49 protein-coding genes and 2 tRNA genes (1 of these 51 running past the window's edge) are annotated in these 57,671 nt (G+C 49.1%); 34 read left to right on the plus strand and 17 right to left on the minus strand.

The window, feature by feature from the left end; genetic code table 11:
* The 9 genes from KBW69_RS08900 to KBW69_RS08945 all read left to right on the plus strand — a co-directional run.
* On the plus strand, positions 1 to 793 hold a 793-nt coding region (locus KBW69_RS08900; protein WP_257280650.1), incomplete at its 5' end, for a hypothetical protein.
* A gap of 270 nt (positions 794 to 1,063) precedes the next feature.
* The gene (locus KBW69_RS08905; RefSeq protein WP_257280651.1) at positions 1,064 to 2,236 is read left to right on the plus strand and encodes a hypothetical protein; all 1,173 of its coding nucleotides are present in this window, start codon (positions 1,064 to 1,066) and stop codon (positions 2,234 to 2,236) included.
* A gap of 233 nt (positions 2,237 to 2,469) precedes the next feature.
* Positions 2,470 to 3,720 (plus strand): hypothetical protein, encoded by a 1,251-nt coding sequence (locus KBW69_RS08910; protein WP_257280652.1) that lies wholly within the window; start codon positions 2,470 to 2,472, stop codon positions 3,718 to 3,720.
* Between the two features lie 270 nt (positions 3,721 to 3,990).
* Entirely contained in the window at positions 3,991 to 5,292 is a 1,302-nt protein-coding gene (locus tag KBW69_RS08915) for a hypothetical protein (protein ID WP_257280653.1), read from the plus strand.
* A gap of 218 nt (positions 5,293 to 5,510) precedes the next feature.
* Positions 5,511 to 6,695 carry a hypothetical protein gene (locus tag KBW69_RS08920; protein WP_257280701.1) on the plus strand — a complete coding sequence of 395 codons (1,185 nt, stop codon included), beginning with the start codon at positions 5,511 to 5,513 and terminating at the stop codon, positions 6,693 to 6,695.
* Between the two features lie 219 nt (positions 6,696 to 6,914).
* Positions 6,915 to 8,126, plus strand: coding sequence for a hypothetical protein (locus KBW69_RS23475; protein WP_306674525.1), 1,212 nt, complete (start codon positions 6,915 to 6,917; stop codon positions 8,124 to 8,126).
* Positions 8,127 to 8,394: 268 nt separating this feature from the next.
* Complete coding sequence (locus tag KBW69_RS08935) at positions 8,395 to 9,636, plus strand: hypothetical protein (protein WP_257280655.1); 1,242 nt, start codon at positions 8,395 to 8,397, stop codon at positions 9,634 to 9,636.
* Between the two features lie 268 nt (positions 9,637 to 9,904).
* Positions 9,905 to 11,131, plus strand: coding sequence for a hypothetical protein (locus KBW69_RS08940; protein ID WP_257280656.1), 1,227 nt, complete (start codon positions 9,905 to 9,907; stop codon positions 11,129 to 11,131).
* Between the two features lie 194 nt (positions 11,132 to 11,325).
* The gene (locus KBW69_RS08945) at positions 11,326 to 12,501 is read left to right on the plus strand and encodes a hypothetical protein (RefSeq protein WP_257253688.1); all 1,176 of its coding nucleotides are present in this window, start codon (positions 11,326 to 11,328) and stop codon (positions 12,499 to 12,501) included.
* 139 nt (positions 12,502 to 12,640) lie between these two features.
* Here the strand turns inward: KBW69_RS08945 and KBW69_RS08950 are convergent, their stop codons facing one another.
* The 9 genes from KBW69_RS08950 to yhbY form a co-directional block, all read right to left on the minus strand.
* Complete coding sequence (locus tag KBW69_RS08950; RefSeq protein WP_257253690.1) at positions 12,641 to 12,910, minus strand: type II toxin-antitoxin system YafQ family toxin; 270 nt, start codon at positions 12,908 to 12,910, stop codon at positions 12,641 to 12,643.
* A gap of 2 nt (positions 12,911 to 12,912) precedes the next feature.
* Positions 12,913 to 13,173: a type II toxin-antitoxin system RelB/DinJ family antitoxin gene (locus tag KBW69_RS08955; RefSeq protein ID WP_257280657.1), complete on the minus strand. Its 261-nt coding sequence runs from the start codon at positions 13,171 to 13,173 to the stop codon at positions 12,913 to 12,915.
* 30 nt (positions 13,174 to 13,203) lie between these two features.
* On the minus strand, positions 13,204 to 13,329 hold the full coding sequence (locus tag KBW69_RS23705) for an HNH endonuclease (RefSeq protein WP_368736449.1): 126 nt from the start codon (positions 13,327 to 13,329) through the stop codon (positions 13,204 to 13,206).
* A gap of 150 nt (positions 13,330 to 13,479) precedes the next feature.
* A complete protein-coding gene (locus KBW69_RS08960) occupies positions 13,480 to 13,968 on the minus strand; it encodes a DUF29 domain-containing protein (protein ID WP_257253693.1) in 489 nt (162 codons plus the stop codon).
* Positions 13,965 to 14,462, minus strand: a complete 498-nt coding sequence (locus KBW69_RS08965) for a DUF29 domain-containing protein (protein ID WP_257280658.1) — start codon at positions 14,460 to 14,462, stop codon at positions 13,965 to 13,967. Before KBW69_RS08965 ends, KBW69_RS08960 begins: the two co-directional genes overlap by 4 nt.
* 52 nt (positions 14,463 to 14,514) lie before the next feature.
* Positions 14,515 to 14,799: a CopG family antitoxin gene (locus KBW69_RS08970; RefSeq protein ID WP_257280659.1), complete on the minus strand. Its 285-nt coding sequence runs from the start codon at positions 14,797 to 14,799 to the stop codon at positions 14,515 to 14,517.
* A 2-nt stretch (positions 14,800 to 14,801) separates the two neighbouring features.
* A complete protein-coding gene (locus tag KBW69_RS08975; protein WP_257253698.1) occupies positions 14,802 to 15,074 on the minus strand; it encodes a hypothetical protein in 273 nt (90 codons plus the stop codon).
* 57 nt (positions 15,075 to 15,131) lie between these two features.
* A complete protein-coding gene (locus tag KBW69_RS08980) occupies positions 15,132 to 15,359 on the minus strand; it encodes an HNH endonuclease (protein WP_257280660.1) in 228 nt (75 codons plus the stop codon).
* A 238-nt stretch (positions 15,360 to 15,597) separates the two neighbouring features.
* Entirely contained in the window at positions 15,598 to 15,903 is a 306-nt protein-coding gene (gene yhbY, locus KBW69_RS08985) for a ribosome assembly RNA-binding protein YhbY (protein WP_257280661.1), read from the minus strand.
* Positions 15,904 to 16,166: 263 nt separating this feature from the next.
* Between yhbY and rlmE the strand changes: the two genes are divergently transcribed.
* The 19 genes from rlmE to KBW69_RS09080 all read left to right on the plus strand — a co-directional run bounded on the left by rlmE (position 16,167) and on the right by KBW69_RS09080 (position 41,778).
* A complete protein-coding gene (gene rlmE, locus KBW69_RS08990; protein ID WP_257280662.1) occupies positions 16,167 to 16,787 on the plus strand; it encodes a 23S rRNA (uridine(2552)-2'-O)-methyltransferase RlmE in 621 nt (206 codons plus the stop codon).
* A gap of 325 nt (positions 16,788 to 17,112) precedes the next feature.
* Complete coding sequence (gene ftsH, locus KBW69_RS08995; protein ID WP_257254766.1) at positions 17,113 to 19,080, plus strand: ATP-dependent zinc metalloprotease FtsH; 1,968 nt, start codon at positions 17,113 to 17,115, stop codon at positions 19,078 to 19,080.
* Between the two features lie 359 nt (positions 19,081 to 19,439).
* Complete coding sequence (locus tag KBW69_RS23710) at positions 19,440 to 22,547, plus strand: CHY zinc finger protein (RefSeq protein ID WP_257280663.1); 3,108 nt, start codon at positions 19,440 to 19,442, stop codon at positions 22,545 to 22,547.
* Between the two features lie 426 nt (positions 22,548 to 22,973).
* Positions 22,974 to 23,816 (plus strand): dihydropteroate synthase, encoded by an 843-nt coding sequence (gene folP / locus KBW69_RS09005; protein WP_257280664.1) that lies wholly within the window; start codon positions 22,974 to 22,976, stop codon positions 23,814 to 23,816.
* A gap of 311 nt (positions 23,817 to 24,127) precedes the next feature.
* A complete protein-coding gene (gene glmM, locus KBW69_RS09010) occupies positions 24,128 to 25,465 on the plus strand; it encodes a phosphoglucosamine mutase (protein ID WP_257254769.1) in 1,338 nt (445 codons plus the stop codon).
* 288 nt (positions 25,466 to 25,753) lie between these two features.
* Positions 25,754 to 26,671 (plus strand): TAXI family TRAP transporter solute-binding subunit, encoded by a 918-nt coding sequence (locus KBW69_RS09015; protein ID WP_257280665.1) that lies wholly within the window; start codon positions 25,754 to 25,756, stop codon positions 26,669 to 26,671.
* A gap of 16 nt (positions 26,672 to 26,687) precedes the next feature.
* Positions 26,688 to 28,541 carry a TRAP transporter fused permease subunit gene (locus KBW69_RS09020; protein ID WP_257254771.1) on the plus strand — a complete coding sequence of 618 codons (1,854 nt, stop codon included), beginning with the start codon at positions 26,688 to 26,690 and terminating at the stop codon, positions 28,539 to 28,541.
* Between the two features lie 275 nt (positions 28,542 to 28,816).
* Positions 28,817 to 29,563: a triose-phosphate isomerase gene (gene tpiA / locus KBW69_RS09025; RefSeq protein ID WP_257280666.1), complete on the plus strand. Its 747-nt coding sequence runs from the start codon at positions 28,817 to 28,819 to the stop codon at positions 29,561 to 29,563.
* Positions 29,564 to 29,565: 2 nt separating this feature from the next.
* A complete protein-coding gene (gene secG, locus KBW69_RS09030) occupies positions 29,566 to 29,985 on the plus strand; it encodes a preprotein translocase subunit SecG (protein WP_257254773.1) in 420 nt (139 codons plus the stop codon).
* Positions 29,986 to 30,020: 35 nt separating this feature from the next.
* Positions 30,021 to 30,107 (plus strand) — tRNA-Leu (locus KBW69_RS09035).
* A 128-nt stretch (positions 30,108 to 30,235) separates the two neighbouring features.
* A tRNA-Met gene (locus KBW69_RS09040) sits at positions 30,236 to 30,312 on the plus strand.
* 219 nt (positions 30,313 to 30,531) lie between these two features.
* Positions 30,532 to 30,999 carry a ribosome maturation factor RimP gene (rimP, locus tag KBW69_RS09045; protein ID WP_257254779.1) on the plus strand — a complete coding sequence of 156 codons (468 nt, stop codon included), beginning with the start codon at positions 30,532 to 30,534 and terminating at the stop codon, positions 30,997 to 30,999.
* Positions 31,000 to 31,171: 172 nt separating this feature from the next.
* On the plus strand, positions 31,172 to 32,665 hold the full coding sequence (nusA, locus tag KBW69_RS09050; RefSeq protein ID WP_257254774.1) for a transcription termination factor NusA: 1,494 nt from the start codon (positions 31,172 to 31,174) through the stop codon (positions 32,663 to 32,665).
* Between the two features lie 26 nt (positions 32,666 to 32,691).
* Entirely contained in the window at positions 32,692 to 35,268 is a 2,577-nt protein-coding gene (infB, locus tag KBW69_RS09055; RefSeq protein WP_257254775.1) for a translation initiation factor IF-2, read from the plus strand.
* 99 nt (positions 35,269 to 35,367) lie between these two features.
* Complete coding sequence (rbfA, locus tag KBW69_RS09060; RefSeq protein ID WP_257254776.1) at positions 35,368 to 35,772, plus strand: 30S ribosome-binding factor RbfA; 405 nt, start codon at positions 35,368 to 35,370, stop codon at positions 35,770 to 35,772.
* Positions 35,773 to 35,775: 3 nt separating this feature from the next.
* Positions 35,776 to 36,720 carry a tRNA pseudouridine(55) synthase TruB gene (gene truB / locus KBW69_RS09065; protein ID WP_257254777.1) on the plus strand — a complete coding sequence of 315 codons (945 nt, stop codon included), beginning with the start codon at positions 35,776 to 35,778 and terminating at the stop codon, positions 36,718 to 36,720.
* 172 nt (positions 36,721 to 36,892) lie between these two features.
* On the plus strand, positions 36,893 to 37,162 hold the full coding sequence (gene rpsO / locus KBW69_RS09070) for a 30S ribosomal protein S15 (RefSeq protein WP_257254778.1): 270 nt from the start codon (positions 36,893 to 36,895) through the stop codon (positions 37,160 to 37,162).
* 758 nt (positions 37,163 to 37,920) lie between these two features.
* Positions 37,921 to 40,017 (plus strand): polyribonucleotide nucleotidyltransferase, encoded by a 2,097-nt coding sequence (gene pnp / locus KBW69_RS09075; protein ID WP_257254623.1) that lies wholly within the window; start codon positions 37,921 to 37,923, stop codon positions 40,015 to 40,017.
* Positions 40,018 to 40,257: 240 nt separating this feature from the next.
* Positions 40,258 to 41,778, plus strand: a complete 1,521-nt coding sequence (locus KBW69_RS09080) for a hypothetical protein (protein WP_257254624.1) — start codon at positions 40,258 to 40,260, stop codon at positions 41,776 to 41,778.
* Between the two features lie 37 nt (positions 41,779 to 41,815).
* Here the strand turns inward: KBW69_RS09080 and KBW69_RS09085 are convergent, their stop codons facing one another.
* The 5 genes from KBW69_RS09085 to KBW69_RS09105 form a co-directional block, all read right to left on the minus strand.
* Entirely contained in the window at positions 41,816 to 43,201 is a 1,386-nt protein-coding gene (locus KBW69_RS09085; RefSeq protein WP_257280667.1) for a C2 family cysteine protease, read from the minus strand.
* A gap of 131 nt (positions 43,202 to 43,332) precedes the next feature.
* Positions 43,333 to 44,724 (minus strand): C2 family cysteine protease, encoded by a 1,392-nt coding sequence (locus KBW69_RS09090; RefSeq protein ID WP_257280668.1) that lies wholly within the window; start codon positions 44,722 to 44,724, stop codon positions 43,333 to 43,335.
* A gap of 266 nt (positions 44,725 to 44,990) precedes the next feature.
* Positions 44,991 to 46,814: an RNA polymerase sigma factor RpoD gene (gene rpoD, locus KBW69_RS09095; RefSeq protein WP_257254899.1), complete on the minus strand. Its 1,824-nt coding sequence runs from the start codon at positions 46,812 to 46,814 to the stop codon at positions 44,991 to 44,993.
* Positions 46,815 to 47,275: 461 nt separating this feature from the next.
* Entirely contained in the window at positions 47,276 to 49,225 is a 1,950-nt protein-coding gene (dnaG, locus tag KBW69_RS09100; protein WP_257254898.1) for a DNA primase, read from the minus strand.
* 322 nt (positions 49,226 to 49,547) lie between these two features.
* Complete coding sequence (locus tag KBW69_RS09105; protein WP_257254897.1) at positions 49,548 to 50,099, minus strand: hypothetical protein; 552 nt, start codon at positions 50,097 to 50,099, stop codon at positions 49,548 to 49,550.
* Between the two features lie 176 nt (positions 50,100 to 50,275).
* Here KBW69_RS09105 and KBW69_RS09110 point away from each other — a divergent pair, with 176 nt between their 5' ends.
* A complete protein-coding gene (locus KBW69_RS09110) occupies positions 50,276 to 50,434 on the plus strand; it encodes a hypothetical protein (protein WP_257280669.1) in 159 nt (52 codons plus the stop codon).
* Here KBW69_RS09110 and KBW69_RS23715 read toward each other — a convergent pair.
* Together KBW69_RS23715 and rpsU are read right to left on the minus strand one after the other, a co-directional pair.
* Entirely contained in the window at positions 50,388 to 50,876 is a 489-nt protein-coding gene (locus KBW69_RS23715) for a GatB/YqeY domain-containing protein (protein ID WP_373690680.1), read from the minus strand. The genes KBW69_RS09110 and KBW69_RS23715 overlap by 47 nt on opposite strands.
* A 94-nt stretch (positions 50,877 to 50,970) precedes the next feature.
* The gene (rpsU, locus tag KBW69_RS09120) at positions 50,971 to 51,186 is read right to left on the minus strand and encodes a 30S ribosomal protein S21 (RefSeq protein WP_034839300.1); all 216 of its coding nucleotides are present in this window, start codon (positions 51,184 to 51,186) and stop codon (positions 50,971 to 50,973) included.
* Positions 51,187 to 51,850: 664 nt separating this feature from the next.
* On the opposite strand from rpsU, the gene tsaD reads away from it, so the two are divergent.
* The 3 genes from tsaD to KBW69_RS09135 are packed head-to-tail and all read left to right on the plus strand — an operon-like array spanning position 51,851 to position 53,758.
* A complete protein-coding gene (gene tsaD, locus KBW69_RS09125; protein WP_257280671.1) occupies positions 51,851 to 52,906 on the plus strand; it encodes a tRNA (adenosine(37)-N6)-threonylcarbamoyltransferase complex transferase subunit TsaD in 1,056 nt (351 codons plus the stop codon).
* Positions 52,899 to 53,264 (plus strand): dihydroneopterin aldolase, encoded by a 366-nt coding sequence (gene folB, locus KBW69_RS09130; RefSeq protein ID WP_257254894.1) that lies wholly within the window; start codon positions 52,899 to 52,901, stop codon positions 53,262 to 53,264. The genes tsaD and folB overlap by 8 nt, the downstream gene beginning before the upstream one ends.
* Entirely contained in the window at positions 53,261 to 53,758 is a 498-nt protein-coding gene (locus KBW69_RS09135; RefSeq protein WP_257254893.1) for a 2-amino-4-hydroxy-6-hydroxymethyldihydropteridine diphosphokinase, read from the plus strand. The genes folB and KBW69_RS09135 overlap by 4 nt, the downstream gene beginning before the upstream one ends.
* A 29-nt stretch (positions 53,759 to 53,787) precedes the next feature.
* Here the strand turns inward: KBW69_RS09135 and KBW69_RS09140 are convergent, their stop codons facing one another.
* Positions 53,788 to 54,921, minus strand: coding sequence for a hypothetical protein (locus KBW69_RS09140; RefSeq protein ID WP_257254892.1), 1,134 nt, complete (start codon positions 54,919 to 54,921; stop codon positions 53,788 to 53,790).
* A gap of 137 nt (positions 54,922 to 55,058) precedes the next feature.
* On the opposite strand from KBW69_RS09140, the gene KBW69_RS09145 reads away from it, so the two are divergent.
* A complete protein-coding gene (locus KBW69_RS09145; protein ID WP_257280672.1) occupies positions 55,059 to 56,948 on the plus strand; it encodes a hypothetical protein in 1,890 nt (629 codons plus the stop codon).
* 98 nt (positions 56,949 to 57,046) lie between these two features.
* Positions 57,047 to 57,671, plus strand: partial view of a hypothetical protein gene (locus tag KBW69_RS09150; protein WP_257280673.1) — the 5' portion only. It continues 1,244 nt past the right edge of the window; 625 of the gene's 1,869 nt are visible here — the first part of the coding sequence; it begins with the start codon at positions 57,047 to 57,049; its stop codon lies off the right edge, out of view.

Below are 57,671 nucleotides of genomic sequence, written 5' to 3' on the forward strand. Positions count from 1 at the left end.
TGCCGCTGGTACGAAAACGAGGCAGCACATACCTGTCGCAGTCTTGACCTACCTTGCTTCCGAAGCGGTATCAAGAACTGGAGCCAGCGCTATTTCGACGTTAATTCTAAGAAAAATGAGCGTAAGGGATATTAAAACTGAATGGTATGCGGCTGTGGAATACGCAGTATTTTCGATGTTTAGTGGGATTTTGGCAGGCGCTGTCGCCTATGAGGCCATGATCCATAAAGGCTTCAGGCCAGCAAAAGCGATACTTGCTTCTGTTGTCAGCGCAGCGATTGTGGGTACCCTCTCGGGAATTATTTCATTGTTAACCATTGATTTGGATGGACAGCCACAGGCTGGAATCGTAGCCGGACTCGGAGCCGGAATCGGAGCCGTAGCCGTAGCCGGAGCCGGAGCCGTAGCCGGAGCCGGGCCCGTAGCCTTTGTTGGAGCTGGAGCCTTAGCCCTGGTCGGAGCCTTTGTCGGAGGCGGAGCCGGAGTCGGAGCAGCAGCCGGAGTTGGAGCCGGAGCCGTAACTGGAGTCGGAGTCGTAGCCGTAACTGGAGCCTCAGTCCTGGGGGGAGTCGGAGCCTTGCTTATGTTCGGCAGCTCGAAGATAACCTCAAACAACCCGTTGATCAAAGCCGGTGTCACTCTGGTGCCTGCGCTGACTTTCGCTGTTGTCAATAGTCTTTCAAACTACGCCGTTTATGGCTATCCACTGGAACAAGGCTTTTCTGAGACCGGCTCGACTCAGTGGAAAAAGTTCTATGCGCCCCTGGATTATCTCTCGACTCTGTTTAACTGACAGACTCAACGGTCAGCCACTGAATCAGCGGTGAACTCTGGCAGCTAACGCTTTGTTCAAACGCAGTTGCGTTTAATGGAAGCGACTCTGAATTGAGGCTGAATACTTCAATGTCTCGTGGGGGGCGATTGCAACTGATTGTTGGATGGGCCCTGCATTGGCTCTTTCTATGCAGTTAAAAGAGTACGACGTTTGTTGTTTATATTCCCGCGCTCAGACTTCGTTTACGATCTATATTTCCAGTTCAGTCACTGTATCTGGGAAATCACCATGAATAAGTCGTTCAACCTTTTTCCGTTACTTTTGTGTTTGCTCTATTCGATGGCAAAGGCCAGCCCCCCCTCACAAAATGATTTTGATTTTCTTGAGCCTTTTAATGACACCGCACCGGTGGCAAATGGTCTTGAGTTAACGGGAAGCATCGCTGGAGTCTCTTTGTCTACCCTGCTTAATCTGGGTATATGGTGGGGTGTCTGTAAAACGGCGGGGATAGTTTCCGGGCTTTCAGGCACACATGATCTGGCTGCATCGGATACAAAGGAGCTGGAGCAAATGAAAACAGATTTCTGTTTGCAGCTGGCTCCCGTGATTACCACCGCCGAAGTGGCACTGGCCGGACATGTGTCCCCTTGGCCCCTGGAACAGCGCTGGTGGAAACCCCTGTATTTTGCCGGTGCAGGAATGGCAGCTTATGTTGCTCCTACGAAAACGAGGGAGCATATACCTGTCGCAGTCTTGACCTACCTGGCGTCCGAAGCGTTATCAAGAACTGGAGCCAGCGCTGGTTCGGCGTTAATGCTAAGAAAAATGAACGTAAGGGATATTAATACTGAATGGTATGCGGTTGGGGAATACGCAATATTTTCTCCGATGAATGGGATTATTGCAGGGGCTGTCGCTTATGAAACCATGATCCATATAGGCTTCAGCCCAGCAAAAGCGACTCTTGCTTCTGTTATCAGCGCAGCTATTGCGGGTACCCTCTCGGGAATTGTTTCAATGCTAACAATTGATGTGGGCGGAGAGACAAACGCTGTAGTCGCAGCCATATACGGAGCCGTAGCCGGTGCCGGAGCCGGAGTTACTGCCTTTGTCGGAGCCGAAGCCGGACTCATAGCCTTAGCCGGAGCCGGAGCTGGAGCCGTAGCCGTTGCCGTAGTCGTAGCCAAAGTCGAAGCAATGGCCGCAGGCTTAGCTGGAGCCACAATCGTGGGCGGAGCCGGAGCCTTGCTTATGTTGGGCAGTTCGAAGATAACTTCAAACAACCTGCTTATCAAAGCCGCTGTCACGCTGGTGCCTGCGTTGACTTTCGCTGTTATCAATAGTCTTTCAAACTACGCCGTTTATGGCTATCCATTGGAACAAGGCCTCTCAGAGACCGGCTGGACTCAGTGGGAAAAGTTCTATGCCCCCCTGGATTATCTCTCGACTCTGTTTAACTGACAGACTCAACGGTCAGACACTGAATCAGCGTTGAATTCTGGCAGCTAATGCTTGCTCCGGTGGCTATGCCGAAGGCACAGTCTGTCGGAAGTATTTGATAGCTGCTTTATTTGTACCGCGCTATTTGCACTGCACTTTAATTTACAACGCACTTTGTAGTTAAGGATATTGTTATTCATAGCTCCTTATAGAATCTATATTTCCAGTTCAGTTACTGTATCTGGGAAATTACCATGAAAAAGTCATTCAACCTTTGTCCGTTACTTTTGTGTTTGCTCTATTCCATGGCACAGGCCAGCCCTCTCTCACAAAATGATTTTGATTTTCTTAAGCCTCTCAATGATACCGCACTGGTGGCAAACGGGCTTGAGTTAACGGGAAGCATTGCTGGAGTCTCTTTGTCTACCCTGCTCAATGTGGGTATATGGTGGGGTGTATGTAAAAGAGCAGGAATAGTTTTCGGGCATTCAAGCACACATGGTCTGACTGAATGGGATGCAAAGGAGTTGGAGAAGTTGAAAACGGATTTCTGTTTGCAGCTGGCTCCCGTGATGACCACCGCCGAAGTGGCACTGGCCGGGCATGTGTCTCCCTGGCCCCTGGTACAGCGCTGGTGGAAACCCCTGTATTTTGCCGGTGCAGGAATGGCAGCTTATGCTGCTAATGCGGAAACGAGGAAGCTCATACCTCTTGCAGTCTTGAGCTACTTCGCTTCGGAAGCGTTATCAAGAACTGGAGCCAGCGCTATTTCGGCGCTAATTCTAAGAAAAATGGGCGTAAGGGATATTTCGACGGAATGGTATGCGGCTGGGGAGTATAGAATATTGTCTCCGATTTATGGGCTTATGGCAGGGGATGTTACCTATGAAGCCATGATCCACAGAGGCTTCAGGCCAGCAAAAGCGATTCTTGCTGCTGCTGTCAGCGCAGCGATTGCGGGTACCCTCACGGGAATTATTTCGGAGTTAATAATTGATGAGGACGGACAGACAAAGGTTGGAGTCGAAGTCGGAACAGGAGCCGTAAACGGAATCGTAGCTTTAACCGGAATCGGAGCTGTAACCGGATTCGGCGTTGTATACGCAATCGGAGCTGTAAACGGAGTCGGGGCTCTACACGGAGCTGCGACCGGAGTTATAACCGGAGTCGTGGCCGGAGCCGGACTCGGAGTCGGAGTCGGAGCCTTGAACGGAGCCGGAGTGGGAGCGGGAGCCTTAGCCGGAGTCGGAATCAGTGTCTTGGGCTCAGCCTTGTGCGGAGTGGGAGTCTTGCTAATGTCGGGCAGTTCGGTGGTAGCCTCAAACAACCCGTTGATCAAAGCCAGTGTCACTCTGGTGCCTGCGTTGACTTTCGCTCTTATCAATAGTCTTTCAAACTATGCCGTTTATGGCTATCCACTGGAACAAAGCTTTTCAGAGACCGGCTGGACTCAGTGGAAAAAGTTCTATGCGCCCCTGGATTATCTCTCGACTCTGTTTAACTGACAGACTCAACTGTCAGCCACTGAATCAGCGGTGAATTCTGGCAGTTAACGCTGAGTTCAACCGCACTTGCACGTAATTGAAGCGACTCTGAATTGAGATTGAATACTTCAATGTCTCATGGGGCGGTAGCGACTGATTGTTGGATGAGCCCTGTATTGGCTCTTTCTATGAAATTAACAGTGCACGACTTTTTGTTGTTTATGGTCCCACGCTCAGGCTCCGTTTGGGATCTATAATTTCCAACTCAGTCAGCGTGTCCGGGAAACCACCATGAATAAGTCATTCAGCCTGTGTCTGTTACTTTTGTGTTTGTTTTATTCGATGGCACAGGCCAGCCTCCCCTCACAAAATGATTTTGATTTTCTTGAGCCTTTTAATGACAGCGCACTGGTGGCAAACGGGCTTGAGTTAACGAAAAGCATTGCTGGAGTCTCTCTGTCTGCGCTGCTCAATCTCGGTATATGGTGGGGTGTCTGTAAAACTGCGGGGATAGTCTCCGGGCTTTCAAGCACATCTGATCTGGCTGAATCGGATACAAAGGAGCTGGAGCATATGAAAACAGATTTCTGTTTGCAGCTGGCTCCCGTGATCACCACCGCTGAAGTGGCGCTGGCCGGACATGTGTCTCCCTGGCCTCTGGAACAGCGCTGGTGGAAACCCCTGTATTTTGCCGGTGCAGGAATGGCAGCTTATGCCGCTAGTATGAAAACGAGGGAGCACATACCTGTTGCAGTCTTGATCTACCTCGCTGGCGAAGCGTTATCAAGAACTGCAGCCAGCGCTAGTTCGGTGCTAATTCTAAGAAATATGAGAACAAGGGAGATTGCACCTGAATGGTATGCAGCTGGGGAATATGCAGTATTGTCTATTATGAATGGGGTTGTGGCAGGGGCTGTCGTCTACGAAGTCATGATCCATAAAGGCATCAGGCCAGCACAAGCGACTACTGTCTCTGTTGTCAGCGCAGCTATTGCGGGTACCCTCTCGAGAATTATTTCGGTGCTAACAATTGTTGTGGACGGACAGCTAGAGGCTGGAGTCTCAGCAGCAGCCCGAGTCGTAGCCAGTGTCTTACCCGGAGCAGGAGCCGTAGTCATCGGAGCAGGAGTCGCAGCCTTAGCCGGACTAGGAGCCAAAGACGTAGCTGTAGCCTCAGTCGGAGCTGGAGCATTAGTCGCAGTCACGGCCGTAGTCGAAGACGCAGCCTTAGTCGGAGCCGGAGCCGGAGCCTTAGCCAGACTCGGAGCCAGAGCCGAAACCCTTGCTGTAGCCTCAGTCGGAGTCATAGTCACAGCCGGAGCCGGAGCCGGAGTCGCTGCCTCAGCTGGAGCCTCAGCCTTCAACGGAGTCTCACTCTTGCTTATGTTGGGCAGTTCGAAGATAACCTCAAACAACCCGTTTATCAAAGCCGGTTTCACTCTGGTGCCTGCGTTGAGTTTCGCTTTTTTCAATAGTCTTTCAAACTACGCCGTTTATGGTCATCCACTGGAACAAAGCTTTTCAGAGACCGGCTGGACTCAGTGGAAAAAATTCTATGCGCCCCTGGATTATCTCTCGACTCTGTTTAACTGACAGACTCAACTGTCAGCCACTGAATCAGCGGTGAATTCTGGCAGCTAATGCCTGCTGCGGTGGCTGCGCCGAAGGTGCCGTCTGTTGGAAGCACTTGATAGCTGCTTTATTTGCAACGCGCTTTATTTTCACTGCACTTTGTAGATAGGGATATTGTCACGCATAGCTCCGTTTAGAATCTATATTTCCAGTTCAGTCACTGTATCTGGGAAGTCACCATGAATAAGTTATTCAACCTGTGTCCGTTACTTTTGTGTTTGCTCTATTCGATGGCACAGGCCAGCCTTACCTCAAAAAGTGATTTTGATTTTCTTGAGCCTCTTAATGACACCGTACTGGTGGCAAACGGGCTTGAGTTAACGGGAAGCATCGCTGGAGTCTCTTTGTCTACCCTGCTTAATCTGGGTATATGGTGGGGTGTCTGTAAAACAGCGGGAGTAGTCTCCGGGCTTTCAAGCACACATGATCTGGCTGAATCGGATACAAAGGAGCTGGAGCATTTGAAAACGGATTTCTGTTTGCATCTGGCTCCCGTGATAACTGCCGCCGAAGTGGCGCTGGCTGGACATGTGTCTCCCTGGCCTCTGGAGCAGCGCTGGTGGAAACCCCTGTATTTTGCAGGTGCAGGAATGGCAGCTTATGCCGCCAATACGAAATCGAGGAAACTCATACCTTACGTAGTCTCGGCCTACCTTGCGTGCGAAGCGGTATCAAGAACTGCAGCCAGCGCTATTTCGGCGTTAATTTTAAGAAAAATGAGCGTAAGGGATATTACAAATGAAAGGTATGTGACTGGGGAATACGCAGTATTGTCCATCACTAGTGGGATTATGGTAGGGGCTGTCGTCTATGAAGCCATGATCCATACAGGCTTCAGGCCGGCAAAAGTGGCTCTTGCCTCTGCTGTCAGCGCAGCGATTGCGGGTGGCCTCTCGGGAATTATTTCAGTATCAAAAATTGATGTGAGTGGACAGACAAAGGCCGGAGCCGGAGTCTTAACCGGGGCCATAGCCTATGTCTCAGCCGGTGACGGAGCGGGAGCCGGAGCGGGAGCCTTAGCCTTGGCCGGAGCCTTAGCCGGAGCTGGAGTCGGAGCTGGAGTCGGAGCCGCAGCCGGATCCTTAGCCGGATCCTTGGCCGGAGCCGGAGCCGGAGCTGGAGCCTCAGCCCTGGGCGGAGTCGGAGTCTTGCTTACGTTGGGCTGTTCGAAGATAACCTCAGACAACCCGTTTATCAGAGCCGGTGTCACTCTGGTGTCTGCGTTGACTTTCGCTGTTGTCAATAGTCTTTCAAATTACGCCGTTTATGGCTATCCACTGGAACAAAGCTTTTCAGAGACCGGCTGGACTCAGTGGAAAAAGTTCTATGCCCCCCTGGATTATCTCTCGACTCTGTTTAACTGACAGAATCAACTGTCAGCCACTGAATCAGCGGTGAATTCTGGCAGTTAACGGCTGCTGCGGTGGCTGCGCCGAAGGCGCCGTCTGTTGGAAGCATTTGATAGCTGCTTTGTTTGCAACGCGCTTTATTTTCACTGCACTTTGTAGATAAGGATATTGTCACTCATAAGCTCCGTATAGAATCTATATTTCCAGTTCAGTCACTGTATCTGGGAAATCACCATGAATAAGTTATTCAACCTGTGTCCGTTACTTTTGTGTTTGCTCTATTCGATGGCAAAGGCCAGCCCCCCCTCACAAAATGATTTTGATTTTCTTGAGCCTCTTAATGACACCGCACTGGTGGCAAACGGGCTTGAGTTAACGGGAAGCATCGCTGGAGTCTCTTTGTCTACCCTGCTCAATCTGGGTATATGGTGGGGCGTCTGTAAAACAGCGGGAATAGTTTCCGGGCTTTCAAGCACACATGATCTGGCTGAATCGGATACAAAGGAGCTGGAGCAAATGAAAACGGATTTCTGTTTGCAGCTGGCTCCCATGATCACCACCGCCGAAGTGGCGCTGGCCGGACATGTGTCTCCCTGGCCTATGGAACAGCGCTGGTGGAAACCCCTGTATTTTGTCGGTGCAGTGATGGCCGCTTATGCTGCTAATACGGATACGAGGGCACTCATACCTGTCGCAGTCTTGACCTACCTTGTGTCCGAAGCAGTATCAAGAACTGGAACCAGCGCTATTTCGGCATTAATTCTAAGAAAAATGAGCGTAAGGGATATTAAAAGTGAATGGTACGCGGCTGGGGAATACGCAATATTATCTGCGATTAATGGGGTTGTGGCAGGGACTGTCGTCTATGAGGCCATGATCCATAAAGGCTCCAGGCCAGCAAAAGTGGTGCTTGCTTCTGTTATCAGCGCAGCGATTGCGGGTAGCCTCTCGGGAATTATTTCATTGTCAATATTTGATGTGGACGGACAGATGAAGGCCGGAGCCGTAGCCTTAGCCGGAACCGGAGCCGCAGCCTCAGCCGGAAGCGCAGCTGGAGTCGGAGCCTTAGCCGGAATCGGAACCGGAGTCTTGGCTGGAGCCGGAGCCGGAACCATAGCCTTTGCCTTAGCCGGAGCCAGAGTCACCGGAGCAGCAGCTGGAGCCGGAGTCGGAGTCGGAGCCCTAAGTGGAGCCTTTGCTGGAATCACAGCCCTAAGCGGAGTAGGAGCCTTCCTTATGCTGGGCAGTTCGAAGATAACCTCGAACAACCTGTTGATCAAAGCCAGTATCACTCTGGTGCCTGCGTTGACTTTCGCGGTTATCAATAGTCTTTCAAACTACGCCGTTTATGGCTATCCACTGGAGCAAAGCTTTTCAGACACCGGCTGGACTCAGTGGAAAAAGTTCTATGCGCCCCTGGATTATCTCTCGACTCTGTTTAACTGACAGATTCAACTGTTAGTCAATGAATCAGCGGTGAATTCTGGCAGCTAACGCTGATTTCAACAGCACTTGCACGTAATTGAAGCCGCTCTGAATTGAGGCTGAATACTTCAATGTCTCATCGGTCGGTAGCAACTGATTGTTGGATGAGCACTGCATTGGCTCTTTCTATGCAATTAACAGTGTACGACATTTGTTGTTTATGATCCCGCGCGCGGGCTCCGTTTGGGATCTATATTTCCAGTTCAGTCATTGTATCTGGGAAATTACCATGAAAAAGTCATTCAGCCTATGTCCGTTACTTTTGTGTTTGCTCTACTCGATGGCACAGGCCAGCCTCCCCTCACAAAATGATTTTGGTTTTCTTGAGCCTTTTAATGACACCGCACTGGTCACAAACGGACTTGAGTTAACGGAAAGCCTTGCTGGGGTCTCTCTATCTACCCTGCTTAATCTCGGTATATGGTGGGGTGTCTGTAAAACAGCGGGAATAGTCTCCGGGCTTTCAAGCACACATGATCTGGCTGAATCGGATACAAAGGAGCTGGAGAAGTTGAAAACCGATTTCTGTTTGCAGCTGGCTCCAGTGATCACTACCGCCGAAGTGGCGCTGGTCGGACATGTGTCCCCCTGGCCCCTGGAACAGCGCTGGTGGAAGCCCCTGTATTTTGCCGGTGCAGGAATGGCAGCTTATACCGCCAATACGAAAACGAGGCAGCTCATACCTGTTGCAGTCTTGACTTACCTTGCGTCCGAAGCGGTATCAAGAGCTGGAGCCGGTGCCATTTCGGCGCTAATTCTAAGAGAAATGAGCGCAAGGGATATTGCAACTGAATGGTATGCGGCTGGGGAATACGCAATATTGTCTTTGATTAATGGGATTATGGCAGGGGCTGTCGTCTATGAATCCATGATTCAAAAAGGCTTTCGTCCAGCAAAAGCGACTCTTGCTTCTGTTGTCAGCGCAGCGATTACGGGTAGCCTCTCTGGAATTATTTCATTGCTAACCATTGACTTGGATGGACAGGCGCAGGCTGGAGTCGGAATCGAAGCCGGAATCGGAGCGGGAGTAGTAGCCTTAGGTCTGGCCTTAGTCGGAGCGGAAGCCGGAGCCGTAGCCTTAGTCGGAACCGCCGGGGCCGAACACGGAGCCTCAGCCGGAGCAGGAATCGGGGTCATAGCAGGAGCCTTGGTCGGAGCCGGAGCCGGAGCCGGAGCCAGAGCCAGAATCGGAGTTAGAGGCAGAATCTTAGGCGGAGTCATTGCTGGAGCCACAGCCCTGGGCGGAGCTGGAGCCTTGCTTACGTTGGGCAGTTCGAAGATAACCTCAAACAACCCGTTGATCAAAGCCGGTGTCACTCTGGTGCCTGCGTTGACTTTCGCTGTTGTCAATAGTCTTTCAAACTACGCCGTTTATGGCTATCCACTGGAGCAAAGCTTTTCAGACACCGGCTGGACTCAGTGGAAAAAGTTCTATGCGCCCCTGGATTATCTCTCGACTCTGTTTAACTGACAGATTCAACTGTTAGTCAATGAATCAGCGGTGAATTCTGGCAGCTAACGCTGATTTCAACAGCACTTGCACGTAATTGAAGCCGCTCTGAATTGAGGCTGAATACTTCAATGTCTCATCGGTCGGTAGCAACTGATTGTTGGATGAGCACTGCATTGGCTCTTTCTATGCAATTAACAGTGTACGACATTTGTTGTTTATGATTCCGCACGCAGGCTCCGTTTGGGATCTATATTTCCAGTTCAGTCACTGTATCTGGGAAATTACCATGAAAAAGTCATTCAGCCTATGTCCGTTACTTTTGTGTTTGCTCTACTCGATGGCACAGGCCAGCCTCCCCTCACAAAATGATTTTGGTTTTCTTGAGCCTTTTAATGACACCGCACTGGTCACAAACGGACTTGAGTTAACGGAAAGCCTTGCTGGGGTCTCTCTATCTACCCTGCTTAATCTCGGTATATGGTGGGGTGTCTGTAAAACAGCGGGAATAGTCTCCGGGCTTTCAAGCACACATGATCTGGCTGAATCGGATACAAAGGAGCTGGAGAAGTTGAAAACAGATTTCTGTTTGCAGCTGGCTCCCGTGATCACTACCGCCGAAGTGGCGCTGGTCGGACATGTGTCCCCTTGGCCCCTGGAACAGCGCTGGTGGAAACCCCTGTATTTTGCCGGTGCAGGAATGGCAGCTTATACCGCCAATACAAAAGCGAGGAAGCTCATACCTGTCGCAGTCTTGACTTACCTTGCGTCCGAAGCGGTATCAAGAGCTGGAGCCGGTGCTATTTCGACGTTAAATCTAAGAAAAATGAGCGTAGGGGATATTAAAACTGAACATTATGCGGCTGTGGAATACGCAATATTTTCTGTGACTAATGGGATTTTGGCAGGGGTTGTCGCCTTTGAGGTCATGATCCATAGAGGCTACAGGCCAGCAAAAGCGGCTCTTGCCTCTGCTGTTAGCGCAGCCATTGCGGGTAGCCTCTCTGGAATTATTTCAGTGTTAACTATTGATCTGGACGGACAGACAAAGGCCGGAGTTTTGGCAGTTGCCGGAGTCGGAGCCGGAGCCGGAGCCGGAGTCATAACCGGAATCGGAACTGTAACTTCAACCAAAATCGGATTCTTGGCTCTGGCTGGAGCCGGATCAGGAGCCATATCCATAGCTGCAACCGGAGCTGCAACCGGAGCCGTAGCCGGAACCGTAGTTGGAGGCAGAGCACGAGCAGCAGCATTACTTGTAACCTTGGCTGGAGTCTCGACTCTGGGTGGAGTTGGAGCCTTGCTTATGTTCGGCAGTTCAAAGATAACCTCAAACAACCCGTTTATCATAGCCGGTGTCACTCTGGTGCCTGCGTTGGCTTTCGCTGTTATCAATAGTCTTTCAAGCTACGCCGTTTATGGCTATCCACTGGAACAAAGCTTTTCAGAGACCGGCTGGACTCAGTGGAAAAAGTTCTATGCGCCTCTGGATTATCTCTCGACTCTTTTTAAGTGACGGATTCAACTGTCAGCCAGAGGTAAACTCAGGCAGCTAATGCCTGCTTCAGTCGCTCTGCCGGAGGCTCAGTCTATTGGAAGCATTTGATAGTTGTCTTATTTGCAACGCACTTTGTAGTTATGAACATTGTCACTCATAGCTCCGAATAGAATCTATATTTCCAGTTCAATCACTGTAGCTGGGAAGTCACCATGAATAACTCATTCAACCTATGTCCGTTACTTTTGTGCTTGCTCTATTCGATGGCACAAGCCAGCCCCCCCTCAAAAAAAGATTTTGATTTTCTTGAGCCTCTTAATGATTCCGTACTGGTGGCAAACGGGCTTGAGCTAACGGAAAGCCTTGCTGGAGTCTCTTTGTCCACCTTGCTCAATCTGGGAGTATGGTGGGGTATCTGTAAAACAGCGGGAATAGTCTCCGGGCTTTCAAGCACATATGATCTGGCTGCATCGGATACAAAGGAGCTGGAGCCGTTGAAAACAGATTTCTGTTCGCAGCTGGCTCCCGTGATCACCACTGCCGAAGTAGCGTTGGCCGGGCATGTGTCTCCCTGGCCTCTGGAACAGCGCTGGTGGAGACCCTTGTATTTTGCCGGTGCAGGAATGGCAGCTAATGCCGCTAGTACGATAAAGAGGGAGCACATGCCTGTTGTAGTCATGATCTACCTTGCTTCTGAAGCGTTAACAAGAACCGGAGCCAGCGCTATTTCAGCGCTAATTCTAAGAAAAATGAGTACAAGGGATATTGCAACCGAATGGTATTTGGCTGGGGAATATGAAATATTTTCTATGATGAATGGGATTGTGGCAGGGGCTGTCGCCTATGAAGCGATGATCCATAAAGGCTACAGGCCAGCAAAAGCGACTCTTGCTTCTGTTGTCAGCGCAGTGATTGTGGGTACTCTCTCGGGAATTATTTCAGTGCTAACAATTGATGTGGACAGACAGACAAAGACCGAAGTCATAGCAGGAGCTGGAGTCGGGGCCGTAATCTTCGTAGGAGCCGGAGCCGGAGTCGGAGCCGGAGCGACAGCCGTAGCCTCAGTCGGAGCCGCAGGGGCATTAGTCGGAGCCTTAGCCGGGGCCGGAATCGGATTCGGAATTGGAGCTGTTGCCGAAGCTGGAACTATGATCCTCGGCGGAGTCGGAGCCTTGCTTATGCTGGGCAGTTTGAAGATAACCTCAAACGACCCGTTTATCAAAGCCGGTGTCACTCTGATGCCTGCGTTGACTTTCGCGGTTGTCAACGGTCTTTCAGGCTACGTCGTTTATGGCTATTCACTGGAACAAGGCCTTTCAGAGACCGGATGGACTCAGTGGAAAAAGTTTTACGCGCCCCTGGATTATCTCTCAACTCTGTTTAACTGACAGACTCAACTGTCAGCCATCGAATCATTGGTGAACACTGGCAGCTAACGCTGAGTTCAACCGCACTTGCACGCAGTTGAAGCGACTCTGAATTGAGGCTGAATACTTCAATCTCTCATGGGGCGGTTGCAACTGATTCCTATCTGAACAGCTCGGAATGACTCCCGAGCCGTTCAAACACAATGCGATCATCGTCCAGCCTGTAGATTAACAACCAATCTGGCTCAATATGGCATTCCCGCCTGCCATTAAAATTCCCGGTTAAAAGGTGATCTTTGTGCCTGGCAGCCAGGGGCATCTGCTCTACCAGCTGGCGGGTGATAAACTTGAGTTTGTCCATATCTTTCCCCTGCTTCTTCGCTTTTTTAACATCCTTCTGAAAGCGGTTTAAAAATACGGGAATCAACACGCTTAAATATCCAGATTCTTAAACAGGTCATCCAGATCTTTGCACTCTACCAACCCTTCCCCTTTGTCGCTTTCCCCGAAAGCCTTCAAAGTCTCTTCGTTAGGAATACGCACATCAAACGGCAACCCGTTGCACAACTCAACCTGCGTATAAAAAAGCGTAATGGCCTGTGTCGTGTTCAGCCCGATCTTGCGAAACACCGCTTCAGCCTGTTTCTTCAGCTCAGGTTCCACTCTGGCTTTGACGACAGCGCTTTTGCTCATGACGGTTCCCTCTGATTATTGAATGGCGTTTTATAGTGTAGGCCAAACGGGACACAATTCAACATTCAAGAGCCTGTATACGCCCTCTGACCATGGGGTGATGTGATCGGCTTCCATCTGGTTGATGTCGAAGAACTCTTCACACTCGTTGCAGATGCCTTTCTGGCGTTCCTCAGCCGCCTATTGGTGAGATGCACAGTCTGCTGGCAGAGATGTTGCGGGGGATGAGTCGGGAAGAGCGGGAAGCGTTGCTGGGGAAGGTGGGTTGATTATTGATCACCTTGCCTGTACTTGATCAATGAGTAATTAATCGCCGGGCAGCCAACCCCTTTCTGTAACCTGCTCATAGCTCCATGGGCATTCCTTGGGAAAACTGTTTTTATTCAGCCGCTTGCTTTCTGTTTTTATGTAACGGTTTAATTCTTCCATAGCGCTTTTTTTGGCTTTGACGTAGGCTTTTTCGAGTGATTCTTGAAAGTAATTGCTCAAGTAAGGGTTTTCTTCAACGTGAAGATCAATTTCATCTCTAGGGTTGTTGATACTGGGTATCCATGACTGAAGAACTTTATCTTCCACCCAAGGGTCTTTCAGAATTCGTTTCTGATAGTCATATTTGAGCAAATGAACCAACAATATCACTAAATGAGAACATAATTCTCTGACGTCATTACCCATCTCGTGTTCCAGAGCCTCCAACAGATTGTCGATGTCCAGTTGATCGAATTGCTTAGCGGCCAACAATTCACGCTGCTGGCCTAGCCATTGGTGATAGTCAGTCTCGTACAAACTTTTCATTCTTCATCCTCCCCAGGCAGCCAGTCTTCTGTCGTGATCTGTTCAAACGTCCACGGGCATTCCTTGGGAAAACTGTTTTTGTTCATAAGGTGACGCTTGTTAGTTATAAATCGGTTCATCTGCTCTATAGCCCTTTTTTTGGCTTTAGGGTAACTGTTTGCTAAAGCCTCATCCTGCTGGGGTTGTAGGTGTGGGTGTTTTTTAATCAAGTCGTTAATGTCGTTACGTGCGTTAGAGATGCTGTCGTGCCAGCTTCTGAAATATTCTGGTTCCAGAAGCTGCGGGTTGAGTACAAACGTTTGATACTGATACTTCAAAAGATGCAATACCAAAATAACAAGATGAGACTCCAAATTTTCAACATAATTACCCATCTCGTACTCCATCGCCTCCAACAGATTGTCTAAGTCAAGCTGGTCAAATTGGCGCTGGGCCAGTAGCTCCCGTTGCTGGCCTAGCCATGCGGTGTAGTCGGTTTTGTATAAACTATCCATTGGTGATCTCCTCTTTTGTCATTCATGTAATGAGGTGATGGCCACCCCATTGTTAAGGCAGCGTTGAGACATCCCGCAAAACGCCGGACAGGTACTTATGGAGAATACTGGACACCAGTGTCTGGTATGGAATCCCTTCCCGCCGGGCCCGTGACTGAATCGCCAGCAGATCCTGTTGGGAAATGCGGATGTTAATACGCTTATCCTTTTTAAACGTCTCTCTGGCCGCCGCTTCCAGCATCGCCTTGCGCTCAGGCGTCATCACGGATTCATATTCACCCCGTTCAAGGGCATCGAGCAACGTTTGCTCCTCGTTATCCAGTGTTGTTTTTTTCATGTTCAATCTCCTAAATAGTCATGGGTAAATTTGCGGCTGGGAATCAGTGTTTTTAAAAAGTACTCCTGCTCGCTTTCCACGTAAGGCACCAACCAGACGTAACCTTGTGCATTCACCACAAAGATCCGCTCATGGGGATAGGCTTGCTGGTTAGGATGGGCGATGTCATCCAGCAGGCCGCCATTCTCTATGTGGAAAATAACTTCCTCGAAGGACCGATCCCGTTCCAGGATCAGCTGCTGATTCTTCTGGGGGTTCCAGTTAAAGCGTTTCATGAGAGAAGTATAGAGGGTGTGTGCCTTTTGTCATCAATTGGACCGGACAATCGTAACTCAGTGATTGGACTTTCTGCGATTGCACTCCCGGCAAAGCACCTGACCATTCTCCAGCTCAGTCTTGCCACCCTCTGACCAAGGGGTGATGTGGTCGGCTTCCATCTGGTCGGTATTGAAGGACTCTTCACATTGGTTGCAGATGCCTTTCTGGCCCTCATAAAGGGTGTGTTTCTGGCTGTTCGTAAAGGCTCGCAGATTCAGGTGTTTTTCATTGCCCGACAGCAATTATCCATAGACACCTTTTTTGTTGACCACATCGTCAACGGCCATCAGCCTGCCGATAACGTTTGTCACGGGGTTCATAGTAGTTGAGCACTTTGAGCCACATGTTGCCGTTTATTGGATGAGCCCTGCATGGATTCTTTCTGTGCAATTAACAGTGTGCGACTTGAATTAAATGCTCTGAACTTTTTATACAATAAGGAACTGAACGGAGTGCCTTAAACTCAGGCACCCTGAAATATCAAAAGCTTTTGACATTGGAAAGGTTAGGCTTGGCGTCCTTATTCTCTTTATAGATAAGAGCAATGTTGCCAATGGTTTGAATCAGTTCTGCATGAGTCCGGTTGCACAGCTCGGTAATGGCTTCTTTCTTGATTTCACGATCGCCTAAGGCAAACTTTACCTTGATCAGCTCGTGATCGTGCAGGGCACGCACTGTCTCTTCAATAACACCATCACTCAGACCGTTGCCCGCTACCATTACGACAGGTTTCAGCTTGTGACCGAGGGAACGGAAGTGTCTCTTTTTTTCAGAACTAATGCTCATGATTTCAGAATCCTGAGGCTGAATATTCAGTAAGCCGATTGCCTACAGCCATGACAACCGGGCAACAGGTTCCTGGTGGGCGATAAAACAAGGTTGTATATCACATACCTCAGTCGGGGGCTCGCTTCCCGGTTTTTGTTAAGATTGGGAAAGACCGGCTTGGAAACTGTTGATCAAAAGTTCATCATTGTACTTTATTCTCTATGGCTCACAAGTCCAAGAGTCATGAATAAAGTTTTTAAGGTAGATAGTGTAAGGTAGAAATGGCCAGATCCAAAAGCAGTGCCCGCTGGCTACAGGAGCACTTTGAAGACGAATATGTTAAACGCTCACAAGAAGACGGCTACCGTTCCCGGGCCAGCTACAAGCTGATCGAGATTCAGGAGAAGGACAAGCTGATCAAGCCGGGGATGAAAGTGGTTGATCTGGGTGCGGCTCCGGGCGGCTGGTCCCAGGTAGCTATCGAGATGGTAGGTGATAACGGTCGTGTGGTGGCTTCAGACATTCTTCCCATGAACCCCATTGCCGGGGTTGACTTTGTTCAGGGCGACTTTACCGAGGACGCTGTACTGGAAAAAATCCTTGAAACTATCGGCAGTGACAAAGTAGACCTTGTAATTTCAGATATGGCCCCCAATATGAGTGGTACGCTGGCCGTTGATCAGCCCAGAGCTATGTATCTGGCTGAGCTGGCTCTGGATCTGGCCAGGCAGGTGCTGAAGAAAAACGGCTCTTTCCTGACCAAAGCATTTCAGGGGGAAGGGTATCAGGAGTATCACAAGGACATGAAAACCTCATTCCAGAAAGTGATTACCCGCAAACCAGGCTCTTCAAGGGCAAGGTCCAGAGAGGTGTTTTTGTTGGCCAGAAATTTTGTATCCTGAGAACATTTACTTAACCGGGATGTTGGAGTGTTCTGATTGTTCAAGGGGGGATGGTTAAGCGCTATCGAATCTTGACAGAAACCTGACAACCCGTCAGGTAAACCAGAAAAACCTTGTCGCAGCGCAGTTTAAAGCAGACCTGCCGGTATTATAGATTTTTTCTATCTGCCCAATAGCCAGCTGATGACTGTCCCCCTCTCTGCCATTCGTGTATGGTAGGAGGTGCGAATTAACCATACGAGAGAGCAGAGCCGGTAATTATGCCCTTTAAAACCGTTCGCCACAGGCTTCAGTACGCTCAAGTGAGGGTAGCCCTTTGAATGATATGGCAAAAAACTTGATTTTATGGGTCATCATTGCCCTGGTGCTGTTGACCGTATTCAAAAACTTCGATGGAATGCAGTCCTCTACCCAGAAGCTCAGTTATTCTGACTTCATCAGTGCGGTAGAAAATCGTCAAGTCAGCAAAGTAGTGATTGACGGATTTACTATTACCGGACTCATGAACAGCAGTGAGCGTTTTGAGACCAACCTGCCCCCGGCAGTGCCCGATAATCAGTTGATGGACGAGCTGCTGCGCGGCAACGTTCAAATCGAATCCAAGCCTATTGAAAAGCAAAGCATCTGGACACAGTTGCTGGTTGCCAGTTTCCCGATTCTGGTGATTCTTGCTGTCTTCATGTTCTTTATGCGACAGATGCAGGGTGGCGGCGGTGGCCGTGGTGGCCCGATGAGCTTTGGCAAGAGTAAAGCCAGGCTGCTGTCGGAAGATCAGATCAAGACCACTTTTGCTGATGTGGCAGGTGTTGAAGAAGCCAAGGAAGACGTACAGGAGCTGGTAGATTTTCTGAAAGATCCGGGCAAGTTCCAGCGTCTGGGTGGCCGCATTCCTCGTGGCGTGCTGATGGTAGGTCCTCCTGGTACAGGTAAAACCCTGCTGGCCAAGGCTATTGCCGGTGAAGCCAAGGTGCCTTTCTTCACCATTTCTGGCTCCGACTTTGTTGAAATGTTTGTGGGTGTGGGTGCTTCCCGTGTCAGAGACATGTTCGAACAAGCTAAAAAGCAGGCACCATGCATTATCTTCATTGACGAGATTGATGCAGTGGGTCGTCACCGTGGTGCTGGCATGGGCGGTGGTCATGATGAGCGTGAACAAACACTTAACCAGCTGCTGGTAGAGATGGATGGTTTTGAAGCAAACGACGGTATCATCGTAATTGCTGCAACCAACCGTCCAGATGTACTGGATCCGGCGCTTCTGCGTCCCGGCCGTTTTGACCGTCAGGTTGTGGTGGGTCTGCCAGACATCCGAGGACGTGAACAGATTCTGAAAGTACACATGCGCAAGGTACCTATTGGGGATGACGTTGAGCCTGCAGTGATTGCTCGTGGTACTCCGGGTTTCTCCGGTGCCGATCTTTCTAATCTGGTGAACGAAGCGGCATTGTTTTCTGCCCGCGCCAACAAGCGCACGGTGGGTATGCACGAGTTCGATCTTGCTAAAGATAAAATCATGATGGGTGCTGAGCGCAAGTCCATGGTGATGAGCGAGAAAGAAAAACGTAATACGGCCTATCATGAAGCTGGTCACGCTATTGTTGGCCGTCTGGTGCCTGACCACGATCCGGTATACAAGGTCAGTATTATTCCTCGTGGTCGTGCATTGGGTGTCACCATGTTCCTGCCTGAGGAAGATCGTTATAGCCAGAGTAAAGAAGCTCTGATGAGTCAGATCTGTTCACTCTTTGGTGGTCGCATCGCTGAAGAAATGACGCTGGGTAAAGCGGGCGTCACCACCGGTGCATCCAACGATATTCAGCGTGCAACCCAGATTGCCAGAAATATGGTGACCAAATGGGGGCTGTCCGAGAAGCTGGGACCTCTTCAGTATGATGATGAAGAAGGCGAGGTATTCCTGGGCAAGAACTACGGCAGTGGCGGCGGACGCATGAATGTGTCTGGCGAAACCGCCAAGATGATCGACGAAGAAGTGCGTAGCATCATTGATGAGTGCTATAACACTGCTGAGCGACTTCTCAAGGAAAACCGCGATAAGCTGGACCTGATGTCAGATGCGTTGATGCAGTATGAAACCATTGATACTGATCAGATTGATGACATTATGTCAGGCAAGAAGCCTCGTCCACCTAAGGAGTCTTCTGGTTCCTCATCTAACGGTGACGGTGATGCAGGTATCAAGGCGGAAGAGGCTCCTGAAGCATCTGAGCCAAAAGTTGCCGACAGCGATGATGATAAGAAAGGACCTATCGGTGGGCCTGCTGGCGAACACTGATCCCTTCTGACAAAACAAAAAAGGCAGGATTGTTATCCTGCCTTTTTTGTATGATTTGTCCCGTCCTGAAATAAGTTGACAATGTGGAGACTTATTATGGACATCCCACCAGCCATGATTGCCGATCAGTTTTGCCGGTGAAGAGGTTGATAATGCGGTTGGCTGTGTGGCGCAGAATAATTAGCTTATATAGCGATGCATAAATTCTTGGCTATTCTCTCTTTGTACTACGAATAATGATATTGGCCAATGGCGTTCCTTTATTTTTCCAGAACAGAAAGTCAGCACAGGCTGCTGACGTTTTCTATCAAACAAAGAGGGCGAAGTTGGTATTATTGACTAAGTTATGAGAGAAATTGGTGCATTATTACCACTCATTCATAGCCTTAATAGCGTTTGTTTTTTCACAAGCCACGGTGGTTATGCAGTTGTGCTATTCCTCAACCATCATTGAACGGCATAATCCTCACGGGCACAGGGTTCGGATTGAGGTTAATGATGGTGAAGATCTGCAGGATGTGAGTCAGTGGCAATTAAGTTTGCTGCTTCCGGAAGGTTTCAATGACCGAAACAGCATCCTTTGCTTTAAGGCTCCCGTGGCGCCGACAGACTCGAACAGTATCACAATATTAGTTACGAACGACCTGAACAACCATTGCTATCAGCTAGTGATAACGACGGAGGAACAGATACCCGCCTTCCAATATACCTCACAGCGTGTTTCTGAAAACGGCACGCTTGTTCGCTTAAAATCCACGACGGCAGACAGACCAGAGCTTATTTCTGTAGCCATCGATCCACTCCTGAATGGCAAACCCCGTGCTACCTCACTGACCCTTCTGGCCTACTCCAACAACATTAGGAGTGGGATGGAAACCGGGCAAGCCCGGAATAACAGATTGATAGGAGGCAAACTCGCTGGTATTGCCGATTTTCCCAGCGGCGGGAACGGGGTAGGGTCTATCCGCTCCCACCCCCCGCTCTTGAGTGGTGGCATGTCATCGGGATCATTCGAAACAGACCTGATTATCCTCAAATCTCTCATCACATGGCTGAGGTCCACAGGTAAGGATTCTACTTCATTTGAGGAACAGTTATCCCCGGCACGTATGAAAATTACACGCGTTAATGCTGATGGCTCTTCCAGCGAAGCTGCTATCCCCGTTGGCTGCCTTGACTTCCTCGATATTCGACAACTGACCGATGTTGATTTCTGGAATACTCTCTTCCAGCGTGCTGTCACTTCTTGTCCAGCCAGTGAAAGCCTTCAGTGGCAGCTTGGCTGTTTCAAACTGCTTCTAGAGCGTACCGTCTTCAAGACCAACCATGGCGGTGGTCTGAAGGCAGGTAATGGGGATGGAAAATCCTCTGGTAGCGCACCCAATGCAAAACCAAAGAACGAAAATAACGACCATCAAAAGGAGCAAAGAGGAGAACCTGAAGGCCAGGAGAACCCATCACCTGGAGAAGGCAGTGAAGGCAGTGGGAATGGCAATAACAGAAAAGACGACGATGGAGAGAAGAGTGAAAAAAATGCTACGGCTCAAGACATTAAGGTAATTGCGAGTCGGCTTGTAGCCATCATTGAAAGCGAGGATCGCGATGCAGTTTTTAAACTGAGGCAAATACTGGATGAGCTGAATATGCCTCAGCGTTTGCAAGTTTTGGAAACAAAAAGCACAAACACCAGAGGTGATCCCCTCACTCCTCTTGAGGCGGTACTGGAACTGCAGCGTTCTTCCCGTGAGAATTCATTGCGCAACCGATTTATCGAGCAGCTGATAGAAGCTACAAGCGATAAAAAACAGACTTTGAATGATCTTGGCATTCTGTCTTCACTTCAACCGATCATTTCAGCTGACGAGGCGCAACCCAGAGTTGGCGAAAACAACCTGGTGATTTTGCATAAGATTGTTCAGGACATCATCCTTAAGGTCAATCAGCCTGGCCAGCAGTCGCCAATAGGACAATTTGAAAAATGTTGCTTTGCTGAATATTTTGTTCAATTGTTCCTGCGCTATTCAAATCCGGTTGAACTTATTCGTAATTTGTTAGGGGAAATATCAGATTCAGTCATAAGTCGCGATATTATGGTTTATGCACAATTATTTACATTTTCTACTTCTTTGTCAGGTACCTTTAGACGATTTGATCAGCACCCGTCGTCCCGTGAATTAATACACTTTACAGATAAACTGTGTATGCAGATGCAATCTTGTTCTTTACCACAAGAGACTGTAATCAGTAATAGCGATAACACCTCCAACGAAATAATTGCCGGCAATGCAAATACATTCACCGATCCCGTTCGGCAAGTTGATAGCTACAGAAGTGCCTCTGGCTTTGCTGGAAGTTCCTCTGAATCACCATCTGATAAATACTTACAGCAGGGGGCAAGGCCAAAGAAGCAGCCTAACCTTGCTGATAATGAAGACGGCAGGCCCGACGATCATGGGTCTGAAAATTTGAATCGTGATTTGAATAAGTTAGAACGTATTGTAGGTAAGTATCATAGTCTTATAAAAGACATTGAGCCGAAAAGAAGCGCTAAGGAAAAAGAAAGGAAAAAAAGACAGCATATAGAAAGGCAACAGGCTGAAGAGTTAACTGAAAAGGTTCAAAGGTTAACAATAGAGAATCAAAATCTAACTGCAGATGATCAGAGGTTTTGGGGACGGGTGGCCTGTTTAGAGACTGAAAATCAGCGCTTAAGGGAGCATATCGAAAAGGTGGAGGATGAACTCAGAAAGCAACAAGAATTAGTAGAGTTTATGATCCATCAAGCACTCCAGCAGTTGACAGCGGCTATCTCGGCGATGTCAGATAATGGCCCGGGGCATTTTACTTCTTGCCAGCAGTCGAGTCCTTATAATCTGGGGGCAAACCCATTGGATGAGGAGTTACCGCTGCCTCAGCAAGAAACCCTGCAGCCATTGTGCGAACATTACCATAGGCGCTGCCTTGTGAGATTTAATTGCTGCGGCCTTTATTTCCCCTGCCATAGATGTCATAACGAAAACGATAGATGCCAAACGACAAACTCCAGTGGTGTTGATGCAACACACCTCCTGTGTATTCTCTGTAAATACAAAGGGGAAATTACGGAAGGCTCCCAGATATGCCCGGAATGTAACGAGCGTATGTCGGACTTTTACTGTGCAAAGTGCAAGCTCTTCACCGCAGCAGTGCTAAACCCATTCCACTGTGATAAATGCGGCATTTGTCGAATATACGAAGATAAAACCTATCACTGTGATGTTTGCAATGTCTGCCTGGATAAAAGGTTGAAAGGTGATCATATATGCCGACCCGATTCAGGACACGATGAGTGCTGCATCTGTCTGGAAGACGTCTTTACCGGTTGCCTGATACTCCCCTGCTCCCACAAAGTCCATAAGGAATGTGGCGTGGCAATGATTGAAAACAGGGTAAGAAGCTGCCCGGTGTGCAGGTATCCCCTCAATTGACATCCTCTCGCCCCTGAAGGAGCGAGATTCCCGTTAGTCACCTAACAGGAATCCCCGTCCTTTAGAGGGTGTCAATTACACAAGCTCTGAAGCTTTGACAACAAAAAGCTCTTATCAATTCCCCTGTGTTAAAGCCCGGGCATCCGGGATGTTCAAGGAAAGCCAAATTTATCAGTAAATTTCCTTTATGAATGGGTGATAACTGAATAGGAATCATCTAATCGATTGGGTGAAAGTCCCATACCTGAATCCGTGACTTCACTTCCCGGATATTCCCCTGCAACGCCGACAGCTCAATGGTTTTCGTGTAAAATCATCTGATCTGAATGTTCAAATGAAACTGAGTCTCTGCAATTGGCGTGAAATCAGGCAGTTCCTGAGTCTGGAAGATGTTTGGTGGTATTCGTAGTTTAGGTCTATGAAAAAATGCAAAAGTTGAATTGTGCCGGAAAAACTCTAACCTTTGACCGAACGCTGGTCATGGGAGTATTAAATATTACCCCCGACTCCTTTTATGAAAGCAGTCGTTATCAGAATCTTGATCAGGTGCTGAGTATTGCTGAACTCATGGTTCGGGATGGTGTGGATATTCTCGATGTGGGTGGTGAATCCACAAGACCAGGAGCAAACGGGGCAGTCACCTGTGAGCAGGAGCTTGAAAGGGTAATGCCGGTTCTGGAGGCTTTGAGAAAGAACTTTGATCAGGTCATCTCTGTGGATACCAGCTCGGCCCTGGTTATTTCGGAAACCAGCAAAGCCGGTGCCGGAATGATTAATGATGTGCGTGCCCTGCTCAGGCCGGGAGCTCTGGAGGCGGCAGCTGCCACCGATCTTCCCGTTGTGCTGATGCACTCACTGGTTGAACAGCCCGGGCCGGGTTTTGTGCCTCATTACGATGATGTGACGGGTGTAGTCAATGACTACCTGCTTGATCGTGTCAGGGTCTGCGAAGCAGCAGGTATTGCAAGGGACCGACTGATTCTTGACCCGGGATTCGGGGGCGGTATGTTTGGAAAAACGCCTGCCTATGATCTGCAGTTGCTAAAACATTTGGATCGTGTGCTTGATCTTAACTTTCCGGTTCTGGCTGGTATGTCCAGAAAGTCATTTATTGGTGCTGTGCTGAATAAGCCTGCGGAGCAGAGGTTGAGTGCCAGTCTCGCTGTCGCCACTCTGGCTGCTCAGGCTGGAGCTCAGATCATTCGAGTTCATGATGTCGCTGAAACGGTTGATGCTGTTCGCATGGTGGACGCCGTCAGGAACGCTTGAGGTGGTTTAATCGCCTGCTCTAATGGGCAGGCATTGGCTGATGCTGTTTTCTTCTTCTCTTTCTTTAATGGCGCTTGCTGTTAGTACGGGTGCGAAGAGTTTTGTCATTTGTAAGACAATCATTGCTATTAAGTCTGTATGACAGACATGTCATAATTTAAGACATATCTTCAGTATTTTATGTTCTGCCCCGCTATTCAGGTGAGTTAGGACATCTTCTGTTATTACCTGTCACTCCTTTTTGTCTATTCATTTGAGAGTGCTGTCTGGCAGCAGATTCAGGCATCAGGTTATTGAATAAGGGTTGCTTTATGGGTCGCAAATTTTTCGGCACCGATGGTATTCGTGGCAAGGTGGGTGAGTTTCCCATTACCCCGGATTTTGTTCTCAAGCTAGGCTGGGCTGCGGGTAAGGTGCTGGCTGCAGAGGGTGAAGGTAAAGTCGTTATTGGTAAAGATACCCGTATCTCCGGCTATATGTTTGAGTCTGCCCTGGAGGCAGGCCTGTCTGCGGCAGGTATTGATGTGTGTTTGACCGGTCCTATGCCGACACCGGCTATCGCCTATCTGACCCGTACTTTTAATGGTCAGGCCGGAATTGTCATTAGTGCCTCTCATAACCCTTTTTACGACAATGGTATCAAGTTCTTTTCTGGTAATGGCAGCAAGTTGCCGGACGATGTTGAAGCAAAAATCGAAGCTCTGATGGAAGGTGAGATTGAGGTCGTTGACTCCAATGGGTTGGGTAAGGTGACCAGACTGGATGATGCTTCCGGCCGCTATATCGAATATTGTAAAGCCAGTACTGCTTACCCTCTTGACCTGCGTGGTATGAATATTGTGATTGATGCCGGTCATGGCGCTACCTATCAGGTGGGTCCTGCAGTTTTCAGAGAGTTGGGTGCTAATGTCCATGCCATTGGAATTAACCCGAACGGTCTGAATATCAATGAATGTTGTGGTTCTACTCAGCCTGATAAGCTGGCTGAAATCGTCATAGAGCGTGGAGCCGATATGGGTATCGCCTTTGATGGTGATGGTGATCGCGTCATCATGGTGGATGACAATGGTGAGATTGTTGATGGTGATGAGTTACTGTTTGCTATCGCTCTGGATCGTCGTCAACATAATGAGCTGAAGGGCGGCGTGGTTGGGACTCTGATGACTAATCTGGGAATGGAAAAAGCTCTGGAAGCCAGAGGTATTCCCTTTGCCCGGGCCAGGGTCGGTGATCGTTATGTCAATGAGTTGCTGCTGAAACATGATTGGCAGCTTGGTGGTGAATCATCAGGTCATATCATTTGTAAAGATGTATCCACCACCGGTGATGGTATTGTCTCTGCGCTCCAGGTTCTTAAAGCTGTTGTTCGTTCAGGTAAGAAAATGTCTGAGCTGCGTGAAGGAATGAGCAAGTATCCGCAGACCATGATTAATGTTCGGGTTAAAGAGAAAAAAGATACTGACAAAGTGCCGGGTATTGTTTCAGCCATACAGGAGTCTGAAGCTGAGCTGGCAGGTCGTGGTCGAGTGCTCTTGAGGCCTTCCGGTACTGAGCCGTTTATCCGTGTCATGGTAGAGGGTGAGAATGCTGAGGAAGTGCGTGCTCACACTGAAAGACTGGCTAAGGTGGTTGAGCAGGAAATGTCCTGATTCTCGCTTCTATGGACTGGCTGGTTGATTTTCGGTCAGTCCTTCTGCTGTTGTAGATATTCATTATTGAGCCAGATCAGTTTTAGGCGAACTCTTCCTTCTCTGAATGGCTTTCCTTAGGTAGGATACAAAACTAACGTGTCAAATTTTTACAGGTCAGTGTGCCTGGACTTGACAGCCGTTGCTCGACAGAAATAGCCGTGAACAGATAAGCCATTTTTACCGCTCTGTGCGATGAAGATTTATTTGCGGAAAAGAAATATAAAAATATTTTACAGGAAAAATATCATGCGTTTTGTCGCTGCCCTCCTAATGCTGATCCTGCCTGCGCTCTCTCCTGCTCAGAACTACTCCATTGGTACTGGTGGTCAAAGTGGTATTTATTATCCGCTGGGTGGTGCGCTGGCAAAGGTATGGTCTGATAAGATGGATGGGATCAATGTAAAAGCAGAAGTCACCGCTGCTTCTGTTGAAAATACCATCAAGGTTGTTCGTGGTGATATGCTGGCTGGCATTGCCATGGGGAATGTTGTTTTGGATGCTTACAAAGGTGAGGGCAAGTTTCCCGGTAAGATGCCGGTCAAGGTACTGTTTGCCCTCTATCCAAATCTGGTACATGCCTTGACGCTTCAAAACTCAGGCATTACCCAACTGTCTGAGCTTAAAGGCAAGCGGGTTTCTCTGGGTGCGCCGGGTTCCGGCACCGCTGTGACCTCTGCGGCACTTCTGAAAAGCATGGGTATTGATCCCGCGAAAGATATTCGTGCTGTTTACCTGAATTACTCTGAAACCACCAATGCTCTGGCCAATGGTCAGGTTGATGCTGGCTTCATTGTTGGTGGTCAGGGAGTGGGTGCCGTGACTCAGGTGGCTCTGACTCAAAAGATTCGTATCCTGCCAGTTTCTGAAAAAGAGCGTGAGAAGTTCATTACTGAAAACCCCGCTTACAGCAGCTACACCATTCCGGGTAATGTATACAACGGCGTACGTCAGGTTGATACCCTGAGTATCTGGAACGTATTGGTCGTCCGTGCTGATATGTCTGATGACATGGCCTTCAGCCTGACTAAAGCAGCTTTTGAAAACATGGGTGATGTTCGCAAGGTGGTTAAAGTTGCCGAAGCCATTACCAGAGCCAATGCTAATCGCCTGTCCGGTGTGCCTCTTCATCCGGGTGCTGAAAAATACCTGAATTCCATCAACTGAGTTTTCAGGTGGCTGAATGAATAAAGTCGTGATCAAAACGTCGGGCTGTCTGGTACTTGTCTTTGCAGTGCTTCTGTCCATGTTTCAGATCTGGCAGGGAATGACCTCGACGATTTCTGCCACCTATTTCAGGCCGGTTCATCTTGCTTGGGTCATGGTGCTGATATTTCTTCATTACCCTTTGTTGAAAAATGAAAAGAGTCGTTTTTTTGTGCCAGTAAGGCTGTTTGATTTGATTCTGGCAGTAGCCACTGTGGTGGCAGGTTTTCGAATCATTAACTTTGATTACAACGATATTAACTATCTCTTGTATGGTCTTTCCGATTATGACCTCTATGCTGGTGTCGTCTATGTGGTGCTGATGATGGAGGCCTGTCGTCGGGCTGTAGGCTGGGTAATGGTGTTCATAGCATTATTGTTCCTGGTTTATAGCGGCTTTGGGGATATGCTGCCAGGTGCGCTGGCAACCAAGAGTTACAGCATTCAGGAATGGGTGCAGTTTCAGATCTTCTCAAGTAATGGTGTGTTTGGTTCTGCGCTGGGTATTGCGGCAACCACTGTCTTTATTTTTGTTTTGTTTGGAGCCTTTCTTGAGGTAACGGGCGCAGGCAAGTTCTTTATTGATCTGGCTTTTGCTATTGCCGGTAAATATCGGGGAGGACCAGCCAAGGCTGCTGTCATAGCTTCTGCTGGCCTGGGTTCTATTTCCGGATCTGCCATTGCCAATACGGTGACCACTGGTTCCATCACCATACCGATGATGAAAAAGCTGGGTTATAAGCCTGAACAGGCTGCAGGTATTGAAGCTGCTGCATCGACCGGTGGGCAAATCATGCCACCTATTATGGGGGCCGGTGCTTTTGTCATGGCGCAGTTTACCGGAGTGCCGTATAGCGACATCATGATTGCGTCCATTGCGCCCGCGCTGCTCTACTTCTTCTGTACGCTATTGTACGTCCATATCATGGCTTGCAAGCTGGAATTGCCAACGGTCAATCGAACACAAGCGCTATGGAGTGTCATGAAGCAGGGTGCTCACTTCCTTATTCCTTTGGTTTTGATTACCGCTCTGTTGATGGTCGGGTACTCACCTCTCCTGGTAGGGGTGGCAGGCTGTGCGGCTATTCTGGCGGCGGCGGCATTAAGAAGTCATAGTCGCATAGGTCTCAGAAAAATCATTGAAGGACTTAAGTCGGGTGCGCTTCTGGCATTGCCAATCTCTGCAGCCTGCGCGGCAGCCGGGATCATTGTCGGTGTAGTGGGGCAGACCGGTATTGGGCTGCAGTTTACGCAGTTCGTCACGGCGCTTTCCGGCGGATATATGTTTACCGCACTCATTCTGATCAGCCTTGTCGCGCTGGTGCTTGGGATGGGTTTGCCTGTTACCGCTGCTTATATAGTGCTTGCTGTAATGGCTGTGCCATTATTGGGGGATTTTGGATTGCCTTTGCTGACGTCCCATCTAATTGTTTTCTGGCTGTCACAGACTTCCAATGTAACGCCTCCAATTGCACTGGCTGCTTTTGCCGGAGCGGGTGTCGCAAATGCCAGTCCTGTTAAGTCTTCAGTAGAAGCATTTAAATTGGCGGCGGGCTTGTTCTTGATTCCCATTATGATGGCCTATAGCGGTTTGATTAATACCGAGGGGGATTTTGCCGGGCTGATTATGGCTGTTGCCCAGACTATAGCCATCATCATTGCCATGGCAGTTGCTGTCGAAGGTTATCTGATTCAGGGGTTAAGTTTGCTGGAAAGAGGGTTGGCTTTCATCAGCTTGCCAGTTCTCTTGTTTAATCCTGCTGATTTTGGCTTTTTGGGTATCTTAATCGTACTGTTGCTGCTGTTTATGCAGCGGCGAGGAAAGGCGTGATCAATGGAGCACTCTGAGGCGAGTTAAGAAGTGTGCACCGGGTTCGCTCCCAATCGTAAGGAGTTTTTCAGTACTTTAATATCAAATAACCGTTCTACAAGGCCATTTTCATGACGGCCTTGAATGAACAGAAATGATTGTCTGTTCGCTTGATTGATCGTAGTTTATTGTTTTTATCAGGTAGTAGAAAATTACCAGCAAAAGATGTCAGCGCAGTTGTATAATAATGGCGCCTGGGTTAGTATTCCGACCTCGCGAATGTTGAGGTGAGCGGTATGCGCCAGCCACTAGTTGCCGGTAATTGGAAAATGAACGGATCTCTTGAAGAGAATCGTGAATTGCTGGGTAAGCTTGCTTCCGGTCTGTATACTAATGCTGAAGTGTTGGTTTGTCCTCCTTCGGTATACGCTCAAAATATTTGCGAGCAGTTGGCTGGTAGTGCCATTAAAGTTGGATTGCAGAATGTGTCTGACAAAACTTATGGCGCTTATACCGGCGAGGTTTCGCCTCTGATGGTTAAAGATCTCGGCATTGAATACGTGATCATTGGTCATTCTGAGCGTCGCTCTCTGTTTGGGGAGGGGGATGAGGAAGTTGCTGCGAAATTCTGTGCTCTGACAGATCAGGGTTTAGTACCTATTCTTTGCGTGGGTGAAACTCTGGAAGAGCGAGAGGCTGGCGACACCATGAAGGTGGTGACGGCTCAGGTTGAAGCTGTGCTGCGGACTGCTGGTCCGGAGCGTTTGGCAAATTTTGTGATCGCTTATGAGCCCGTATGGGCTATTGGAACCGGACTGACTGCAACGCCTGAGCAGGCGCAGGAAGTGCATGCCGTGATTCGTGGCTTGCTGGCATTACAGGATCAGGCTATGGCTGACAGAACTCGTATTCTGTATGGTGGTAGCATGAAAGCAGCTAACGCTGCAGACCTGATTGCTTTGCCGGATGTTGACGGCGGTCTTGTGGGGGGAGCCTCATTGGTTGCTGAAGAGTTCCAGGCGATCTGTCGCGCTGCAGGATAGTGATGGAAACCATAGTTCTTATTGTTCATGTTCTTGCTTCTGCTGCCGTAATCGGGCTGATTTTGTTGCAGCAGGGGAAGGGTGCGGAAGCCGGTGCCAGTTTTGGTTCCGGTGCGTCACAGACGGTGTTTGGTAGTCAGGGTACCGGCAACTTTATGAGTCGCACGACAGCGATTCTGGCGACAGTATTTTTTGTGACCAGTTTTGCTCTGGCAATGGTGGCCAGGCAAAAGGCAGACAGTATCAGTGATGCAGGTGTGCCAACTGTAGTTGTAGAAGAGTCCGTTCCGGCCGGTGATGCGCCGATCGCACCAGAAGCAGCTTCAGAAAAGAGTATCGAGAGCGATGCTCCTGTGATAGAATCACAACCCGTCGAGAGTGACGAGCAGAATAAAGAGCTGTCTCTGCCTCCAGTCCAGTAAGGGCTAGCTTTAAGCAGGATGTAGTGGTGGTGTTTGCCCAGGTGGTGGAATTGGTAGACACGCCGTCTTGAGGGGGCGGTGGCCTAGCGGCCGTGCGGGTTCAAGTCCCGCCCTGGGCACCAAATTGCCATTAACTTTTTTGGTAAATGGAAGAAAAGAATTTGGTATATCGTTGTAACGTTTAAATGACGTATCTACAGTTATGGCTTGTGAAGCAAGTTTTTAGCTGGCAGTATACTAATAGGTTTGATGCGGGGTGGAGCAGCCTGGTAGCTCGTCGGGCTCATAACCCGAAGGTCGTCAGTTCGAATCTGGCCCCCGCTACCAAATAATTAAACCCCATTATGGGGTTTTTTGTTAGGTGCGTCAGAGTCTTTTTGGGCTTGAGATGTTGCCCCATTGAGATTCTGGTAGTTTGTTGAATTCATGCTCAATGGTGTGTGTCTTTGGCAAGCTCCTTAGTTGCGTCCAGCTGGAAGACTGGGTGCATAGAAGAGACAGGGCTTTTAAGCCCTTTTTTTGTTTTTGCAGACAGGTGTTTCCATCGTGGCAGGCAAGCAGTCGCAAGTGGAGGCATTGATTGGGCCCGTGGTTGAATCCCTTGGCTACCAGCTTTGGGGGATTGAGTTCAAATCCCAGGGTAAGCAATCCATGCTTCGCATTTATATTGATTCCCTTGATAAGGAAAAGGGAATCCAGCTGGATGACTGTGAAGTCGTCAGTCGCCAGCTGAGTGGGGTTCTCGATGTGGAAGATCCCATTACGGAGGAATATACCCTTGAAGTCTCATCGCCCGGAGTGGACAGGCGGTTGTTTACGCTTGAGCACTACGTGGCTTGGGCGGGAGCTGAGGTCAATGTCCGATTGAGGGTGCCTTTTGAGGGGCGGCGCAGGTACAGAGGCGTTGTAAAAGGGGTAGAAGACCAGGACGTGGTGTTAGTGGTTGATGATCATGAACTGCTTCTTCCCATAGAGAGCATAGACAAGGCTCAGGTGATACCGAGATTCGACTAACTTCAGGCTCATAACTGGTAATAACCAGATAAAAGATTGAGTAAAAGGTTCAGGCCGGGTTGCTAGCCGTTGTCTGCAATAAGAAGTTGATGACAGGCGAGGGTCTTCCCGGTTAACGGCCAGGGAAGTGTTGGCAAAGGCATGGACTGGTTCAGCATAGGCGAGGCAGAGCATGAGTAAAGAAATTCTGTTGGTCGTTGAGTCCGTTTCCAACGAGAAGGGCGTTCCACCCGAAGTGATCTTCGAGGCGATGGAGATCGCTCTGGCAACTGCGACCAAAAAGCGTTACGAAACAGAAGTGGATATCCGGGTAGCGATTGACCGCAGTAGTGGTGAATACGATACCTACCGTCGTTGGAGCGTGGTTGCGGACGAAGATTTCGAGTTTCCGGGCATGCACTTTACCCTGGATGAGGGTAAGGAGAAGGACGAGTCTCTGGAGATCGGTGGTGTCTGGGAAGAGCAGGTTGAGTCTGTCGCATTTGGACGGATTGCAGCCCAGACCGCCAAGCAGGTTATCGTTCAGAAGGTGCGCGAAGCCGAGCGCGCACAAATGGTTGAACAATACAGTGACAAGCTGGGCGATCTGATTAATGGAACCGTAAAGAAAACGACTCGTGACAGTATTATTGTTGACCTTGGCAACAATGCTGAAGCAGTCATGCGCAAGGACAGCATACTGCCTCGTGAGAACTTTCGTATGGGGAGCCATGTGAGGGCTTTGTTGAGTGAAATTTCCACGGAAGGTCGTGGGCCGCAGCTGATGCTGTCCCGAACTGCGCCTGAAATGCTGATTGAATTGTTCCGCATTGAAGTGCCGGAAATTGCTGAGGAGGTTCTGGAGATCAGGGCGGCTGCCCGTGATCCGGGCTCAAGGGCAAAAATTGCCGTCAAGACCAATGATGGACGCATAGATCCGGTAGGTGCCTGCGTAGGTATGCGCGGTGCTCGTGTACAGGCGGTATCCGGCGAGTTGGGTAATGAGCGTATCGACATTGTTCTGTTCGACGAAAACCCTGTCCAGTATGTGATCAATGCCATGCAGCCTGCAGAGGTTGCTTCCATCATCGTTGACGAAGACTCCGGAACTATGGATATCGCAGTCAGCGAAGATAATCTGGCTCAGGCCATTGGTCGTAGTGGTCAGAATGTTCGACTGGCCAGTGAGCTGACTGGCTGGAAATTGAACGTTATGACAGAAGCTGAAGCCGCTGCCAAGCAGGAAAAGGAAGCGGACAAGTTTAAACAGAGTTTCATTGATCTGCTCGATATCGATGAAGAACTGGCTCAGCTGCTGGTCGACGAAGGGTTCACTACGGTTGAAGAGATTGCCTATGTTCCTCTGGAAGAGATGGTGGCAATTGAAGGCATGGATGAAGAAATCGTGGAGGAGCTTCGCACTCGTGCGAAAGACAAGCTGTTGACTCAGGCTATCGCTCGAGAAGAAAAGTTAGATGGCGCACAGCCGGCTGAAGACCTTTTGGCTATGGATGGTATGGATGAGGAGCTGGCGCTGGAGCTGGCCAGTCTGGGTGTCATTACTATGGAAGATCTGGCGGAGCAGTCCATTGACGACCTTCTCGAAATTGAAGGTATGGACGAAACGCGTGCGGGTGAATTGATTATGACGGCGCGTGCTCCCTGGTTCGAGGAAGCTGGTAACTGAGCGGGCCACTGAGAGGAGAAGTGTTAATGGCAGAAGTAACCGTAGAACAACTCGCGAAGGTGGTCGGCGCTCCGGTCGAAAGGTTGCTGCAGCAGATGCAGGATGCGGGCCTGAAGCAAACCAAGGCTTCAGAAGCTGTGTCGGATGCAGAAAAGAAGCAGTTGCTGGCTCATCTGAAAAGCATTCACGGTGATCACACGGGTACGGCTGAACCTACCAAGATCACCCTTAAGCGCAAAACTGTCAGTCAGATGAAAGTATCTGGCGGTGGTGGCGCTGGTAAGAAAAAAGTTGTAAACGTAGAAGTTCGCAAGAAGCGCACCTACGTCAAGAACGAAAAAGCGGAAGAGCAGAAACCCGAAGAAAAGCGGGCTCGTGGTGACTCACGTCGTGATGGTGACCGTCCTCAGCGTCGCGATGGAGATCGTTCCCAGCAGCGTCGTGACGGCGATCGTCCCCCGCGTCGTGAAGGCGATCGTCCCCAGCAGCGTCGCGATGGTGATCGTCCGCCACGTCGTGAAGGAGACCGTCCGGCTCGTCATGGTGATCGTCCACCACGTCGTGATGGTGATCGTCCGGTTCGTCGTGATGGCCCGTCTGCTCCAAGCTTTGATCCAGCCGCTGCGCCAATGCCGACTCCGGAAGGTGATAAGCGCGGCCGTAACCGCAAAGGCAAAGATCGCCGTGATGAGCCCCGTGAAGAACGCGGTCGTCGTGGTGAGAAGCGTGGCGGACGCAACGCAGGTCGTAAAGATGATCGTCGTGGCGGCCGTAAGGCAGCCCGCACAATTACGCCTGAATCCATGGCAGCTCACGGCTTCACCAAGCCAACCGCTCCGGTAATACGCGAAGTCTCTATTCCTGAGACCATCACTGTTGCTGAGCTGGCGCAAAAAATGGCTGTCAAGGCTGCTGACGTCATCAAGGCGATGTTCAAAATGGGTTCCATGGTGACCATCAATCAGGTGATTGACCAGGATACTGCATCCATCGTAGTTGAAGAGATGGGTCACACCTTCAAACTGGTCAAGGCTGACAGCATTGAAGACTCTCTGACTGAAGATCAGGAAGATGGCGTAACCGATTTTGAGGAGAAACCTCGTGCGCCGGTTGTGACAGTAATGGGTCACGTTGACCACGGTAAGACCTCTTTGCTGGACTACATCCGCAAGAGTCGTGTGCAAGCAGGCGAGGCCGGTGGTATCACCCAGCACATTGGTGCTTACCACGTAGATACCCCGCGCGGTATGGTTTCTTTCCTGGATACTCCCGGGCACGCGGCCTTTACCGCCATGCGTGCTCGTGGTGCCAAGGCAACAGATATCGTCATTCTGGTGGTTGCGGCTGATGATGGTGTTATGCCTCAGACCGAAGAAGCGGTTCAGCACGCCAAGGCTGCTGGTGTTCCAGTCGTTGTTGCTGTGAATAAGATCGACAAGGAAGCTGCAGATCCTGATCGTGTGAAAAACGAACTGGCTGCAAGAGAAGTGATTCCTGAGGAGTGGGGTGGTGATACTCAGTTTATTCATGTGTCAGCTCTGACCGGGCAGGGAATTGATGAGCTCCTGGAAGCATTACTTCTTCAGGCTGAAGTTCTTGAGCTGTCTGCCGCAGACAAAGGTCCAGCTAAAGGCGTGGTGGTTGAATCCCGTCTGGATAAAGGTCGTGGCCCTGTCGCAACAGTTCTGGTTCAGTCCGGCAACCTGCAGCAGGGTGACAACATCCTGGTAGGTCAGCAATACGGCCGTGTTCGTGCGATGCTGGACGAAGACGGTAAGGCGATCAAAGATGCAGGCCCTTCCATTCCGGTTGAAATTCTGGGTCTGGACGGTACTCCTGATGCTGGTGATGAGCTGATTGTGGTTAAGGATGAGCGCAAGGCTCGTGAAATCGCACTGTTCCGTCAGGGTAAATACCGTGAAGTCAAACTGGCTCGTCAGCAGGCTTCCAAACTGGAAAATATCTTCTCCAGCATGGGCTCTGAAGAGAAGAAGACCCTTAATATCGTTCTGAAGGCAGATGTCCGGGGCTCTCTGGAGGCTCTGACTACTTCTCTGGAAGAGCAGGGTAACGACGAAGTTCAAGTTAAGGTTATTTCTGGTGGCGTAGGTGGTATCACTGAAACCGATGCTAACCTGGCTATGGCTTCCAATGCCGTTATCGTTGGTTTTAACGTTCGTGCTGATGCTTCTGCCCGTAAGGTGATTGAGGCAGAAGAACTGGATCTGCGCTACTACAGTGTCATCTATGACATCATTGACGATGTTAAGAAGGCTCTGGGCGGTATGCTGGGATCCGATACCCGTGAGCAGATTGTGGGCACTGCAGAAGTACGTGACGTTTTCCGTTCACCGAAGTTCGGGGCGGTGGCTGGCTGTATGGTTGTTGAAGGTATTGTTTACCGAAACGACCGTATTCGTGTACTGCGTGACAACGTGGTGATCTTTGAAGGCGAGTTGGAATCCTTGCGTCGCTTCAAGGATGACGTACAGGAAGTTCGCGAAGGTATGGAGTGTGGTATTGCGGTCAAGTCGTACAACGACGTGAAGCCAGGCGATAAGATCGAAGTTTACAAGACTGTTGAAGTCAAGCGTACTCTTTAATCAGGTTCGGCCGATCTGCTCATACTCGGTCGGTTGCCAAAGAAAGAAGCCCGCAGCAAAGACTGCGGGCTTTCTCATATCAGCAGGTTTTAATCCCCAATGGCTAAAGAATACAGTCGAACTCAGCGGGTAGCGGACCAGATTCAGAAAGAATTGGCCCAGCTGATCCAGCTGGAGATGAAAGACCCTCGTTTAGGTATGGTAACCGTCAGCGCGGTAGAAGTGTCCCGCGATCTGGCCTTTGCCGATGTTTTTGTTTCTTTTCTGGGCATAGACGACCAAGAGGGCGTCAGCAACCAGAAAAGTGTTGATGAGAACCTGGAGGTTATGCAGAGTGCTGCCGGTTTCCTCCGCAGCGAGCTGGCCCGTTCCATCAAGTTGCGTATCATTCCCCAGTTGCGTTTTCATTATGACAACAGTCTGAGGCGTGGTGCGTATATGAGTGAGTTGATTGCAAAAGCTCGTTCTGGTGACAGTGATCATCAGGGTGAGTCTGAGGAGTAATTGATGTCTAAACGCAGACGTAGCCGTGGCCGCAGGGTGGACGGTATTGTTGTTGTGAATAAGCCTAAGGGTGTCAGTTCCAATGACGTTCTGCAACGTGTCAAGCGGCTTTATGGTGCAGCCAAAGCTGGCCATACCGGGAGTCTTGATCCTCTGGCTACCGGAGTTTTGCCGGTCTGTCTGGGCGAGGCGACAAAATTTTCACAGTATCTGCTGGAATCGGATAAGTCCTACAGAACTGAAGTCAAGCTGGGTATCCAGACGGAGACCGGTGACCGTGAAGGCGAGATAGTCGAGCAGCGTCCGGTGAATGTTACCCGTTCTGAAGTTGAAGCTATCCTTGATCGCTTCCGTGGTGAGGTTGATCAGATTCCCAGTATGTATTCAGCGCTGAAGCACAATGGTGAACCGCTTTACAAGCTGGCTCGTCAAGGTATTGTTGTTGAGCGTCCGTCACGACGCATCACCATCTATCGTCTTGAGCTGCTGGACTTTGAAGGTGACAGGCTGATCCTTGAAGTGGATTGCTCCAAGGGCACTTATGTTCGTACTCTGGCTGAAGATATTGGTGCAGCTCTGGGGTGTCTCGGGCATGTTGCCGAGCTGCATAGAATGAAGGCAGGCCCATATACTGAACACCAGTCCTACACTTTGGCAGAGCTCGAAGATATTCGCGACGGCGGTGGTCACAAGGCTCTGGATGAACTGCTGCTGCCATTGGATACTTCTGTGAGTGACTGGCCTCAGATTCGTCTGGGGGCAACCAGCAGCTATTACATCAGTCAGGGGCAACCGGTTCAGGTGCCTCAGGCGCCTACCAGTGGTAATGTCCGTATCTATGGTCAGGAAGAGGTTGAGGGCCAGGAAGTGCTTCGATTCCTGGGTATTGGAGAGATTGACGAAGACGGTCGTGTTGCACCCAAGAGACTGATCAGTTCCGGAAACTAAGACAGATTATCTTTCTGCAGTATGGTGGCTTTAACGGACTGGCTTCCGGCTGGAGGTTGATGTTAGAATTCGTCACCTGATTGGCAGCAGGTGCTGCCAAGGCTTAATGGTTGGCTGTAAATATGCACGGTCATACCTGCTTGTTGATGCATATTAAACGGAGTGTAAAGCAATGGCTTTGACTGCTAAAAAGAAAGCAGAAATTATCAAGGAATTCGGTCGTAGTGAAGGCGACAGCGGTAGCCCTGAAGTTCAGGTTGCTCTGCTGACTGCAAACATCGAAGGTTTGCAGGGTCACTTCAAGGCAAACCACAAGGATCACCACTCTCGTCGTGGGCTGATCCGCATGGTAAACCAGCGTCGTAATATGCTGAACTACCTGAAGGGCAAAGACGTTGAGCGTTACCGTTCCCTGATCGAGCGTCTGGGTCTGCGTCGCTAACAGCTATAGCGTTATTGATCCGGAAGGCTGACCGGGAAGAGACTGTCCTACGCGGCAACTGCTCCTGCGTTGCTCTAGCTCCTGCATCCATGCAGTCGTGCGGCGGCAGCAAATTGGTCTGAAAATCCGCTTTTGTTCGTCAAATAGCTCGCTATTCTCCTTACAAAACCGAATTTTCATCCCCAATTTTTCCGTCCTCGCTACGGGCTAGCCCAGGCGGGCAATATTCTCGGTCAGCCTCCCAGACGTAGTAGCATGCTTTGAGTTGAAATTTTGTGTTCAACTCAGGGTTAGACAGAAGTGGATTAAACAGCTTCGAACGAATTGCAGCTTCGAAGCCAGTTAATGTGTTTCTGTGTAGTCAAAGCACCGCCGGCTTCCATTGTGAGGCAGGCGGTGTTTTGCTTTGTCGGTCATAAGAAAAATCAGCCTGTTGCAGAAGAGCAGCAAGGTATTGCAGTCAGGCTGTGAAATCTTTACTGCAATACAGTGTATAATAAAGTTTTAGCTTTTCTTGTGGTTAAAAGAACCATAAAGACGACATTGTTTTTAAGGTTTTAAAGAGCGGGATCTCCGCTCTCTTAAGTATCTTGTTAGGTACTTATTTGTCAGCACCCTGGTTGTCAGTAGAGGGTGCAATTCCAAGTCTGTCTGGGTAGGCAGGGTCTTTAGGTTATCCAGAGGGTTTTGAATTGCATCTGTCACACCACTATGACCGGGTACTGTATTCGTTTGTTCACACTTAATAGGAAAACGTTGTGAATCCGGTAATTAAAACATTTCAGTTCGGTGACCAGACCATCACTCTGGAAACCGGTCGTGTTGCTCGTCAGGCTTCGGGTGCTGTCCTGGCCAAGATGGGCGATATTGCTATTCTGGCAACTGTTGTCGGAGCCCGACAGGCGAATGAAGGTCAGGATTTCTTCCCGCTCTCCGTTCACTATCAAGAAAAAACATACGCTGCCGGTAAAATTCCGGGTGGCTTCCTGAAGCGCGAATCCCGTCCAAGTGAGAAAGAAACTCTGACTTCTCGTTTGATCGACCGTCCTATTCGTCCTCTGTTCCCTAAAGGTTTCATGAACGAAGTACAGGTTGTCTGTACAGTCATGTCCACTGATAAGAAGAATGATCCGGACATTCTGGCCATGGTAGCGACCTCTGCAGCCCTGGCTGTTTCCGGTATTCCTTTCGATGGTCCGATCGGTGCTGCCCGTGTTGGTTTCAACGAAGAGAAAGGTTATCTGCTAAACCCAAGCTATGAAGAACTAAAGACTTCCGAGTTGGACATGGTGGTAGCGGGTACTAACGACGCTGTTCTGATGGTTGAATCTGAAGCTCAGGAACTGACAGAAGACGAGATGCTGGGAGCGGTTCTGTTTGCCCACCAGGAATACCAGACCGTCATCCAGGCCGTTAAGGAGCTGGCTGCAGAGGCTGGCAAGGCTCGCTGGGAGTGGGAAGCGCCAGCTGAGAACATCCAGTTGAAAGAAAAAGTAGCGGCTTTCGAAGGTAAGATGCGTGAAGCTTACCAGATCACCATCAAACAAGATCGTACTGCCGCCGTTAAAACACTGCGTCAGGAAGTGATGGAAGCGATCGCTGAAGACAGTGCGTTCGACGCTTCTGATGTTGAAAAGGCTTTCGGCAAGCTGGAGAAAAATGTTGTACGTGGCAACATTATCAACGGCATGCCTCGTATAGATGGTCGTGACACCAAGACGGTTCGTAACATTGGTGTTGAGATCGGTGTTCTGCAGAAGACTCACGGTTCTTCCCTGTTCACTCGTGGCGAAACTCAGGCTATTGTTACCGCGACACTGGGTACGTCCCGTGACGCTCAGATCGTTGATAATCTGGAAGGGGAAGTCAAAGACCCATTCATGCTGCACTACAACTTTCCATCCTACTCTGTGGGCGAGTGTGGTCGCATGGGGGCGCCTGGACGTCGTGAAATTGGTCACGGTCGTCTGGCTCGTCGTGGTGTTCAGGCGGTTCTGCCGAGTCAGGATGAGTTCCCATACACCATCCGAGTTGTTTCCGAGATCACTGAATCCAACGGCTCCAGCTCTATGGCTTCTGTCTGTGGTTCTTCCCTGGCTCTGATGGATGCAGGTGTTCCTCTGAAAGCGCCAGTTGCCGGTATCGCCATGGGTCTGGTTAAAGAAGGTGATCAGTTCGCTGTTCTGACTGACATACTGGGTGATGAAGACCACCTGGGTGACATGGACTTTAAAGTAGCTGGTACCTCTGAAGGCATCACAGCCCTGCAGATGGATATCAAGATTGCTGGTATTACAGAAGAGATCATGGAGATAGCCCTGGAACAGGCTATGCAGGCTCGCCTGCACATCCTCGGTGAGATGAACAAGGTCATCAGTACTGCCCGTTCAGAATTGAACCCCAATGCGCCTATGACCATGTCTCTGAAAATTGATCCGGACAAGATTCGTGATGTGATCGGTAAGGGCGGTTCCACTATCCGCAGTATCTGCGATAAAACCGGTGCGTCTGTTGATATCGACGACAGTGGTATGGTTCAGATCTTTGCCGAGAACAGTGAAAAAGCCAAAGCTGCCTACGACATGGTTTACGGCATTACTGCTGAAGCCGAGATTGGTAAAATCTATACCGGTGAAGTTACCCGTATTCTGGACTTTGGTGCATTTGTCAGCGTACTGCCTGGTAAAGACGGCCTTGTGCATATCTCTCAAATCGCCAATGAGCGTGTTGAGAATGTGACTGACTACCTGAAAGTTGGTCAGACAGTTGACGTTGTTGTGCTGGATATAGACTCTCGTGGTCGTATAAAACTGAGCATGAAAGAAGTTGAGCGTGCAAGAGAACAGCAAAGCTGATCTTAAACGCGAGGCTTTCTAAAAAAACAGGAGTCAGTGGCTCCTGTTTTGCTATCTCCATACCACACAGCTAAATTCTTGAACCCGCATACTCTGAGCCAGATTTCATAAGAATAAGTTTTTATAAGTCATTTATATTCTATTTATCATTGAAATCAACACTATACTTACCCCCTTATCGAGTGTTACGAACAGGTTTTTAACCTGATTTTGCCGTAACTATGGTCGAGGAGCTTGGGCATGAGACAAGTTTTAGGGGCTCTGAGCGCGCTGATCTTATCCATCGCTTTGACTCACTACGGAATTGCTTTTGCCAGTGAGCAACGGCACGGAGGGCCCACGGACTCACATTCAAAGCAATCAAAAAATAAAACGCTTCTTCCGCTCGTTTTGGGAACGATGTCTCCGTCGGGCGAGTCAAAAGCTGAGAAAAGAAATTCTGTGGATTCCTCATCAAGTCAAGGTGGTGTTATCAACAGCACCAGTCCGCTATTGCAGGCCACAGAGGTTCCTGAGCCGTCTCAGAAAGCGATGCACGATCAGTACAACCTGATTCCTTTTGATGTCAGTGAGGATAACTACGCTGACGCTAAGAGAAAGCTGACGTATCTTTGGGCAAGGGCAACTTTTCTTGATGACCCCTCATTGCGCCCTAATCATGGCACTAATGAAGGCGGTCTCCAGCCAGAGCCAGCTCTATTTCCATTAAACACTGGCTATAATCCGGCTTATCCCTACGGGTCATCAAGACAATATTGTATTTCCCCACTGCCAGAGCCTTTAGCCAAAGAGTCCCGCTGTAATGATGACCAACTGACCGGATTCTGTCGAGTCAAGTTTATGCAGAATGGTAGGGCCAGCACCCTGGTTGGTATGCTGGCCAATACACCCGATAATGTCAGCGGATGTCTTTTATCGAGTCGTGAAACAGGTCTTTTCCCGGACTCTTTGGGGGATGAAAATCTACTGCCCAGAGACATTCTGGTCACTGACAAAAAATATTATCAGATCAATGTTACTTACGACAGCGTCACCTACCGATTTCGGAAAAGGATCAAGCATCCGGCACCCTTTGCATCGACAGTGCTGTTGTCTGGAAGTCTGCGTCATGAAACTTTGTGTAAAAGTGATTCCAGCCCCGGAACCCAATGGTACAGCGATGGGGGTCATAGAAGCGGTTATGGATGCTCAGGCCTGACAGCTGAGGCTAATCCAGCAGGCAGTATGTCCCATTTTATCCCTGTGCGACAGAAAGCCCGTCCAGCCACGCGGTCTCCCGTTATATGGCAAACAGTGACATCAGAAGAGGGTCTCAAAGGAGTGGCCAATCTTGAGGCTTACACATACTTTTGCTCCCCCATAGAGCCTTACGAAGCGTTTATCTTGGGATCATTGGCAGGGGAGGGACCTGATAAGTATTGTAGATACATAGGTACCAGTGGAAAAAGTGGCTACGTCGCTACTAATCAGGATGGCACTATTGGTTCTTACCTGAGACCTGTGATTGGTGGTTATATTCGCTGGCAGGCTTTTGAGGGTGATCTGCCAGAAAAGGCTATTATTGCCGGTTACAGCTATTCAAACTCTGGCAAAAAAATAATCAAAGTGCCGCAATATTTTTGTCGTTTTAAGAATAACGGTTACGAAACCTACGGCAAGTATTTTGGGAAGGACAAGGTCTGTAAAGCGTCATTTGCAACGCCCTGCGGAGACTCTCACGCTTTAGTTGATTCAAAGGACTTTGAAATTCTGGTCAGGTAATGACGGGCGAGTCAAAAGGGTTGTGTTGGTGTGGGAGTCAATTGTTGTTATTCAGGCATTGGTATGGCCCGTCCTGACTCATTTGCATGAGATTAAACGTGCTAATGAACTGCTCTACGCTCATTTCGATGATGCCGGTATTGGCAGGGCTTCTTTCAGAAGTAGACTTGGGTTTTCCAATAGAGGTTATTTTCTTGTCCATGTCAATCACCCCCAGATTAGCTTGATTAAGCAGGTAATTTATTTTAGGCTCCGTCATGGTATAACTGACTCCGTAGCCAGATCGGCCGCGTTTGTTCGTCATGACTTCAAATATTGCGTTATCTCTTATGGAAAGATGCTGTTTATGTCTAATAATGGTAATGATATTTTCAACCGCAGCAGACTTACCTTGAGGGTCGCGAATATAAACAATATCTTTTTCTTTGTCATAACCAATCAGGCTATAGGCGTGCTTGGTTTTGATTCCTGAAAATGGCCTTAGCCCCAAGCGGGCTGAATAGGATGGGTTGATAGAAACAGTTGCTACTTTTTCATTATCAATAAAAGAGTTGAGTCGTTCCTTCAGTCGCTCTTGAGTCAGTGATTGCGGGTTGATGAGGTTGTTATGCGACCCCATTAGAATAGGGAAAGCATCTGTTTCATAGACTCCCTTCAGTTCCGAATATAGATGATATTTGTATTGTGCCTTGTAATCATGTCGTCTTCTATTAATGAAGCGTTTCGACTGTTGAGCGTATGCGGCTTCCAGCATAGCCAGCCAGAGACCACCATCCCGTGTTTTAGCAAAGTATGGGTGGTGCTCAATCTCTCTGAATTGAATCAGGATGCCCGTAGTAATGCCTTGAAAAAGAATACCAAATGTCTGCTCATCAATGGTATAGAAGTAATTGAATATCAACCTTTTTCCGGTTTCAGAACTGGCTATTGAGGCCAGCGAAGCGATCAGAGTGCAATCTGGAAAACGCTTCTGCAGGAGGTTATCCGGAGTGATGCTGGTCAGACCGTGAGGGAAAAGTCGTCTATAGGGGTAGACATACAGTTGCTCCGAATGTTGTGCCAACCAGGCATCCCAAAAGGTGTTGTCTTGCTCGTGGTGATACTTTGCAACTCGCCCCGAAAGTTCGGCCAGCTCAATGCTATTCCTGCTTAATGAGGCGGTGACAGGATTTTGCCATGACTCGAAATTAACAAGGTAAAGCCTGATGGTTTGGTAAAGCTCTTTGTTCAGATATGGAGCATGGTAGCCCTTAATCAGCTCATCGTAGGAGAGTAGGCCATCAGAGTCTTCATCAAGGGCGTCCGCCAGCTCTGGAAAGTAGCGATATGCTGACGAGTAGCCGGGTGAAAGTTCCCCACTAAAAACCTGGAGAGAAAAAAAGAGCAGACAGGCCATTAATAAAGTGCGTAATCGATCTATCAAATTGACCCCTGTAAAAATCAGCTTGCTATTGTGTAATGCTTTCTGGTCTGATCAAGATTTTCGGCAAGGCTAATTAACCATTAGATAACAGCAGGTCCAAAGAATAGTTCATATCCAACTGGCCCGCTTGGTTATTGTTTATTTGGGCATTGGTACGGTTCGCACTGGCTAATCTGCATGAAATTAAACGTATTAATGAACTGTTCCAGGGTCATTTCAATGATGCCGGTACTGGCAGCACTTCTCTCAGAAATAGGCATGAATCCCAGAATATTGGAAGGGATTATCCCATTGGCTACGCTGTCCATCATATCCGGCACAGTTTGATTAAGGAAGTTGTTCAATCGAGGCTTCGTCAGTCCGTAAGATAATCCGCTTTCAGGAAGGCCGGGATAGTTGAGTATGACTTCAAATATTTCGCTATCTTTTGAGGAAAGAGGCTGAATGTGTCGATTAATGGTATAGATATTTGTAACCGCATCAGACTCGCCATGAGGGTCACGGATATAAACAATATCTTTTTCTTTGTCATAGCCAATCAGGCTATAGGCATGCAGGGTTTTGATTCCTGCAAACGGCCTTAACTCCAAGTGAATTGAAACTGATGGGTTAATAGAAACAGTCGCTGCTTTTTCATTATCAACAAAAGAGTTGAGTTGCTCCCTCAATCGTTCCTGAGTTTGAAGTTGCGGGTTGATGTAATAGGAGTCTGAACTCATTAGTACAGCTAAAGCATGCTGCTCATATAACCCGCTCAGTTCTGAGTATTGACCGTATTTGCGTTGTGCCCACTCATCTTGTCGACGACTATTAATGAACCTTTTCGAAAGATGTGCGTAAGCGGCTTCCAATACAGCCAGCCAGATACCGCCATCGCGTGTTTTGGCAAAGTCTGAGTGATGCATTACTTCCCTGAATTGAATAAACACGCCAGTACGAATGCCGCGAAAAGCAATGCGTAATTCCTGTTCATCAACCGGCGTATGAAAGTAATTGAATATCAGTCTTTTTCCGGTTTCAGAGCTGGCAATTGAAGCCAGCGAGGCAATCAGAACACAATCTGGAAAATGTCCCTGCAGGAGATTGTCTGGAGTAATACTGGTCAGACCGTGGGGAAAAAGTCTTCTATAAGTGTCGGCAAATGGTTGCCGCTCGGGTTTTGCAAGCCAGGCATCCCAGAAACTATTGTCCTGTTCATAGTGATACTTTGCGACTTGCCCCGACAGTTCAGCCAGTTCAATGCTCTCCCTGCTTAATGAAGCGGTGACGGGGTTTTGCCATGACTCGAAATTAACAAGGTACAGCCTGATGGTTTGGTAAAGGTCTTTGTTCAGATACGGAGCATGGTAGCCCTCAATTAACTCATCGTAGGAGAGCAGGCCATCAAAGTCTTTATCAAGTGCACCTGCCAGCTCTGGGAAGTGGCGGTATGCCGCCGGGTAGCCGGGTGAGAATTCCCCACCAATAACCTGTGCAGAAAAAAAGAGCAGGCTGGTCAGTAACAGAGCTTGTAATCGATCCATAACGTTTTACCTCCCTGAAAAGAACCTTGTTGGTATTACGCAGAAGCCTCTGGTGTGGGCCGAGGTTGCGCGCGACCTGTTAAACATTAGATGGCAGGAGGCAGCTAAGAGTTCATATATAGGTCAGTGAAATGGACACCCTTGTTAGCAGAGCGACCAACGATAGGCGGTTTACTTTAATCAGATGATGATGGGTAGACATAAAAAAACCGCACTCTCAAAGCTGAGAAGTGCGGTTTTTTCTGGCACTTGAGGGCAGGAAGATATTACTCGTCCAGGAAGCTTCTCAGGTGATCCGAGCGCGTTGGGTGACGCAGTTTTCTCAGAGCTTTGGCTTCGATCTGACGGATACGTTCACGGGTAACGTCGAACTGCTTGCCCACCTCTTCCAGAGTGTGGTCTGTGTTCATGTCGATACCAAAGCGCATGCGCAGAACCTTCGCTTCACGAGCTGTCAGGCCAGACAGCACGTTGCGGGTAGATTCTTTCAGACCTGTACCGGTAGCACGATCGATAGGGGACTGAATCGTCGCGTCTTCGATAAAGTCACCCAGATGGGAATCTTCATCGTCACCGATCGGTGTCTCCATGGAGATAGGCTCTTTGGAGATTTTCAGTACCTTGCGTATCTTGTCTTCTGGCATTTCCATCCGAACAGCCAGTTCCTCGGGAGTGGGCTCACGGCCCATCTCCTGTAGCATCTGTCTGGAAATACGGTTCAACTTATTGATGGTCTCAATCATGTGAACCGGAATACGGATTGTTCTGGCCTGGTCCGCAATGGAGCGGGTAATAGCCTGACGAATCCACCAGGTAGCATAGGTCGAGAACTTGTATCCGCGACGGTATTCGAATTTGTCTACCGCTTTCATCAGGCCGATGTTGCCTTCCTGAATCAGATCGAGGAATTGCAGGCCACGGTTGGTGTATTTCTTGGCGATGGAAATAACCAGACGCAGGTTAGCCTCAACCATTTCTTTCTTGGCGCGACGGGCACGGGCTTCGCCCAGAGACATTCTGCGATTGATGTCCTTGATTTGGACCAGCGTGCAGCCGAACTCCTTTTCAATGGTGATCAGCTTTTTCTGAGCACGAACAATTTCATCCCTGTAATGGTTAATGGCTTTAGCATAGTCAGCGCTGCCGGAAGTAATGTCATCAATCCATTGCAGACTGGTTTCGTTGCCCGGGAAAGTGCTCAGGAAAATCTTGCGAGGCATTTTCGCGCGGCGAACGCAGTATTGCATAATCGCACGCTCATTGCCCCGAATAGTGTCCAGAGTATTTCTGATGCGAAAAACCAGCATGTCAAAAATACGGGGCACCAGTTTCAGGGGCATGAAGGCCAGAGTCAGCTCATCCATTGCAGCTTTGGCTTCTTGTGAGCCAAAGTCATGCTTTTCGAGAGTGCTTAGAACCTTCTCATGGCCTGCGCGAAGGAGATCAAAGCGCTCCTTGGCTTCTTCCGGGTCGAGGCCGCCAGCGTCTTCATCTTCATCTTCATCAGAGTCACCATCGTCGAAGTCTTCTCCGATGTTCTCGACAGAGGGGGCAGGAGGGGCGACAGGTTCTTCGGAATCTGGATCGATATAGCCACTGATCAGATCGGTCAGGCGGCCTTCTTCTTCTATAATCCGATCGTATTCGTCCAGAACAATCTGAACGGAACCAGGAAATTTGGCCAGAGCTGACATGACTTCACGCAGCCCTTCTTCAATGCGTTTGGCGATCTGGATTTCGCCTTCGCGAGTCAGCAGCTCGACCGTGCCCATTTCACGCATGTACATGCGTACAGGGTCAGTGGTTCGACCTGCTTCCTGTTCAACAGCTGCAAGAGCTGCTGCTGCTTCTTCGGCAGCAGCCTCATCGGTATCGGCTTCTGACAACAACAGGGTATCGGCGTCCGGCGCTGTTTCGTAGACGGTAATACCCATGTCATTGATCATGCGAATGATATCTTCAACCTGATCAGGGTCGGAGATGTCTTCAGGAAGATGGTCATTTACCTCAGCGTAAGTCAGGTATCCCTGTTCCTTACCGCGAGAGATAAGCTCTTTCAGTCGGGATTGTTGTTGCGAGTTAGCTGACATATCAACCCTTTAACAGCGAAAGTGGAGTGCCGGACGAAAAAAACGTAAGCAGGCAATTATAGCTCATAAAACATGAGGTTTTCCACAATAATGTGTAAAAGAGTACACTTTCGTGGATCTGCACGATGTTCAGTGGACGGGGCACCGGAAAAACGGTCCATGAAAAACAACACATGGTGAGGATCCCCTTCCTTGGCTTTTTTACCGTGAAAGCACCCTCTCACAACAGGTGAGTCAGTTAGATGCTTTGTTCGCTCATTGCTGTTTCAGACCGGATTCAGAATCAGGTGTGTGGTTAATAACGGCTTCCCACATGGCACAGTGAAGTCCAAGTATATACCTAAAAATACGTGCGTCGCCATAAATAAAGCGATAAAAAGCAATTTACAATTTGTTTACAACAAGGGCTGAAAAAAAGGCGTTTGTCGTTGACTGCTCGGTTTTTTGAGGTTGTCAGAAGGCTATTTTTTGGTGTTGGTGGTTGTGGGTTTGATACCGAGTTTTTTCTTTTGCTTTTCGAGAAGAGCTTCCAGAATGCTACGTTGTGCCGAGTCTATCTGACCTGGCTTCTTCTGTGAAAAAGTCTGTTTCAGAGAGAGTGTCGTCTGTTTGTGCTCAAGCTCCCGGACCGTATCCCTGATTCGCTCTATCGCTTCGTGGAATTCCTGGTCGTTAGGTTGGTGTCCAAGCTCCAATGATGCAATTTCCTGAAGTCGGATGCCGTGTTGGGTGCCGTGCCATTGTGCAATCAGGGCGATAGTTGGGAGTTTAGGTTGTTCCTGAAGCGTTTTGATCAGGGCAATGAGTAGTTGTGTATCAGGATGCTCATCGCCTTCCAGCTCACTGATTGATTTCACATCGGCCGCTAGTTCAGGGTTACAGAGCAGGTGGCGGATGGCATAAAGGGATCGACCTACTTTTAATGGGGCAGGAACGGGTGGTTCGTACTTTTCCTTAAAATCTTTTTTAAAGGGTTTGCGCTCGAAAGTGTGCATCTGAGGTTGATAACTTTGGACGGCCTCAGGCTCATAATGTGTTTCCGGATAATAGTCGGCTTCAGCAGGTATAGGGTGGTTGTCGTATGCAGAGTCGGCGGCAGGCTCGGGTTCATTCTTTTCATTTAAGTAGCTTGCCAGGGTGTCAGTATTCAAACCGGTGATTTCTGAAAGCTTCTGCATCATCATCTGTTTGAACAAACTGTCGGGAATCTTGTGCAAGTGAGGTTGTGCATCGTTGGCCAGCCGTGAACGTCCGTCCATGGTATTAAGGTCAATACCGTCACTAAGCTCCCGGAACAGGAAGGTGTCGAGGCTGAGAGCTGTGGCTTTTATTCTTTCCAGAAAGGCATTGGCACCTTCCTGTCTGACCATGCTGTCAGGATCTTCTCCCTGGGGTAAAAACAGAAAGCGTGCCTGATTGCCGTCTTTCATATGAGGAAGTGTCGATTCAAGGGCGCGCCAGGCTGCTCGTCTGCCTGCACTATCGCCGTCAAAGCAGAATACGACTTCCGATACGGTTTTAAAAAGTCTCTGTATGTGATCCGGGGTCGTTGCAGTGCCCAGGGTGGCAACAGCATTGTTGATTCCCTGCTGAGCCAGAGCCACAACATCCATGTAGCCTTCCACGACAAGAATGCGTTCAAGGTGACGATTGTGTTTTTTGGCTTCGTAAAGTCCATACAACTCCCGTCCCTTATGGAAAATAGGGGATTCGGGAGAGTTGAGGTATTTGGGTTTGGCATCCCCCAATACCCGACCACCGAAAGCGATGATTCGTCCACGGGTGTCATGGATAGGGAACATGATTCGGTCGCGGAAGCGGTCATAACGGCTTTTGGTTTCTTCTTTTTCCACCAGCATGCCGGTCTTAACCAGCAGGTCTTCTTTCTCCTGATTCTCTGCCAGATGGTTTTGAAGGTTGTCCCAGCCCGGTGGGGCAAAGCCGATACCGAAACGTTGGCATGTTTGACCGTCCAGTCCTCTCTGTTTCAGGTAGTGGATCGCTCGTGGTGCATCAGAAGCCTGAATCAATTGTTCGTTGTAAAAAGCGTTAGCTTGGGTCATCAGTTCATACAGCGGGCTGTGATCCGGACCGCGTTTTTGACTGTGTTGTTCCCTGGGAACTTCCAGTCCGACCAGGCTGGCCAGGGAATCCACGGCTGTCGGAAAGTCCAGATGATCAAAATCCATGACAAAGCCCAGGGCGTTACCACTGGCACCACAGCCAAAGCAATAGTAAAACTGCTTGTCAGGGCTGACTGTGAATGAGGGGGTTTTCTCCTGATGGAAAGGGCAGCAGGCGGAGTAGTTTCTGCCAGTCTTCTTAAGCTTTACCCGGCTATCAACAATGTCTACGATGTCCAGGCGGTTCAGCAGGTCATCAATAAATGTCTGGGGGATGCGTCCGGCCATAAATGCTTATATATGCCTATAAGTGTGAGCGTCGGCCATTGAAGTAAACAGACCGGCACCTGAAACAGTGACTTGATCTTATCATCGTCACTGGGCGGTTGTCAGCGATTGTTGCCAGCGTTGATGACGGATTTGCTCAGAACGGGTCCGGTTAAGGATTTGCCTGAACGTTTCTGCAGTTTATTAGCTTGATCGAACGTATGAAAATTTTGTCTTGTGAACTTTGTATGCTTTTTTGACCGTACGATTGTACAAAAAAATACAGACGCTACTCCAGGTCGACCTCCTGAACGACCTCTTGCTCTAATTCTCTGCGGGGACACTAAAGCTCGTGCTCAAAGGGTCTGATTTTTTTTGTTACTGTACAGCTTTTAAAATTTCCCTTTATATGCTCAATCATACCAATGGAAAGAGTTTCGTCAGTTAAAGGCTGAATATTTAAATTGTAAAATGCTGTCAAAATATCCGTTGGCAAGTCTTTGTCCTCAAATTTTTTAGAATCTGTCAAGCCGGTTAATAACAGCATTTTTTTTGTGCTCACTCCATCTTTACGATTAATAGCATCTATATAAAACCACAACTTGTAATTCTGAAAATCAACCAACTTACCATTGGCTTTATCATAAATCACCAAAGAGTATTGGCCGTAAGAGCCTGAGCGATATTTTTCAAGTATGATGCCCTCCGATAAAGGTACGTAAAAATATTGATCATTTGAATATTCAAGATCGGATTGATAGGTAAATAATATACTGCAAAAATAGTTAGTAATATCCTGATGCCCTTGCCATTCTCCCATGAAAGATTCTTCAGAGGAAAAAGAAGTACAAGCAAAAAACAAAGATGATAGAACAGCGATTTTTGTAGAGATCATCGTATACAGGCTCATATTCGTGAATCATCAATCTATATTCCAGAAAAAAAGAACATAAACATTACGACTCTCACTGAAAGGTAAGAGGGCCTCTGAGTGAAACGCAGGCTGGTTTTGCCAGAGCCGAAAAAACGGTTTTGCCGCAAAAGGTAAAACGGAATAATCGGAGGCCAGCGATGAGTAAAGATAGCACCCTTTTTCACGGCTTGGGCACTCACAACTCAAAAATCACCGTCGCTTATATCGGTGAAGATCGACAGTGTACCGTTCAGGACTTTGGTAGCATTGCTACTCAGCGCCGCTCTGCACTGCGATGTTTATTGCATGCTCCGTAGACTGCAGAGCATGGCGTCCAGATGATTTTTCGCTAACCAAGCCGGTCCATCTGGTCGCTGGGTATATCGTGGCCTGCGGCAGAAGAAGTCCAATCATGCGCGTACTCCGGGCTCCGCTTTCGCGAATGGTTGCTGAGGCGAGTTGGCTGATTTCTTTGGTGCTGAGCCGAAAAGGCAGAAAGTCCGGAATAATGGACAGTTCCGGTTTTTCCTGATGAGCCCGATGGGGGTGCCCTGCAGACTCGAACTGGTTGCTGGCATCGCGGCGTTGCTTGGCCATCTTGTCGAGTGCTGCAAGGGCACGGATGTCGTCAATCGACTTTTCGTCTACTTCGACTCGCTTAAGCTCGATAAGAGCCGGGCAATGGTACCCAGGTGAACCCTGTCGCGATAGTGCATGATATCCTTCATTGCAGCAGTCAGTTGTTCCTTGGCCTGACATTCGCTCATGTTCTTACCTCAACACGTCACTTTCCCGAAAGAAAGTTTCGAGCAGAAATTTGGGGGTCGAAGCTATCAAAACCGGAAATCCGGTCTTAATACAGACGCTCGCGACGACGCTGTTCGCGCTGTAGTTTTTTCAAATGACGCTTGACAGCTGCTGCCGCCTTGCGCTTGCGAACGGAGGTAGGCTTTTCGTAGTGTTCACGACGACGTACTTCAGCCAGTACACCAGCCTTTTCGCAAGAGCGCTTGAAACGGCGCAGCGCTACATCAAACGGTTCATTTTCTTTAACTTTAACAGCAGGCATGCAGAGATCACCTTCCTATAAAAATAGTGAGTACATTAATAAAGGTTTGCAGCCCGGCATCACAACATTTGCTATTGGCACCACCTACTCTCCTTCAGAAAACTTTGCCTTTTAATCCCGGACCAAGGCTGGCCGGGCAAGGATTTATTCCCTGATCTGGCGGTTTTCATAATAAATGAGTCACGCCAGATAAAGAGTAACCGGTTGAGCATTCACACTTTTTCCCGGAGATCAGCAGGGCTGATTCCCTGAAGGGCCGTGCGAAGAAGCTAATTCCGACCCGCAAAACAAGTCTGAAAAAATGTCCAGACTAGCCGCGTATTTTTAAGGGTGGGAATTCTATAGACTATTTTCAATAAATGCAAAAACCCGACCTGCTTTCATCCCTTGAAGAGTCTCCGGGGTTGCTGTGCCTGGCATTTCCCGCAAAGGCTGCTTTGCAGTATCATCCCAGACCCTGCTGCAGGAAGTGGGCAGTGACGTTGTATGTTGGTTTTTATTATCCGGGTTGTTGTTATTTATGCTGACTTTGATGGACTGGAAACCTGTCCGGGTGAAGGTAATCCACAGGATCTTTGAGTATATCTGACAGGCCGATGTTCACCGATCGTGGCATTGCTATAGCGGAAACAGCTTTTGATGAAAACAGTAGTGGGTTTTAAAGATGATAGTGCTGGGGATTGAAACATCCTGCGATGAATCAGGCATTGCCCTTTATGACAGTAAGAAAGGGTTGCTGGCAGATGCTCTATACAGCCAGATTGGAATGCATACCGAGTACGGTGGTGTTGTGCCTGAACTGGCCTCCAGAGATCATATCCAGAGGGTTCTTCCTCTGATTAATCAGGTGCTGGAAAAAGCCGTCATCACACGCAAGCAGATTGATGCCGTGGCCTACACTAAAGGTCCGGGCCTGATCGGTGCCCTGATGGTGGGAGCCTGTATAGGTCGTTCCATGGCTTGGGCACTGGGTGTTCCTTCCGTGGGTGTCCATCATATGGAAGGGCATTTGCTGGCTCCCATGCTGGAAGAAAACCCGCCTGAGTTCCCTTTTCTTGCCTTACTGGTGTCAGGTGGTCATACCCAATTGGTACGGGTTGATGGTATTGGTCAATATCAGCTGCTGGGCGAGTCTATAGATGATGCCGCCGGCGAGGCTTTTGACAAAGTGGCAGCTATGCTGGATTTGGGGTATCCCGGTGGTCCCAGGGTTTCTAATCTTGCGCAGAAGGGCGCCGAAGGACGCTTCCGTTTCCCCCGGCCGATGTGCGATCGCCCCGGACTGGACTTCAGCTTCAGTGGTTTGAAAACCTTTACGCTCAATACTGTGGCTGCCTGCAAAAAAGAACGTGAGCTGACCGAGCAGGATCGAGCGGACATTGCCTGGGCATTCGAAGATGCCGTGGTCGATACTCTGGCATTCAAATGCCGTCGGGCTCTGAGACAGACCGGTTTGAAACAGCTGGTGATTGCCGGTGGTGTGAGTGCCAATCGCAGGTTGAGAAATCAGCTTGAAACCATGGCAGTAAAAGAAGGCGGAAGCCTTCGTTACGCCAGGGCTGAGTTTTGTACAGACAATGGCGCAATGATCGCCTACGCCGGTTGCCAGCGTCTGCTTGCTGGTCAGACGGAGCTTCTTGAAGTGGCCCCAATGCCACGCTGGAATATGGAAACACTGGAAGCCGTTAACTTGAAGTCAGAGGGCAGTAACAATGGATAAGGTTCGTATCGAACAGCTGGAAACCCGTGCTGTGATTGGTGTTTACGAATTTGAGCACGAAGCACCTCAGCCTCTGATGATCGATTTAGAACTGGAAACTGACTTTTCCCGGGCATTTCGTTCTGACGACCTGGACGATGCCCTGGATTACGATGCTATCAGTCAAGCTGTCAGAGCCTTTTGCGAAACGTCCCGATACGCTTTGCTGGAAGCTCTGGCGGGCGGGATCATTCAGTTGATTCAGGCGAATTTCAATGTTGGCCGGGTCGGTGTACTGATCCGCAAACCGCAGGCATTGAGAGGTGCTTTAGCCTCCGTGTGGTGCGAACGAACCAGGGAAGAGATGCGCCAGCCATGACACTTTTTTACATTGGGATAGGCTCCAATGATGAGGCCGAGAAAAACTGTTGGCAGATGATTCAGGCCCTTCGCCAGCAGTTTGGTACGCTATTGGTCAGCAGCCTCATTCAAACGTCTGCCGAGGGTAACGCGATGACAAAGGAGAAAGTAGCTGATTATTATAATGCTGTCGTCTGTTTTGAGAGCGAAGCGTCATCGACCCTGATTAACAGCTGGTGCAAGCAGATAGAAGACCGGTTAGGGCGAGTCAGAGGCAGCCTCAAATGCCGGGCTGATCTCGATATTCTTCAGGTGGTTGAGGATGTCCGCGAAGTGAAGGTCAGCGCCATCGAGGAAGTTTACTATCGGCCCTTGCTAAAACAGTTATGGAATTTTCAAAGGGGCAGGCCAATCAGTGTTTTTACCGGTGCTATTAATCTGGCGTTTGAAAAAGGCGTTAAGCTTGGCAATCAGCCTTGCCTATTGCCTGAGCTTGAATTCGAAGCTGTCTGATCATCAGCCCCTTGAGGGGCTCAAGGATTCTAACGATCCAATTGTTTCTGCATTTGTAACACTCTCGTTTTTCTTAGTTCTTCACCCACCGCCTTGCCCTTAAAGCCCCGGGCAACAATCTCTTTGGCATTGATCGAAAGGCAGAGAGTGAGCAAGGATTTTATCCTGTTCTGGTCGCTTTCGGAGAGTGTCCTTTCTTGAGTTTCGGCAATGCAGCTGCTGGCTCTCAGAAAGGCTTCGAAGCGTTCTGTCCGCCTGAATGCATCGGTGTTTTCAAACAGAGTCATCCACTGTTCTGCTGTTTTGTCTTCAGCGTGCTCGATTAAATAAGCACTATGCCGAAAAGTCAGGCTGGCGAGTTCTGCAAACTGGGAAGGTGTTTTCAGTCGTTTAACCAGTGCAGTAAGTAAATCTCCGGAGAGTTCTTTTTCGGGCGCAAAGGTGACTGCAAATCGTACGTCACAGGACGTTTGTTGAGTGGCTGCTGTCCGAAGTGCTCTTATGCCAGTCGAATTCTCTCTCAGGTGAGGAACCCATTCCGGCATGACTACATTCATGGCATGGCAGTTCGAGAGTACTTCAAAAAAGATTTCAGGGGCGGGCTCGGACAGGGCGCGCGTGGTTTCCTGCCAGACTCGCTCGGGAACCAGATAGGAGGCTTCACCTCTTTTTACCATAGAGGTCATCAAGTCAAGAGTCTCGGGGGCCACCCTGAACCCCAGATGATGGAACCGGGCAGCAAATCGTGCTACACGCAGAATGCGCAGGGGGTCTTCCTGGAAGGCCGGGGACACATGGCGAAGCAGCTTGTGTTCCAGGTCTTTTCGGCCGCCATAGGGGTCATAGATATGGCCATGATCATCCTGGGCCATGGCATTAATGGTCAGGTCTCTGCGGATCAGGTCTTCTTCCAGTGTGACGTCGGGGGCTGTATGAAAAACAAAGCCGCTGTAACCGTGACCCGACTTTCTTTCGGTTCGGGCCAGTGCATATTCTTCTTTGCTGTCAGGATGAAGGAAGACCGGGAAGTCCTGGCCAACAGGGTGAAAGCCCTTATTGGTCATTTGCTCAGGGCTGCTGCCAACCACGACCCAGTCGTGATCTTTGACCGGAAGATTCAGTAACTTGTCTCGGACGGCACCGCCGACCAGAAAAATTTTCATGTCACCTCTGTCTGTATCGCTGAGTAAAATATCTTAACTGCTCGGATGCTGTTGTAGAAATCTCTTTTATCAGGTGTTCTATCCTTCCCTTCTGTAAACCGAAAAGCAAGGATAGAATTATTAAACACTCACTCCTTATGGCACTGATGTTGCCGCTACTGTCGTTGCCTGTTGTTTGTCAGGCCAAACCGTTGACAAAGCGCTTTATTGTCGAGCTTCAGCAGGATGCAGGTTTTCCAAACCAGAACTTTTTTATAGCGTGTGACCAGCATAAATTGACGCACAGCCCGTTAATCATTGCTAATACAAACGGGTATTCAGGATCAGACGTGCTGTTTGATAACAAACGACATAGAGCTAACAGTTACGGGATAAAAACGAGCTTTATTGAGTCGATATTCTGGCAATGGCATTACGCCACTCACCTGCTGGTTGGTTACAAACTGATCCTGACCACCAAAGGCGCAGCTCTACGTTCCAAGCCTTATTCACGGCTACCGGTAGAGGTGGTCATTACTGTCGTTTGGCTTATAAAAAGCTATTGGAGCCCAGATTCAACGCTGTTTCACCCGATTGAACAAGAGACAGCATCTATTTTGGCTCATGGGGGGCACCCGTTTGCAATCACCACTATGATGCCTGGCGCTGGACATGACCAACAACAGGGCCAGCGGTCAGAATCATCTGACCAGCAAGCCATAAAGACCAACAATCACCTTAGAGGCTATTTCACGGGTCTTCTGTATTCGGACTCTGGCGACGGTAATGGAGGCCCTGAACAACAATCACATAATCTGGGTTTAAATTGTTTTGTCCATCCCTGTCATGGCGTTTGTGAGTTGCGACCATCATCCAACTTATCCGATAGCGGAGTGCTGAATTCCGTGGAAAGTTCGACAGGACACAAAGAAGCAATACCCGAACAAAGCTCATGCTCCCGTTTGGCCAAAAGACATGGCTACCATTGCAACTCTGAAGGCGGAATCGCCATAGACGGGGTCGCCTCAGACTTAATAGGTGCTGGTGCAACCGATACAATTGACTCTGTAAAGCTTGCAACCTGCTGCCTGACTTTGGTACGGAAGGAGAGTCAGCAGCGAACATGCGCGACAGTCTTTAGGTATGCTAATGCCCAGTCGTCTCATAAACGTAAATACCACAGCGGGGAAAAAATTTGTGACGTGGCTGTGGTTGGGGAAGATGGTCAGAAGAGGCCTTGCGGAAAGGTCTGCAAGCATGCTCAAGGCTTGTCGGATCACAGAAGAAAAGCACACACCGGACCACAAATCTGCGCCGTGACCGTGATTGGGGAAGACGGTCAGCAGCGGCCATGCAGGAAGATCTACATCAGTGCCAAAGCTCTGTCGGATCACAAAACAAGAGAGCACACCAGGCAACAAACCTGTGACGTAACTGTAGTAGGGGAGGATAGCCAGCCAAGGCCGTGCGGGAAGCTCTGCAGAAGTTCCCAAGCTTTGTCATCTCACAAAAGCAGAGTCCACACCGGGGAAAAAACCTGTGAGGTGACCGTGATCGGCGGGGATGGCAAGAAGCGGCAATGTGGAATGGTCTGCAAAACTGCTCAGGCCCTGTCGAATCACAAAGGCAGAATCCACACCGGAAAACAAATCTGTGACGTTACCGTAGTCGGGGGGAATGGCAATGGGCAACCATGTGGAAAGGCCTGCAAGAATGCTTTAGCTCTGTCATCTCACAAAAGCAACTTCCACTCAGGGGAAAAAAAGTGTGGCTTGACCGTGGTTGATAAGGATGGCCAGCAGCAGCGATGCGGAAAGGTTTGCAAGAATGCTCAAGCCCTTTCAGATCACAAAAGAAGAAGCCACATCGGGCAAAAAAACTGCGACATGACATTGGTCGGGCTGGATGGGCATCAACACCCATGTGGGAAAGTCTGCAAGAGTGCGGAAGCCCTGTCCGAGCACACAAGAATGCATCGAAAGCGCAAGCCTTTTGATCTGAACCAGGATAATGGCCTCAGTTCTAAAGGAGGTAAAGTGAATGAATAACTGACACCCGTCCTTTTATGAGGTGATCTATCCTTCCTCTTTGTAAATTAGAATGCAAGGATAGAATTATTAAACATTCACTCTCTGCGGCACCACTGTTGCTTCTTTTATTCCTGTCTGTCACCTGTCAGGCCGAATCGCTGACACGACCCTTTATTGTCGAGCTTGAGCAGAATGTAGTTTTTCCAAACCAGAGGTTTTCTACAAAACCTGACTTGCATACATTGCCGGGCGACCTGCCAGGCATTACCGATACAGACGGCTACGCACGATTAACTTTGCTGCCTGAAGAAAAACGACATAGAGCTGATAGTTATGGAATAAAAACGACCATCATTGAAACGATTTCGTGGCAATGGCTTTACTTCACCCATTTACTGGTTGCTTACGAACTGATCCTGTCCACCAAAGATGCCTCTATAAGCGCCATCCCTTATTCGTGGCTACCCGTAGAAGTGGTTGTCATCGTCGGTTGGCTTTTTAAAAACTATAGGAATCCTAATTCACCGTCGCATAGTCTGATTGAACAACAGGCGGGTCAGCATTACCCTTTTGCGGCCACCACTGCGATGTTTGACTCCGGACATGGCCAGCCACAATATCCACCATCAGAATCATCTAACCGGCAAGCCCCAAAAACAACCACTCACCTTGCAGGCTATTTCACAGGCCTTCTGCATTCGGTCTCTGGTGACGGTAACGAAGGCCCTGAACAACACTCAC

This window comes from Endozoicomonas sp. ISHI1, assembly GCF_024606225.1.
Taxonomy (GTDB): domain Bacteria; phylum Pseudomonadota; class Gammaproteobacteria; order Pseudomonadales; family Endozoicomonadaceae; genus Endozoicomonas_A.

Bases quoted from the DNA above. Each gene is read 5' to 3' on its own strand.
- KBW69_RS08905 (WP_257280651.1), top strand. From the start codon at position 1,064: ATGAATAAGTCGTTCAACCTTTTTCCGTTACTTTTGTGTTTGCTCTAT.
- KBW69_RS08910 (WP_257280652.1), top strand. From the start codon at position 2,470: ATGAAAAAGTCATTCAACCTTTGTCCGTTACTTTTGTGTTTGCTCTAT.
- KBW69_RS08915 (WP_257280653.1), top strand. From the start codon at position 3,991: ATGAATAAGTCATTCAGCCTGTGTCTGTTACTTTTGTGTTTGTTTTAT.
- KBW69_RS08920 (WP_257280701.1), top strand. From the start codon at position 5,511: ATGAATAAGTTATTCAACCTGTGTCCGTTACTTTTGTGTTTGCTCTAT.
- KBW69_RS23475 (WP_306674525.1), top strand. From the start codon at position 6,915: ATGAATAAGTTATTCAACCTGTGTCCGTTACTTTTGTGTTTGCTCTAT.
- KBW69_RS08935 (WP_257280655.1), top strand. From the start codon at position 8,395: ATGAAAAAGTCATTCAGCCTATGTCCGTTACTTTTGTGTTTGCTCTAC.
- KBW69_RS08940 (WP_257280656.1), top strand. From the start codon at position 9,905: ATGAAAAAGTCATTCAGCCTATGTCCGTTACTTTTGTGTTTGCTCTAC.
- KBW69_RS08945 (WP_257253688.1), top strand. From the start codon at position 11,326: ATGAATAACTCATTCAACCTATGTCCGTTACTTTTGTGCTTGCTCTAT.
- KBW69_RS08955 (WP_257280657.1), bottom strand. From the start codon at position 13,173: ATGAGCAAAAGCGCTGTCGTCAAAGCCAGAGTGGAACCTGAGCTGAAG.
- KBW69_RS08960 (WP_257253693.1), bottom strand. From the start codon at position 13,968: ATGAAAAGTTTGTACGAGACTGACTATCACCAATGGCTAGGCCAGCAG.
- KBW69_RS08965 (WP_257280658.1), bottom strand. From the start codon at position 14,462: ATGGATAGTTTATACAAAACCGACTACACCGCATGGCTAGGCCAGCAA.
- KBW69_RS08970 (WP_257280659.1), bottom strand. From the start codon at position 14,799: ATGAAAAAAACAACACTGGATAACGAGGAGCAAACGTTGCTCGATGCC.
- KBW69_RS08975 (WP_257253698.1), bottom strand. From the start codon at position 15,074: ATGAAACGCTTTAACTGGAACCCCCAGAAGAATCAGCAGCTGATCCTG.
- yhbY (WP_257280661.1), bottom strand. From the start codon at position 15,903: ATGAGCATTAGTTCTGAAAAAAAGAGACACTTCCGTTCCCTCGGTCAC.
- rlmE (WP_257280662.1), top strand. From the start codon at position 16,167: ATGGCCAGATCCAAAAGCAGTGCCCGCTGGCTACAGGAGCACTTTGAA.
- ftsH (WP_257254766.1), top strand. From the start codon at position 17,113: ATGGCAAAAAACTTGATTTTATGGGTCATCATTGCCCTGGTGCTGTTG.
- folP (WP_257280664.1), top strand. From the start codon at position 22,974: ATGCAAAAGTTGAATTGTGCCGGAAAAACTCTAACCTTTGACCGAACG.
- glmM (WP_257254769.1), top strand. From the start codon at position 24,128: ATGGGTCGCAAATTTTTCGGCACCGATGGTATTCGTGGCAAGGTGGGT.
- KBW69_RS09015 (WP_257280665.1), top strand. From the start codon at position 25,754: ATGCGTTTTGTCGCTGCCCTCCTAATGCTGATCCTGCCTGCGCTCTCT.
- KBW69_RS09020 (WP_257254771.1), top strand. From the start codon at position 26,688: ATGAATAAAGTCGTGATCAAAACGTCGGGCTGTCTGGTACTTGTCTTT.
- tpiA (WP_257280666.1), top strand. From the start codon at position 28,817: ATGCGCCAGCCACTAGTTGCCGGTAATTGGAAAATGAACGGATCTCTT.
- secG (WP_257254773.1), top strand. From the start codon at position 29,566: ATGGAAACCATAGTTCTTATTGTTCATGTTCTTGCTTCTGCTGCCGTA.
- nusA (WP_257254774.1), top strand. From the start codon at position 31,172: ATGAGTAAAGAAATTCTGTTGGTCGTTGAGTCCGTTTCCAACGAGAAG.
- infB (WP_257254775.1), top strand. From the start codon at position 32,692: ATGGCAGAAGTAACCGTAGAACAACTCGCGAAGGTGGTCGGCGCTCCG.
- rbfA (WP_257254776.1), top strand. From the start codon at position 35,368: ATGGCTAAAGAATACAGTCGAACTCAGCGGGTAGCGGACCAGATTCAG.
- truB (WP_257254777.1), top strand. From the start codon at position 35,776: ATGTCTAAACGCAGACGTAGCCGTGGCCGCAGGGTGGACGGTATTGTT.
- rpsO (WP_257254778.1), top strand. From the start codon at position 36,893: ATGGCTTTGACTGCTAAAAAGAAAGCAGAAATTATCAAGGAATTCGGT.
- KBW69_RS09080 (WP_257254624.1), top strand. From the start codon at position 40,258: ATGAGACAAGTTTTAGGGGCTCTGAGCGCGCTGATCTTATCCATCGCT.
- KBW69_RS09090 (WP_257280668.1), bottom strand. From the start codon at position 44,724: ATGGATCGATTACAAGCTCTGTTACTGACCAGCCTGCTCTTTTTTTCT.
- rpoD (WP_257254899.1), bottom strand. From the start codon at position 46,814: ATGTCAGCTAACTCGCAACAACAATCCCGACTGAAAGAGCTTATCTCT.
- dnaG (WP_257254898.1), bottom strand. From the start codon at position 49,225: ATGGCCGGACGCATCCCCCAGACATTTATTGATGACCTGCTGAACCGC.
- KBW69_RS09105 (WP_257254897.1), bottom strand. From the start codon at position 50,099: ATGATCTCTACAAAAATCGCTGTTCTATCATCTTTGTTTTTTGCTTGT.
- KBW69_RS09110 (WP_257280669.1), top strand. From the start codon at position 50,276: ATGAGTAAAGATAGCACCCTTTTTCACGGCTTGGGCACTCACAACTCA.
- KBW69_RS23715 (WP_373690680.1), bottom strand. From the start codon at position 50,876: ATGTCAGGCCAAGGAACAACTGACTGCTGCAATGAAGGATATCATGCA.
- rpsU (WP_034839300.1), bottom strand. From the start codon at position 51,186: ATGCCTGCTGTTAAAGTTAAAGAAAATGAACCGTTTGATGTAGCGCTG.
- tsaD (WP_257280671.1), top strand. From the start codon at position 51,851: ATGATAGTGCTGGGGATTGAAACATCCTGCGATGAATCAGGCATTGCC.
- folB (WP_257254894.1), top strand. From the start codon at position 52,899: ATGGATAAGGTTCGTATCGAACAGCTGGAAACCCGTGCTGTGATTGGT.
- KBW69_RS09135 (WP_257254893.1), top strand. From the start codon at position 53,261: ATGACACTTTTTTACATTGGGATAGGCTCCAATGATGAGGCCGAGAAA.
- KBW69_RS09140 (WP_257254892.1), bottom strand. From the start codon at position 54,921: ATGAAAATTTTTCTGGTCGGCGGTGCCGTCCGAGACAAGTTACTGAAT.
- KBW69_RS09145 (WP_257280672.1), top strand. From the start codon at position 55,059: ATGGCACTGATGTTGCCGCTACTGTCGTTGCCTGTTGTTTGTCAGGCC.